Below are 54,510 nucleotides of genomic sequence, written 5' to 3' on the forward strand. Positions count from 1 at the left end.
CCTCGCCAAGCACCCCTATCCGGAGCCGGTCGCGCAGTTGCTCGGCGAGTTGATGGCCGCCGCGGCGCTGCTGGTGGGTACCTTGAAATTCGATGGCTTGTTGATTCTCCAGGCCCGTTCCGAAGGCCCGGTGCCATTGTTGATGATCGAGTGTTCGAGCGAGCGTGAGATCCGAGGCCTGGCCCGTTATCACGCCGAGCAGATCGCCCCCGACGCGACACTCTCCGACCTGATGCCCAATGGCGTTTTGGCCCTGACGGTCGACCCGAGCCATGGCAAGCGCTACCAAGGCATTGTCGATCTCGACGGCGCAACGCTGGCCGAGTGCTTCACCAACTACTTCGTCATGTCCCAGCAGACCAACACACGCTTCTGGCTGTACGCCGACGGGCGGCGTGCCCGTGGCCTGCTGTTGCAGCAATTGCCGGCCGACCGCATTCGTGATTCGGAAGAACGTGATGCCAGCTGGCAACACGTCACCGCTCTCGCCAGCACCTTGAGCGCCGATGAGCTGCTGGGCCTGGACAACGAAACCATCCTGCATCGCCTCTACCACGAAGAACAGGTTCGCCTGTTCGAAGGCCAGCCGTTACGCTTCAAATGCAGTTGCTCCCGTGAACGTTCCGGCAATGCGTTGGTCAGTCTGGGTCTGGAAGATGCGCAGCAATTGGTGATCGAGCATGGCGGCGCCATCGAAATCGATTGCCAGTTTTGCAATGAGCGCTACCTGTTCGATGCCGCGGACATCGCCCAATTGTTCGCCGGTGCGGGTGTCGACACACCGTCAGATACTCGTCACTAAATCGGTTCAGCGCAGGTAAATCTCCTGGCAAACGCCGGATTTACGCCGTACTGACGGGAGGGCCCTACTCTTTTTGGGCTTTTCTGGCATAATCCGGCCCACTTTTTTCGGGTAGTAGTGCGCGACTTCCTACTACAAAACGTTTGGAGCACTCGGCCACGGGCCGACGGGGAATCTCATGACGCAAGCCAATAACGCCGTGTACACCGATCTGAGTGTCGATGATCTGGTTAAAGAAGCCCTGAATCGCGGTGAAGGCGAGCTTGCCGATACTGGCGCGCTGGTTGTACGTACCGGTCATCGTACCGGTCGTTCGCCAGTGGACCGTTTCATTGTGGAAGAGCCAACCACCCAGCACGCCATTGCCTGGGGCCCGATCAACCGCAAGTTCCCGGCTGACAAGTTCGATGCCTTGTGGAACCGCGTCGCAGCCTACCTGGGCGAGCGCGAGCGTTTTGTCTCCCACGTGCATGTAGGTTCCGATCCTGCGCACTACCTGCCGGTCAAGATGACCACCGAGACTGCCTGGCACAACCTGTTCGGCCGCTGCCTGTTCATCAACCCCGAGCAATACAACGCCGGCGGCAAGGACGAATGGCAGATCCTCAACGCGCCGAACTTCGTCTGCGAGCCTGAGCGCGACGGCACCAACTCCGACGGTACCGTGATCATCAACTTCGCGGCCAAGAAAGTGCTGATTGCAGGCATGCGCTATGCCGGCGAGATGAAGAAAGCCCTGTTCTCCGTGCAGAACTTCCTGCTGCCGGCCGCCGACGTGCTGCCGATGCACTGCGCCGCGAACATGGGCGAAGAAGGCGACGTGACCCTGTTCTTCGGCCTGTCGGGCACTGGCAAGACCACCCTGTCCGCCGATGAAAGCCGCTACCTGATCGGTGACGACGAGCACGGTTGGGGCGTGGGCGTGGTCTTCAACATCGAAGGCGGTTGCTATGCCAAGTGCATCGACCTGTCCGAGAAGAACGAGCCGGTCATCTGGAAAGCCATCCAGCACGGTGCCGTACTGGAAAACGTGGTCCTGGACCCGGTCACCAAGAAAGCCGACTATGCCGACGACAGCCTGACCCAGAACAGCCGCGCCGCCTACCCGCGTGAGCTGATCGAAAAACGCGCACCAAAAAACCTCGGTGGCGAGCCAAACGCCGTGATCTTCCTGACCTGCGACCTGACCGGCGTACTGCCACCTGTGTCGATCCTCAGCGAAGAACAAGCCGCCTACCACTTCCTGTCCGGCTACACCGCACTGGTGGGCTCGACCGAAATGGGTTCGGGCAGCGGCATCAAGTCGACTTTCTCCACCTGCTTCGGCGCGCCGTTCTTCCCGCGTCCAGCCGGTGAATACGCTGAGCTGCTGATCAAGCGCATCCGTGGTTTCGGCTCCAAGGTCTACCTGGTCAACACCGGCTGGACCGGCGGCGGCTACGGCGTCGGCAAGCGCTTCAACATCCCGACCACCCGTGCGGTGATCGCAGCGATCCAGAGCGGCGCGCTGATCGGTGCTGAAACCGAACACCTGGACATCATCAACCTGGACGTGCCGCTGGCCGTCCCAGGCGTCGAGACTGGCCTGTTGAACCCACGCAATACCTGGGCCGACAAGGCCGCCTACGACGAAGCGGCCAAGGCATTGGCCGGTCTGTTCATCGAAAACTTCAAGAAGTTCGAAGTGAGCGATGCGATCAAGGCGGCAGGTCCACAGCTGTAAGGCTTGCCGATACATGAGAAAGCCGCCCTTTAAGGGCGGCTTTTTTGTGGGTGACTATTTTTCTTCCCGCGCCTGTTTATCCCTGGAAAGTAGAGGGCGAAATCGTATCCCAACAAAAAGAAAAGTCTCACGTCGGTCTCGGAACCGTCTGGTGATCAATTCCTTGCTTACTCGGTAAGGTTCGCCGCGCCGCTTGTATTGAGCCGGCGCTGACCGAGCAAGGACGAAGCATGGCGAAAGGTAAAAGCGATATCCCTCAGGTCTGGGAGTACCGCGGTGGCGAAAGGCGCTACAGAGTCCTGCGGGACATGACCCCGGGCGAGCTGGCAAAAAGAGACGCCGATTTTAAAGCCCATGAGGACATGCTCGTTCGGCAAGAGGAATACATGAGCCAGCGGCTGGGCCAGACAAGCCAGAGGGATGCACCGAGCATCAAGGGCTGTGTGTTCGCCAAATCCTGCGAACTGCCCGATGCAATCATCGACTATCACAATCCAACCGGTTACATCCCGACGGAACTGCTGAGCGCCTATGGTGCGTTCAAATTGTTGGGCGGTCGGGAGGTTGACGCGTCAGGCTGCGTACCGCTGAAGACCATCAGCGGAGCGTTACCGGCGAGTTTTGGCACGCTCGCACTGGGTGGGACCGCTTTGGCCTCCCTTGGCGCTGGCGCGACGGTCACGGCACCCGTGGCGGCCGGCGCGCTGGTGGGGTTGGTGGGGCTGCTGATGCCTTCGAACCTGGGCGATGGTTCGCTGTACACCGAAGAGCAACTAAGGTCCCTTGAAAAAGCGCGCAGCCGGGTTCGCCTACATGTCGAAACCCAGGCCGACGGGCCGCTGAAAGGGTATGGCTACAACACCCAGTCAAGACGCGACTGGGAGATGATCCCGGTGGTGACATTCCAGGCGCGTGGCGAGCAGCAAGTGGCAGATTTTGGCGATGGGGTCGAGTTGATCTGGACGCCGGCGGTGGACCCTTGCGCGACGTTGGGCATCCCAGCTTTGGAGGCTGCGCCACAGGCGCCGCGTATCTGGATCTTCCCGCCGACACCCATGGCGGACAGCATTATCGTCAATCCGATTTATCCACCGGAATACAAGGATTTCATTCTTGTGTTTCCGGTGGGGTCTGGGGTTTCGCCGATCTACGTCGTACTCAGTGTTCTTGGGGACCACAAGTATCATAAAGCTCCGGAGGTGCTGATCGCTTTTCCAGACGCATTGCGCGCTGATCGTAAAACTCGGGTCAAGGGCGGGGGCGCCCTAAGGAAACGCTGGAAGACCCTAAAAGGAATTATTTTGGAATGGGACTCTCAACACGGAACAGTCGAAATGTATACCAAGCGTGGACAACATCTCGGCGAGTACAGTCCGATCACGGGAGAGCAAACTAAACCCGCAGACAAAACCAGGAGTGTCGAGCCATGATTTATATGATTGAAGCTTTCGATCGGAAAACCGGATTCCTGGATTTTGAAGAAAAAATACCTGAAGGTCAGGAAGAACGTACAAAGCAGATCATGGGATGGGCTAACGAGCAGGAAGGCTGGGAGGGCTATAATCTAACGAGAGCCCAGCTTAGTAAGTTCGAGGAGATTTTAGGTAAAGAAATCTACCGTTCTAGCTGTATTTTTCAAATCACTTGTAATGACTATTGATAGGCCGACTTATGCGAGGTGCGACACCATGAATGATTACCCCGCTCGAAGTCCTAAGAACTCAAGGTACTAGGCTTTGTTCAAGGAAAGCGAGGTTGTATAGGTGAAATAAGGTTTGGGTGGTTCGATAAATCAGCAGGTCCCAGACGCCGCGAGCGGCGTTTCGCCTCCCGCTAGCATCGGGGGCACTTCGGGTAGCCTCATGCATCCACCCAGTAAGAGAAACATGATCAGGGCGGCGGGCAATGTCAGTTTGTACGACATGACTATCTTTCCTTCTTGAATTCCAAAGTAACGGGCGTCCTGCTCGTCTGGCACGGGGAATATTTCCCAGCATGACGGCGCACCTTAACGCGGCCAGGAAGCAGAGACGAGACATCAAAGAGCCCTGATTTGTATCGCCCTGTGGCAAAAGAAGAAGGCTTCCGGGTTGTATCATCCGGTATCGTTTTTCATCCCCTACCTTTGCTCGATACAAGCATGAGTAGCACACCGCCCGGCTTCTCTGCGGCATCAGTGTGCCGCTCTTCACCAAGCTGAAGGCCCGGACGATCCGGGGATTTGCCGCGCTGGAAGAGTAACCATACGCCGAGATTCGTCGGTGGACCCTGGCGCAACTCTGAGCTCCATCCATCCGCTGAATGCCCTCCATCACACGAATAAATTTCAAAAAATGTCGATGGCTGACTAAGGTGAAGCAGTCTTTGGATCGCCAACAAGAGAGCAAACATGAGCCAGACATCCTTCGATATCCAGCGCGCCGCCGTGGTCGGCGCAGGCACCATGGGGCGGGGCATCGTGATGTGCCTGGCCAACGCTGGCGTTACGGTGCAGTGGGTCGATAACAATCCACAAATGCTGGAGCAGGCGCTGGCCACGGTGGCCGAGACCTACGCCCATAACGTACGCCAGGGCCGACTCGAACAAAGCGAAGCCGACGCCAGGATCGCCCGTATTGCGCGGGCGCAGGACTACGCGGCGATCCGCAACGTGGACCTGGTCATTGAAGCGGTCTACGAGAACCTCGAACTCAAGCAGAAGATATTTCGCGAGCTGGACGGCATGCTCAAGCCCGAGGCGATCCTGGCAAGTAACACCTCGGCGCTGGATATCGATGCCATTGCCGCCGCCACGCGTCGGCCAACGCAAGTGCTGGGCCTGCACTTCTTCAGCCCGGCGCACATCATGAAGTTGTTGGAGATCGTGCGCGGCGCACAAACGGCCAAGGCTGTGCTGGACGCTGCCCTGGCGCTGGGCAAGCGCATGGGCAAGGTGAGCGTGGTGTCGGGCAATTGTCACGGCTTCATCGGCAACCGAATGCTTCATCCCTATGTGCTGGAGGCGCGAAAGATGTTGTTGGAGGGTGCGTTCCCCCATCAGGTGGATGCGGCGCTGCAGGGCTTTGGTTTCGCCATGGGGCCGTTTCGCATGTACGACGTGGTCGGTATCGATCTGGAGTGGCGCGCGCGGGAGCTGGCGGGCCAAGGGCAGGATGCCCCCGAGGTGCAGGTGGACAACCGCTTGTGCGAGTTGGGTCGGTTCGGCCAGAAAAGTGGCAACGGTTATTACCACTATGAGCCGGGCAGCCGGCAGGCTGAACACGATGTAGAAGTCGATGCGCTGGTGCAGCGGGTCAGCGAGGACCTGGGTTTCCAGCGGCGTGACATCGACGCCGATGAGATCCTCGAACGCTGCTTGCTGGCGCTGGTCAACGAAGGTGCGAAGATTCTCCAGGAAGGCATTGCCGAGTCGTCCCACGATATCGACCTGGTGTATCTCAACGGCTATGGCTTCCCGGCTGACAAGGGCGGCCCGATGGCCTGGGCTGATCAGCAAGGCCTTGCGGACATCCATGCACGCTTGGTGGACCTTGAGACGAAGCAGGGGGATCAATGGAAGCCTGCTCGCCTGATCGGAGAGTTGGCGGCGCAAGGCAAGGGTTTCTCGCAGCGATAACCGACAGCCTGTCTTCCCCACAACACTGCACAACCAAGGACAAGAGATGCCCCAGCGCACCGAGTACTTTCATTTCCAGCCGGTGACCACGCGCTGGCACGACAACGATGTGTACGGTCACGTCAATAACGTCACCTACTACAGCTTTTTCGATACGGCGGTGAATACCTACCTGATCGAGGCCGGTGGACTGGATATCCATGACGGCGAAGTAGTGGGTTTCGTGGTGAGTTCAGCCTGCGACTATTTTGCATCGGTCGCATTTCCGGACCGGATCGAGATCGGCCTGCGGGTCGCCAAGCTGGGCAACAGTTCGGTGCAATACGAGCTGGCGGTGTTCAAGGAGAACGAGCAGGAGGCCTGCGCGGCGGGGCGCTTCGTGCATGTGTTCGTGGACCGGATGTCGAATCAGCCAGTGCCGATCCCGGGTCGGCTACGCGAGGCATTGGAACGATTGGTACCCTGAAACGAAAAATCGCAGCCTCCGGTCAGTCTCCCGAAGGCTGCGATCATCTAACGGTACGGGTCAAACCGGCCGTCAATCGTCGTGATAGCGATGCTTGTGCTTGTGCTTGCGATGTCCGTAGGCATGACCGCGGCCCCGGTGGCCATCGCGGTAGTAGCGGCGATCGCTACGGCGACCTTCGTAACGGTCGTCATCGTCGTCCTTGCCCATGTAGTTACCCAGTGCGCCACCGGCGCCACCGCCCGCTGCGGCACCGATCAGGCTGCCCGTGGAGCCGCCCACGCTGCGGCCGACCACGTTACCGCCGGCTGCACCCAGTGCGCCGCCGATTGCCGCTTCGCCGCGGCTATGTTTGTCTGCGCCGACTGCGCTACCGCCCGCGCCGCCCAGGGCCGCGCCGATAGTGGAGCCGGTGTTGCCGCCCAGGGACTGGCCGACGACCGAACCCAAAACCCCGCCCAATGCGCCGCCTACACCTGCTTCGGCGGTACCGCCGGCAGACGCGACGCCACTGACCAGGCCAAGGGACAACAAGAGAATGGAGGAGAACTTCATAGAGGAGCCTCAAAGGGATGACGGCGCGATCCTGAGGCTGGCTTCGCTTGGTTACAATCGAAATCCGACGAGTAACACGACTTGTGCACAATTCGCTAAGTTACTGTTTTCATAGCGGAACTTAAGTAGATTTTGCCGGTCTTTAGCTACTTCAGACAGGCCGTTTTCACTGGAAAACGGCCTTTTTCATGGGCGTCTGAAAGTGCCCGGCAAGGCCAGTACAACGCCAGGATTGACTCAGGCCGATTTGGCCATGATCAGCCCGTTCTCGCTCGCCGCTTCCAGACGGATCGCCACGAACTTCGAGGTCGGGGTGTGGCTGCCGTCACCGGTACTTTCCAAGGGTACCAGCGGGTTCACTTCCGGGTAGTAGGCGGCGGCCTGTCCGGCCGGGATGTCGAAGGCCAGCAAGGTAAACCCTTTGACCCGCCGCTCGCGTCCGTCGTCCCACAGGGAAACGATGTCGGCCTTTTGCCCGTGTTTGAAGCCCAGTCGGATGATGTCCGCTTCGTTGACGAACAGTACGTCACGCTGGCCTTTCACACCGCGATAGCGATCATCGAGGCCGTAGATGGTGGTGTTGTACTGGTCGTGGGAGCGCATGGATTGCAGGATCAGGTCCGGCAATTGCCCTGTGGCTCGGGTCCGCTCGTGGAGCAGGTCGGTCGGCAACCGGTTGGGCTTGAAGTTGGCGCGGCCCGACGGTGTGTTCCAGCGACGGGCACCGGCACTGTTGCCCAGATAGAAGCCACCGGGATTCTTGAGTTTCTGGTTGAAGTCCTTGAAGCCGGGGATGGTCTCGGCGATCAGGTCGCGGATGCGGCTGTAATCGGCCACGAGCCAGTTCCAATCCACCGGACGGCTGCCCAGCGTGGCGGCAGCGATGCCGGCGATGATCCACGGCTCCGAACGCATCTGGTTCGACAACGGCTGCAATTGGCCATTGGAGGCGTGGACCATGCTGAACGAGTCTTCCACGGTCACGGCCTGGGAGCCTTCGGCTTGCAGGTCGATGTCGGTGCGACCGAGGCACGGCAGGATCAACGCATCTTTCCCGTGGGCCAGATGACTGCGGTTGAGCTTGGTGCTGATCTGTACGGTCAGGTCACAATTGCGCAGGGCCTGGAAGGTGCGGTGGCTATCGGGAGTAGCCTGGGCGAAATTGCCGCCCAAGGCGATAAATACCTTGGCCCGGCCCTCGGCCATGGCGTGGATCGCCTCGACTACGTTATGGCCGTTTTCACGCGGCACCTTGAACTGGAAACGCCGCTCCAGCGCGTCGAGGAACGCAACGGGCGGACGCTCGTTGATGCCCATGGTCCGGTCGCCCTGCACATTACTGTGCCCTCGCACCGGGCAAAGCCCCGCGCCTGGCTTGCCGATGTTGCCACGCAGCATCATCAGGTTGGCGATTTCCTGGATGGTCGCGACGGAATGGCGGTGCTGGGTAATGCCCATCGCCCAGCACATGATCACGTTGCTGGCTTTGGCGTACATGCGCGCGGCCTGCTCGATCTCGGCCAGGGTCAGGCCTGATTGTTCGGCGATTTGTTCCCATGGGGTGTCATCGACGACCGCCAGGTATTCCAGGACATCGACGCTGTGTTCGTTGAGGAACCCATGGTCGAATACTGCGGGGCCGCCGCTGTTCTGTGCTTCACGCTCCCATTGCAGCAGGAACTTCGCCATGCCGCGCAGCACGGCCATGTCTCCGCCCAGGGCTGGACGGAAATACGCGGTATTGGTGGGTTTATCACCGTTGGTTAGCATTTCCAGCGGGTGTTGCGGATGCTGGAAGCGCTCCAGGCCACGCTCTTTCAGCGGGTTGATGCATACGACCTGGGCGCCGCGCTTCACGGCTTCGCGCAGCGGTTCGAGCATCCGTGGGTGGTTGGTGCCGGGGTTCTGGCCCCAGACGAAGATCGCGTCGGCATGCTCGAAGTCGTCAAATGTCACCGTGCCTTTGCCAACACCCACACTCTGGGACAGGGCTACACCGCTGGCCTCATGGCACATGTTCGAACAATCGGGGAAATTGTTGGTGCCGTACGCGCGCACAAACAATTGATACAGATAGGCTGCCTCGTTGCTGGCCCGGCCCGAGGTGTAGAACTCGGCCTCGTTCGGGTTGGACAGTCCCTGCAGATGCTTGCCGATCAACGCAAATGCCGCATCCCAGCTGATGGGCTTGTAGCGGTCGGTTTGCGCGTCGTATTGCATCGGCTCCGTCAGGCGCCCCTGGTATTCAAGCCAGTAGTCACTCTGCTCGAGCAATGACGTGACGCTGTGCTTGGCAAAAAAAGCGGCGTCGACACGACGTTTGGTCGCTTCCCAGTTCACCGCCTTGGCGCCGTTCTCACAGAACTTCACCATGCCGCTTTCTGGCGAATCACCCCAGGCGCAGCCAGGGCAATCGAAGCCGCCGTTCTGGTTGGTCTTGAGCATCATGCGGATGTTTTTCAGCGCGTTATCGCTGGTCAGCCAGGCCTGGGCAACGCTGATCAGCGCGCCCCAACCACCGGCTGGGCCCTTGTAGGGTTTGTAGCGCGGTGCGGGTTTCTGGTTGGCTTGTTGATAATTGCTCACGCTTGTTTCTCCATCGCAGGGCTATAGACCCGCGGCGCACTTTTTTGCGGCAGGTGGATGAGGTTGAGGTTGTGTTGGCGGGCCCATTGCACGGCAAGGCCCGTGGGCGACGACAGGCTGACCAACGTCTGGATGCCGGCGCGCAGTACTTTCTGGATCAATTCGAGACTGCAACGGCTGGTGACGATTGCCACGCCACCAGCCACCGGGATTTGCTGACGGATCAACGCGCCGATCAATTTATCGAGAGCGTTGTGCCGGCCAATGTCTTCGCGGCCCATCAGCAACTCGCCGTTGGCGTTCATGAACAATGCCGCATGGACGGCGCCACAGTGTTGGCCCAGGGGCTGGAACTGGCTGATGCGTTGACGCAGGCCATCGAGCCATTGCGCTGGTGGCAAGGGTGCCCCGGGCAGCGACTTGAGGTCGGGCAGCGCCTGTTCCACGGCTTCCACGCCACAGAGTCCGCAGCCACTGGTGCCGGCCATTTGGCGACGTTGCTCCTTGAGATTCCAGAAGGCGCGATTGGCGATGGTGACCTGGGCATATTGGGCCGAACCGGCGCCGCTCAGTTGCAAGTCGTAAATGTCCGCTGGATCCTCGATGATGCCGCTGCCCAGGCTGAACCCGACGATAAAATCCTCGAGATCGATTGGCGTGACCAGCATCACCGCTTGGCTGATGCCGTTATAGGCAATGGCCAACGCCACTTCCTCGGCCAGCGCGGCGCTGGCCGATTCGAAGTGCTCCAGGTTGCAGTAGCGATAGCTCTGGCTGGCGGCTGGCGTGGAAGGTTCCACGTCAGGCACTGGACAGGCCTGAGGCTTGTCGTTCATGGGCATCACTGAAAGTAGGAATAGTGCTAAGACTAAATGCGGCAATCTGCCACGTCTAATCGCTATTACTGATCTTTCAATAGATGACGTCGATCAAGAAAAGGTTATTGATTTCTGGTAAAGGGCGAAACAAGCCTCCGCCAACGCCGAGCGCGGAGCCCCGCGCCGCATGATCAGCCCAAGCGGAACAAGGGTTTGGGCGTTTTCGATGGGCTGGATGCGCAAGTCCTCGGTCATGACGTTCAGTCCGCTGTCCAATGGCACCACCGCGCAGCACAATCCGCCATGCACCGCTTGCAGCAATTGATGCACGGCGTCGGTTTGCAGCAACGGTTGAGGTGCAAGGCCTCGGCTATGAAACGCGTGATCGATGGATTGGCGAAAATGCATGCCGCTGGTGAGCATGCCCAGGGGCAGTTCAACCAGTGATTCCCATCTCAGCGGTTCTTCGCCAAAAAAGAAAAACCGCTGGTCGTACAGCAGGCCCATGCGGGTGTGGCTGAAGGGCAAGGATTCGAAGCGCTCGTTATCCAGGCGTTCCATGTAGGAAATGCCCAGGTCGATGCGGTTGTTCGCCAATTGTTCGAGGATGCGCTCCGAACTCAAAGACGATAATTCGAAGCGCAGGCTCGGGTGCTCGGTGTGCAGGCGTTGCATCATCGACAGCGGGTCGAAATCCGACAGCGGCACCACGCCCAGGCGCAGCGTACCCACCAGGTTGCCACGGCAGGCCGCCGCTTCGGCCTGAAGCCCGTCATAGGCCGCCAGCACTGTGCGTGCCCAAGCCAGCACCCGTTCGCCTGGCGCGGTAAAACCCTCGAAACGCTGGCCGCGGTTGACCAACGGAAGGCCCAGCTCTTCTTCCAGGCTGCGCAAACGCATCGACAGGGTGGGTTGGGTGATGTGACAACGGGCGGCGGCCTGGCCGAAGTGGCGGGTTTCGTCGAGCGCGATGAGAAATTTCAGCTGCTTGATGTCCATCTTCACTCCTTGGCGCGGGAAGATTGGGATTCTAGCGCTTTGGGCGTGTTGGGGTCATTGGTCGGTTGGAAGGCGGGCTCGGTGGGCTTGGTCTAGGCTTTGTGTCTGGACATTCAATTCCAAGGAGCAAGCGCCATGAGTCTTTTTAGTTTTGTGAAGGAGGCGGGTGAGAAACTTATCGATCTCCTGACCCCCGGTAATGCCAATGCCGGTGAGCAATTGAAGGAGCACATCAGTAAAGTCGGGCTGGGCAACCCCAATATCCAAGCGACCGTTGAAGGTGACAAAGTCATCGTGACCGGTGAAGTCTCGAGCCAGGAGGAAAAAGAAAAGGTCCTGCTGGCTGTGGGCAATATCCAAGGTGTCGGCAGTGTTGACGATCAGATCACCGTGACTGGGCCGGTAGCGCAGGCCGCACGTTTCGTAACCGTGAAGAAGGGTGACACGCTCAGCGCCATATCCAAGGCCGAGTACGGTGACGCCAACAAGTACAACAAGATCTTTGAAGCCAACAAGCCGATGCTTTCGCACCCAGACAAAATCTATCCGGGGCAGGTGCTGCGTATTCCGGAATAGACTGCCGCATTTGCGGCGCCTTCATCGCGAGCAGGCTCGCTCCCACAGAGGCTTTGGTTCGCGGCGAAACCATTGTGGGAGCGAGCTTGCTCGCGATGAAGGCAGCGCGGTTCAAAGCCCGGCAATCAAATCCCGATAATCCCCGACCGCTTCGAATTCCCCGGTATCCTTCGGCCCCTTGCGGCTGTCCGGTTCGCTGACCGCCAGCAGATGCGCGATGCCAAAATCACGGGCGCTGCGCAAGACTGGCAAGGTATCGTCAATGAACAGGCTGCGAGCGGGGTCGAAGTCCAGGTCGGCTTGCAAGGCATCCCAGAACTGCGGGTTCTCCTTGGGGAAACCGTAATCGTGAGAGCTGATCAAACGCTCGAAATACGGGGCGAGCTCGATACGCTCCAGCTTCAGCGACAGCGAGTCTCGATGGGCGTTAGTGATCATCACGACGCGTTTGCCGGCCCTTTGGATCGCTGCCAGGAACGTATCGGCATCGGGGCGCAGGGCGATCAGGTGGGCGGTTTCCAGTTTCAATTCGCGCACCGGCAACTTCAACTCCGCGGTCCAGAAGTCCAGGCAGTACCATTGCAACTGGCCGGCGTTGCGCTCGAACAGCGGTTGCAGCTCCATCTCGGCCATCGCGCGGCTGACGCCATGCAGTTCGGCGTAGCGCTGAGGCAGGTGTTCCAGCCAGAAATGGTTGTCGTAATGCAGGTCCAGCAGGGTGCCGTCCATGTCCAGCAGGACCGTGTCGATCGCGTGCCAAGGCAACGAGGCCATAAAAACTTCTCCAGCGGTAATCGGATATCCGACACAAACAATCAGAATAGGCCGGGTATAGTAGCCCGCTATCGCCCAGGGAGCCGTTTATGCGCCAGAAACCCACCATACTCGACCGACGGATCGTCGCCACCAGCCGCCTGTTTTGCGTGGAAGAAATGAAGCTGCGTTTTTCCAATGGTGTGGAGCGCACTTACGAGCGTTTGGCGGCCAAGAGCCCTGGCTACGGCGCGGTGATGATTGTTGCGATGCTCGACGCCGACCATGCCGTGCTGGTGGAAGAGTATTGTGGCGGTACCGACGCTTATGAGTGGTCATTGCCCAAGGGTTTGGTCGAGCCGGGCGAAGACGTGCTGGCGGCGGCCGAGCGCGAGCTCAAGGAAGAGGCCGGTTTTGGCGCGCGTCAGCTGGAACACCTGACGGAGCTGTCGTTGTCGCCTGGCTACATGAGCCAGAAGATCCAAGTGGTGCTGGCGACCGACCTGTATGAAGAGCGGCTGGAGGGCGACGAACCCGAGCCGATGCGAGTGGACAAGATCAACCTGGGCGAGCTCTCGGCCCTTGCACAGAATCCCCAATTCACCGAGGGACGGGCGCTGGCGGCGTTGTATCTGGCCCGCGACCTGCTGACCCAGCGTGGAGCCTACCTGCCATGAATTTTCCTCACCCGCTGATGGTCCCGGTGATCGAACTGGCGCTTCGGGCCGGCGCGGCAATCCTGCCGTTCTGGCGCGCCGATGTAGAAGTTGCGCACAAGGCGGATGAATCGCCTGTAACCGCCGCGGACATGGCCGCCCACGATGTCATCGTCGCTGGATTGACCGCGCTGGCGCCGGATATTCCGATCCTCTCCGAGGAGGACGCCGATATCGCGCAAAGCGTCCGCGCTACCTGGAAACGCTGGTGGCTGGTGGACCCGCTGGATGGCACCAAGGAATTCATCTCGGGCAGTGAAGAGTTCACCGTCAACATCGCCTTGGTCGAAGAGGGGCGGGTGGTGTTCGGCGTGGTCTCGATGCCCACCAATGGCCGTTTCTACGTCGGTGGCGTGGGGCTGGGGGCCTGGCGTGGCGAGAAAGGCGTCGAGCCTTCGCCGATCACGGTGCGTAACGCGCTGGCGCCTGGAGACGCTTTTACCGTGGTCGCCAGCCGGCGCCACACCAGTGCGGAGCAGGAGCGCCTATTGGCCGGCTTGAGTGAGAGCCTCGGCGCCTTGCAACTGACCAACATCGGCAGTTCGCTGAAATTCTGCCTGTTGGCTGAAGGCGCCGCCGATTGTTACCCCCGTTTGGCGCCAACGTCTCAGTGGGACACCGCCGCCGCCCAGGGCGTACTCGAAGGAGCGGGCGGCGAGGTGCTGGACCTGAGCGGCGAACCGTTCCGCTATCCACCGCGCGAGTCGCTGTTGAATGCTTCGTTCCTGGCGCTGCCGGCGAAAGCGGCGTGGCGTGGGAAGCTGTTGGAGCTTGCCCGCTCTTGAACCAAGGCTGATTTCTGGCCGAATGCTTTTGTGAGAGCAAGCTCCCTCGCCACGTGAATTAACGATGATCAGCGGTGCAAAACGTATTGCCCTTCGAATTGCACCGCCACATTCTCGCTGTCGACGTTCAACACCCGCGTTTGTAATGCCAGCCGCGCCCGCCCGTAGCGCTTATAAGTCGCCACGAAACGTTTCCAGGTCTTTTCATCGGGCGCGTCGCAAATGACGGTTGCGTCTCGGGTCACGGGCAGCGGATAGCTGATCTGCCCTTCCTGGATCACGATGTGTCCGTCTTCGACTCCCTCCTCGCGCAAGGCCAGGTGCAACCAGCCCCAGCCACCCAGCACCGCGCCGCAATACAGGCTCCCCCCGAACATGGTGCTCTTGTGGTTGACGTTGGCCTCGAGCGGCAGGAACAGACGCAGCTGGCGGGCCTGCCATTGGAGCACCTTCAGGCCCATGTCCCGGGTCAATGGGATGTCCCGGTGCAGGATCGTTTCCAGATAATGGCTGTCGCGGTTCATGCGGGCCCTCTTCTAACGGTGGGTGGCAGGACTCAATCGGAATCGTCGGCCTGGCCTGGGCTATTGTCGCCGAAGGCCAGTCCATGCTTGCGCAGCTTGTCGTGCAGGGTTTTGCGTGGAATGCCCAACGCTTCGGCAAGGCTGCGCACTGAACTGTGAGGCCGTGCCAGCTCGGCGGCTATGAGGGTTTTTTCGAAGTTCTCAACCTGCTCGCTCAAACCGCCGCTGACGGTTTGCACCGGGGCGCCTGGCTGGCCTTCCGGCGTGCTGCTATCCAGGGCCAGCTCCAGGCCCAGGGCGAAACGCTCGGCGGCGTTCTGCAATTCGCGTACGTTGCCCGGCCAGTCATGGCGCAACAACAGCGCCCGGTGGGCCGGTAGCAGTTCGTGGGGCGGCAGGCCATGACGGGCGCTGGCCTCATCGGCAAAATGCTGGAACAGCATCAGCACGTCCTCACCGCGCTCGCGCAACGGCGGTATGCGCAGCGGCGCGACATTCAGCCGGTAATACAAGTCGGCGCGAAAGCGGCCTTGATCGGCGGCCTGGCGCAGGTCTTCCTTGGTGGCGGCGACGATACGGATGTCCAGGGGAATCTGCTGATTGCCACCCAGTCGTTCCACCACCCGCTCTTGCAGCAGGCGAAGCAATTTGACCTGCACGTCCAGGCTCATGCTTTCGATTTCATCGAGAAACAACGTGCCGCCATTGGCGAATTCGAATTTGCCGATACGGCGCTTCTGCGCGCCAGTGAAGGCGCCGGGTTCGTGGCCGAACAGTTCGCTTTCAACCACCGACTCGGCCAAAGCGCCGGCGTTGATCGCCACGAACGGCCCGTTGCGTCGACTCGAGAGATCGTGCAGCGCGCGGGCGACCACTTCCTTGCCGGCGCCGGTTTCACCCAGGATCAACACGTCGGCGCGCGTCGCTGCCAAGGCACCGATCTGCTCGCGCAGGCGCAACATGGGCGACGATTGTCCTACCAGCCGGGCGCTGAGTTCATGGCGATCGCTGAGGGCCAGGCGCAGGCTGCGGTTATCCAGGACCAGGCGCCGCAAAGCCAGGGCCCGACGCACACTGTCGAGCAGATGATCGCTGGCAAAGGGTTTTTCGAGAAAGTCGTAGGCCCCGGCGCGCATTGCCTGCACGGCCAGCGGTACATCGCCATGGCCGGTAATCAGCAGCACTGGCAGGTCCGGGTCCTGGGCGTGCAGTTGGCCCAGCAGTTCCAGGCCGTCCATGCCGGGCATGCGGATATCGCTGACCACCACGCCTGGCCAATCCCTCGGCAGTTGCCCGGCCAGGCCGTTGGCCTCGCCCAGTGGCAGGATTTTCAGCCCAGCCAGGTCGAGGGTCTGGCTCAGGGCCTGACGCAGGTGGGGATCGTCGTCGATCAGCACCACCTCAATCTGGTTTTCGATGGTCATACACTACGGTCCTCGGACGGTTGCAGGCTCACCCCGGGCGCACCCGCCCGCAGCTTCAGGGTAATCAGGGCGCCGCCTTCCTTGTGGTTGGCGAACAACAATTCGCCGCCGAAGGCGCGCATCAGGGTGTCGCAGATTGCCAGCCCCAGGCCAAGGCCCTGGGTGCGAGTCTTGGTGGTATAGAACGGCTCGCCGGCGCGGCCGAGGGCTTCCATGCAGAAACCCGGGCCGTTATCGCGGATGTACAGGTTGACGCCGGTTTCGGTCGCCTGGGCACTGAGCCAGAGTCTACGCGGCGGACCTTTTTCAGTCAGGGCATCCAGGGCATTGGCCAGCAGGTTGCCCAGCACCTGGCGCAGGCGTGTTTCACCGGCCTCGACCCACAAGGTGGCGGCGGGCAGGTCACGGATCAACTCCACTTCCATGCTGCGCCGACGTTTGGCGAGCAAGGCAAGGGCATCGTCCAGCGCCGGTTGCAGCGCGACGCTTTCCGGGGCGTGGCGGTCGCGGCGCGCGAAGGCGCGCAGGTGAGCGATGATCGACGCCATGCGCCCGGTCAGTTCGTTGATCAGCTTTAGGTTGCCACGGGCGTCGTCGGTGCGTTGGTGATCGAGCAGTATTTCTGCGTTTTCGGCATAACTTCTGATCGCCGCCAACGGTTGGTTGAGTTCATGGCTGATGCTGGCCGACATGGTGCCGAGCGCCGACAACTTGCCGGCCTGCACCAAATCATCCTGGGCACGGACCAGTTCCTGCTGGGCGTGCTCGCGTTCCAGCACCTCTTGCTTGAGACGACGGTTGAGGCCCTCCAGGTCGCTGGTGCGTTCCGCGACGCGGCCCTCCAATTCATGACGGGCCTTGGCCTCGAAGGCGATTCTTTCCAGGTAGTGGCGCCTGCGCTGCATCATCAACCCGAGCAACAGCATCAAGACCAGCAATGCCGCGCCGCCGATGACGACCACCGTGCGCACCGGGCGGTCAATCAGGGTGCGCGGGGCCAGGATGCTCACATTCCAGCCGGTTTCTTCGATGGCCTGGGTCTGGGTCAGCCAGGCATTGGGGTCCAGGTTGAGCGGCTTGGGGTCACGGGTAGGGTAGGGTTGTATCGCGCTGATCGCCTTGCTTTCCGGATCGCTCAGGGGCCGCGTCGAGCGGAAACGCCATTCCTGGCGCGAGGTGAGAATGACCACGCCGTTGTGGTCGGTCACCAAGAGCTGTTCAGGCGTTTTGCCCCATAGGCTTTCGGTGTGGTCCAGGTCCACCTTGACCACCAATACGCCGATGACTTTTTCGCGATCATGCACGGCGGCAGCGAAGAAATAACCGCGTTTGCCCGATGTGGTGCCCAGGCCGAAGAAACGTCCCAGGCGCCCGGCCATGGCCTCGATGTAATAAGGGCGAAAGGCGAAATTGCGACCGACGAAGCTGTCGTGCTTATCCCAATTAGACGCCGCCAGGGTCTTGCCCGTGGCGTCCATCAGGTACATGACCTCGGCGCCGGTCTGGGCGCTGATGTTTTTCAATAACCGGTTGGCATTGCCCTGGGTGACGCCATCGTCCGGCGTCGACAAGGCCGCGCGCAGGGCCGGCAGCTCGCCGAGTATCTGGGGCAGTACTTCGTAGCGGTGCAACGTCCCCAGCAGGTTGGCGACGTAGAGGTCGAGTGTCTGTCTGTTCTGCCCGGCCAGTTCGCTGCGGTAGTAGCGCTCGGCCAGATGCTCAAGCGGCCACAGCAACGGTGCCAGGCACAGCGCGAGCAACGCCAGGCTGCGCCAACGAGGTCTGCGGGGGAGGGTGGAGGTCATGGAAGTCTGCGCCTGGGGTTACAGGCGCATTATGCCTAGGCTTGCCCGGCAAGGCACTGCTGTAACGCGCTTCGCCAGTCTGGTTGGCTCACGCCCCACTCCCTGGCCAGCCGGGCGCAGTCCAGGCGCGAGTTCAACGGACGCGGCGCCGGGGTCGGGTATTCGCTCGATGCGATGGCTTCAAGCACGGCGCAGGATTTGTGCTGCTCGACCAGGTGTTCACCGATGGCTTGGGCGAATCCGAACCAGGATGTCTGGCCCTGGGCTGTCAGGTGATAGGTGCCCCAGGCGCCGCGTTGCCCAGCTTGCCAGCGCTCGATCAGCTTCGCGGTGCTCTCGGCGATCGTCCCCGCCCAGGTCGGTGCGCCGATCTGGTCCGAGACGACGCGCAGATGGGGCTTTTCCTGCAGCAGGCGCTGCATGGTCAACAGGAAATTGCGTCCCGCGTTGGAATACACCCAACTGGTGCGCAGGATCAGATGCTCTCCGCCCGCCTGGCGGATGGCCTCTTCGCCCGCCAGCTTGCTGCGACCGTAGACACTCAGCGGGTTGGGCGCGTCGTCCTCGGTGTAGGGGGTGTGCTTGCGACCGTCGAAGACATAATCGGTGGAGTAGTGGATCAGCGGCACGCCCAGTTCGAGCGCCGCCTGGGCGAGCACGCCCGGTGCGATGGCATTGATGGCGAAGGCCCGCTGCGCCTCGCTCTCGGCCTGGTCGACCGCCGTATGGGCGGCGGCGTTGATGATCAGGTCGGGCCGCGCCGCCTCGATAGGCGCGCGCAGGTGATCGGGTCGGGCCATGTCGAGCTGGCTGCTGCCCAGCACCGTCAGTTCGCCGATGCCGGCCAGGCGCTTTTGAAGGGCTTGGGAGACCTGGCCGTTCCGGCCGATGATCAAGATGCGCGAGGAAGTACTCATGGGAACAGATCGGCCTCATGCAGGGCCTTGCCGGCCTGGTCCTTGGGCGACAGGATCGGTGCGCCTGGCAACTCCCAGTCAATCGCCAGGTCGGGGTCGTCCCAGCGAATGCAGCGCTCGGCTGACGGGGCGTAGTAATCGGTGGTCTTGTAGAGAAAGTCCGCCGAGTCGCTCAGTACGACAAAACCGTGGGCAAATCCAGGGGGAATCCACAGCTGCCGATGGTTCTGTCCCGACAGGCGTACGCTGGCCCACTGGCCGAATGTCGGCGAGCTGCGGCGAATGTCCACCGCAACGTCGAGTACCTCGCCGGCGGTGACGCGCACGAGTTTTCCCTGGGTTTGTTCGATCTGGTAATGCAGGCCGCGCAGCACGCCCTTGGCCGAGCGCGAATGGTTGTCCTGGACGAACTGCACCGTGCGCCCCGTGGCTTCGGCGAATGCCTGGGCATTGAAACTTTCATAGAAGAAGCCGCGATCATCGCCGAAGACCTTCGGCTCGAGGATCAAGACTTCCGGCAGTCGCGAGGCGATGACATTCAACGTGTTTCTCCGGCAATCTTGAACAGGTATTGGCCGTAGCCGGTCTTGCCGAAGTAACTGGCACGCTCCAATACGTGCTCGCGGCTGACCCAGCCCTGTTGATAGGCGATTTCTTCCAGGCATGCGACCTTCAGGCCTTGGCGATGCTCAATGGTCTGAACGTATTGCGAGGCTTCCAGCAGGCTGTCATGGGTGCCGGTGTCCAGCCAGGCAAAGCCGCGGCCAAAGCGCTCGACATGCAAGTCCCCTCGTTGCAGATAGGCATTGTTGACGTCGGTAATCTCCAGTTCGCCTCGTTTGGACGGCTTGATGGCTTTGGCGATCTGTATGACGTCGTTGTCGTAGAAATACAGGCCGGTCACCGCATAGCTGGACTTGGGGGCGGCGGGTTTTTCTTCGATGGAGACGGCGCGTCCTTCGGGTTCGAAGTCGATCACGCCGAAACGCTCGGGATCCTTGACCCAATAACCGAACACCGTCGCACCGCGTGGGCGGTTGACGGCGGTCTGCAATTGCTCGCCGAAATGTTGGCCATGAAAAATGTTGTCACCCAGGATCAGGCAGACCGGATCATTGCCAATGAACTGCTCGCCAATCAGGAAAGCCTGGGCCAGACCGTCGGGGGTCGGCTGCTCGGCGTAGCTGAAATGGACGCCGAACTGGGCGCCATCGCCCAGCAGATTTCGATATTGGGGCAGGTCCTGCGGGGTGGAGATGATCAGGATTTCCTTGATGCCAGCGAGCATCAGTACCGAGATCGGGTAATAGATCATCGGCTTGTCGTAGACCGGCAACAACTGCTTGGACACCCCGAGGGTAATCGGATGCAGCCGCGTGCCGGAACCGCCGGCCAGAACAATGCCTTTCATCATGCAATCGTATCCTTGTTGTCGAGCGAGCCAAGGCGCTCGCCTTGATAGCTGCCATCCTGCACGCGCCGGCACCACAGCAGGTTCTCCAGATACCACTGCACGGTCTTGCGCAGCCCGGTCTCGAAGGTTTCCCGAGGGGTCCAGCCCAGCTCCCGTTCGATCTTGCCGGCGTCGATAGCGTAGCGCAGGTCATGCCCGGGACGATCCTTGACGAAGGTAATCAGGTCCGCATAGCGCTCGACGCCCTCGGGTTTGTGGGGCGCGAGTTCTTCGAGCAGCGCACAGATGGTGCGCACGACATCGATGTTCTTCTGCTCATTATGGCCACCAATGTTGTAAGTCTCGCCGACTACACCTTCCGTCACGACTTTGAGCAGCGCCCGGGCGTGGTCTTCGACGTAGAGCCAGTCGCGCACTTGCTGGCCGTCGCCATAGACAGGCAACGGCTTGCCCGCCAGCGCATTGAGGATGACCAGCGGGATCAGCTTCTCGGGGAAGTGGAACGGCCCGTAGTTGTTCGAGCAGTTGGTCAGCAGCACGGGCAAGCCGTAGGTGCGCTGCCAGGCCCGGACCAGGTGGTCGGACGCTGCCTTGCTGGCTGAGTAAGGCGAGCTGGGGGCGTAGGCGGTGGTTTCGGTGAACAGGTCATCGACGCCGTGCAGGTCGCCATACACTTCGTCGGTGGAAATATGGTGGAAACGAAACGCCCGTTTCTGCGGTTCGGCCAGGGCCTGCCAATAGGCACGGGTTGCTTCGAGCAAGCTATAGGTGCCGACGATGTTGGTCTGGATGAAGTCCGCCGGACCGTCGATGGAGCGGTCCACATGGGATTCGGCGGCCAGGTGCATGATTGCGTCAGGTTTGAACCGCGCCAGCACCGCGCTGATCGTTGCTTGATCGACGATGTCCGCCTGCACGAATTCGTAGCGGCTGTCGTGATCAATGCTGCTCAGCGACTCCAGGTTGCCAGCGTAGGTCAGCTTGTCGAGGTTCAGGACCTGGTGATCGGTATCAAGAATCAAATGCCGTATGAGAGCCGAGCCGATGAAGCCGGCACCGCCGGTAATGAGAATGCGCATCCGGTTAAGCCTTTTTTCGATAAGACGATACAGCGATGGAGCATAGCTTGTCGGCATGACGAAGAGCGTGCAAGCGAATATTCCTTGGGAACGGGTCAAGGGAAGCAGGCTCACTACTTAATAAGAAGTGGGGGTTGCTAATCCTCCGACTCAATGGCGAGATAAGCATCCAAAACAAAACCACTCAGGGGTCGTTGTATGCCGCTCGCTACGTTGGTTCACCGTGCCAGTTTGCCAAGCCCACAGATCAGCGCCGAACAGGCGTTGGTGCTGCTGCGCTCGAATTACGGACTCAGCGGTGACCTGCGACCCCTCGGCAGCCATCAGGATCTCAATTACCGCGTCGACAGCGACCGCGGGCGGTTCGTATTGAAGATTTGCCACGGCAACTATGCCGTCCAGGAGCTCCAGGCCCAGCATGCCGCGCTCAAGGCGCTGGCCGGGCATGGCGCGGTAAAGGTGCCTGCGGTCATGGCGGCCAGCAATGGCGAGGACCTGTTGACGCTTGAGGTCGACGGGCAAACCGTTCACGTGCGGTTGCTGGAGTACATCGAGGGCCAGTCCCTGACCCAGCTCAAGCATCTTTCCCGCGACCTGGTGACAGGGCTGGGGCGCGTGTGTGCCGAGATGGACGTGGCCCTCGCTGCGTTCGATCATCCCGGCCTGGATCGCACATTGCAGTGGGACGCGCGTCATGCGCCGGCCTTGATCGATCATTTGCTGCCCGTCATCAAGGATGAACAACGACGCCGATTGATCGCCGAAGCGGCGCAACAGGCCGAACGGCGTTTGCAACCACTCAAGGAAAGCCTGCCGGTGCAAGCGATCCACATGGACATCACCGATGACAACGTGGTCTGGCAGCGGGACGCCCAGCGCCAATGGCAACTGCAAGGCGTCATCGATTTCGGTGACCTGATCCGCACCTGGCGTATCACCGATCTGTCGGTAACCTGCGCGGCCCTGCTGCATCACGCCGATGGGGACCCGTTTTTCATCCTGCCGGCGATCCGCGCCTACCACCGCGTCAATCCGTTGCAACGCGAAGAACTCATGGCGCTTTGGCCGTTGATTGTCGCCCGCGCCGCGGTGCTGGTGCTCAGCGGTGAGCAACAAGTGGCTATCGATCCGGGCAATGAATACTCCCGTGACAATCTTCAACATGAATGGGAGATCTTCGATGTTGCCCATTCAGTGCCGCTCGAGTTGATGGAGGCGGCGATTCTCACCGCCGCCGGCCACAGCCTGCCGCCTTTCGCCAACGAGGGTTTCGCGCCGTTGTTGCCGAGTTTGGTCGGGCGAGATTTCGCCCTGATCGACCTCGGCGTCCTGAGCCCGCATTTCGAGGCCGGCAATTGGGAGCAGGCGGGAATCGACCAGCGCCTGCTGAGCGAAGCGGCTGCGGTGCATGGATTGGCGGCCAGCCGCTACGGGCAATATCGGCTTTCACGCACCCGTCCGGACAGTGCCGTCGAGCCCGATACCTTTCCATTGCACGTGGAATTGCATGTGCCCCACGGTACGCCGTTGGCGTCGCCCTTCGCCGGGGTTGTGCACAAGGATGCCAATGGCTTGCTGCGGCTCGACGGCCCGCAACTGAGCTTGCATGTGTGGGGCGTGTCTTCGTCGCTGCGTTCCGGGGCCTCGTTGACCAAAGGCCAGGCACTTGGCGAAGTGGCTGGCCCTTTGCGGGTCCAACTGTGCCGAGGTGAACATCTGGCGCCGCCGCTGTTCTGTGCGCCGTCGAGGGCGCCGGCTTGGCAGGCGCTTTGCCCCTCGCCCGCGGCGTTGCTGGGGCTGGCTTGCGATGCTGAGCCGGAAATCGACCCCGAGGCGCTCCTGGCCCGTCGCGATGCGAGTTTCGCCCGGTCGCAAAAACACTACTACGTCGACCCGCCACGCATCGAGCGCGGCTGGCGCAATCACCTGATCGACATGCAGGGCCGCTCCTATCTGGACATGCTCAACAACGTCGCGGTGTTGGGGCACGGCCATCCGCGCATGGCGGCGGTTGCGGCCCGGCAGTGGTCGCTGCTCAATACCAACTCGCGCTTTCACTATGCGGCGATCGCCGAGTTTTCCGAGCGCCTGCTGGCGCTGGCACCGCCGAACATGGACCGGGTGTTTCTGGTCAACAGCGGCACCGAGGCCAATGACCTGGCGATCCGCCTGGCCTGGGCCTACAGCGGCGGGCGCGACATGCTCAGCGTGCTGGAGGCCTATCACGGATGGTCGGTGGCGGCGGACGCGGTCTCGACGTCCATCGCCGACAACCCCCAGGCCCTCAGCAGCCGTCCAGACTGGGTGCACCCGGTGACAGCGCCGAACACTTATCGTGGTGAATTCCGCGGGGTCGACAGTGCGCCAGACTACGTGCGCAGCGTCGAGCACAACCTGGCGAAAATCGCCGAGCAGAAACGCCAGCTCGCCGGTTTCATTTGCGAGCCTGTGTATGGAAACGCCGGCGGCATCGCATTGCCGCCAGGCTACCTGAAGCAGGTGTATGCCATGGTGCGCGAGCGTGGCGGTGTCTGCATCGCCGACGAGGTGCAGGTTGGCTACGGGCGCATGGGCGAGTTTTTCTGGGGCTTCGAAGAACAAGGCGTGGTGCCGGATATCATCACCATGGCCAAGGGCATGGGCAACGGCCAGCCACTGGGGGCAGTGATCACCCGCCGGGAGATCGCTGAGGCGCTGGAAGCCGAGGGGTATTTCTTCTCTTCCGCAGGCGGCAGTCCGGTCAGTTGCCAGATCGGCATGGCCGTGCTGGATGTCATGGAAGAAGAAAAACTGTGGGAAAACGCCAGGGTGGTCGGAGGACATTTCAAGGCCCGCCTGGAGGCGTTGATCGACCGGTATCCCCTGGTCGGAGCGGTGCATGGTTCGGGGTTTTACCTGGGAGTGGAATTGATCCGCAACCGCGACACCCTCGAACCGGCCACTGAAGAAACCACGGCACTGTGCGATCGTTTGCGCGAGCTGGGTATCTTCATGCAGCCGACCGGTGATTACCTCAACATTCTCAAGATCAAGCCGCCGATGGTCACCACGCGTCAAAGCGTGGATTTCTTCGTCGATATGCTGGCGAAGGTGTTGGAGGAGGGGTTGTAGCCAATCTGAAACGCCACGCTGCTCCCCTGTGGGAGCGAGCTTGCTCGCGATGACGGTTCCAGGCCGATAATTGTTTGACTGGTCTACCGCTATCGCGAGCAAGCTCGCTCCCACAAGTTTTTCCGACGGTTATTTATCGATTTTGTCGGCTCTAGAAGCATAGCTTCAGGGAAAATTGGCCTTATTCTATTTTAAAGTCGATTTTTATCGGCTATAAAGGCGGCTCTGTCCATCGCCCAGGAGATGATTCATGAGCCGTATCGTTACCGTAGCCGCTACTCAAATGGCCTGTTCCTGGGATCTTGAAGCCAATATCGAGACCGCCGAAAAGCTCGTTCGCCAGGCCGCTGCCCAAGGCGCGCAGGTTATCCTCCTCCAGGAACTGTTCGAGACGCCCTACTTCTGCCAGAAGCCGAACCCGGATTACCTGCAGTTGGCAACGCCGGTCGATGAGAACATCGCCATCAAGCACTTCCAGAAACTTGCCGAGGAGCTGCAGGTCGTGTTGCCTATCAGTTTTTTTGAACTGGCCGGCCGGGCGCGCTTCAACAGTATTGCCATCATTGATGCCGATGGACGGAACCTGGGCGTCTACCGCAAGAGCCATATCCCGGACGGTCCTGGCTATCATGAAAAGTATTATTTCAATCCTGGCGACACCGGTTTCAAAGTATGGGATACCCGCTACGCAAAGATTGGCGTAGGCATTTGCTGGGATCAGTGGTTCCCGGAATGCGCCCGCAGCATGGCGCTGCAAGGCGCGGAGATCCTGCTGTATCCGACCGCTATCGGCAGCGAGCCGCACGACAAGACCATCTCGTCGCGCGATCACTGGCAACGCGTGCAACAGGGTCATGCGGGCGCCAACCTGATGCCGCTGGTGGCCAGCAATCGCATCGGCAACGAAGAGCAGGATGGCTACGACATCACGTTCTACGGCTCGTCGTTCATTGCCGACCAGTTTGGCGAAAAGGTCCAGGAATTGGACGAAACCGAAGAAGGCGTGCTGGTGCATAGCTTCGACCTTGACGAGCTGGAACACATTCGCAGTGCCTGGGGCACTTTCCGTGATCGACGGCCGAACCTGTACGGCGCGATCAAAACCCTCGACGGCTCACTGGAGTCCTGATTGATGACAACTTTGCACAGCACTCCGCGCGCGGACGGTTTCCACATGCCCGCCGAATGGGCGACTCAGACTCAGGTCTGGATGATCTGGCCCGAGCGCCCGGACAACTGGCGCCTGGGCGGCAAGCCGGCGCAGGCTGCCCATGTCGCGGTCGCCAAGGCCATCGCCCGTTTCGAGCCGGTGACCGTTGCGGTGTCCGCTGCCCAGTATGAAAACGCCCGGGCGCGCCTCGATGTGCCGAATATTCGTTTGGTGGAAATGTCCAGCGATGACGCCTGGGTCCGGGATACCGGCCCGACGTTCGTCGTCAATGACAACGGCGAAGTTCGCGGCGTCGATTGGGATTTCAACGCCTGGGGCGGGTTCGACGGTGGGCTGTACTCGCCGTGGAATCGCGATTCACAAGTGGCCGGCAAGATTCTCGAAATCGAGCGCAGCCCGCGCTATCGCACCGAAGGTTTTGTACTCGAAGGCGGTTCGATCCACGTCGATGGCGAAGGCACGTTGATCACCACCGAAGAATGCCTGCTCAACCGCAATCGCAACCCGCACATGAGCCGCGAGGACATCGAGGCGGTGCTCAGCGCCCAGTTGGCGGTAGACAAGATCATCTGGCTGCCGGACGGCCTGTTCAATGATGAAACCGATGGCCACGTGGATAACTTTTGCTGCTACGTGCGCCCTGGTGAAGTGCTGCTCGCCTGGACCGACGATCCGCAGGACCCCAATCATGCCCGCTGCCATGGGGCGATGGAGGTGCTGCGAAACAGCACCGACGCCAAGGGGCGCCCGTTCACAGTGCATAAAATGCCGATCCCCGGGCCGTTGTACGCCACCGAGGAAGAATGCTCGGGCGTTGATGCGGTGGAAGGATCCCAGGAGCGCAATCCGACTGTGCGCCTGGCCGGTTCCTACGTGAACTTCCTGATCGTCAACGGCGGCATCATTGCCCCGAGTTTCGATGACCCGCTGGACGGTCCGGCCAAGGACCTGCTGCAAAGCCTGTTTCCGGAGCATGAAGTGGTCATGGTACCGGGTCGGGAACTGTTACTGGGAGGCGGAAACATCCATTGCCTTACCCAACAGCAGCCGGCGCCGCGCATAAAATGAGTGGCGATGTAACAGCCGGGTGACACTCATCGCAGCGGCTCTATGCCGGTGTTTTTGGATCCATCCCGGCAAGCCCGCGTCCTGATTGGGGCGCGGGCTTTTTTGTGTCTGGCGGGCTACCAGCGCGATGACATTGGCATAGCTCTTGTATTGTTATTTCGGCAGTTCTGGGGCAGTGGAGCTGCGTTGTTTTGTCATAAACCTCGGATAGATTGGCCGCTCATCAACCAGGAGGGCGCTGGAATGAACATGATTAGCGAGCGCACATGCCATCCTTTGGCTGTAAATGGTGAGTCGCTTCAAGCCGTGGCGCAGTGGTTGAAATCCAACGGAACGCGTCAGATCAGGGAACCTGATCCGCGCCGGATGATCATGGAACGCTACCCCGCTGGCCTGTTCAGCGAGGCGGAGCTGGAAGCGTTGTGGGATGTGATGCAAGGATAGAATTCAACGGATTGATAAAAAGCGCTGACCGCGAGGGCAGCGCTTTTTTTATGAGCGACTGTTTACCCGCTCATGTAAACGGCTTGCTCACCATGGTGGCGTCTCTACCAACCCGACATTCCCTTGGACCGCATGCTTACTTGAATCCGTTTCCGGAAATTTTTTGCCTGATTTCAGAAGATTCACGAAATTGACACAGGCTTCCGGGCGCGACTAGGATTCGCCCACGCCTGTGGCTAACAGCCATGACTCTTAAATAATAAAAAGGCCCGACACGATGATTCGTGGGCGGGCCTTTTTATTATTTCCAGGAGCAAGAGTCCGAATAAAGAGCGCTAAAGCGCCATTCCGGTTGCCGGTTGCAGTGCGAATCAACCCGTACAAGGAAAATAATCATGTTGAACAAGCGCTTTACTTTGATAGCACTGGGGATATTGAGCAGCACACAAGCCATGGCCAACGACCAGGCTGAATCCAAGGGGTTCGTTGAAGACAGCAGCCTGAAAGTGCTGTTGCGCAACGCCTACATCAGTCGCGACTACAAGGACGGCAACCGGGACAAGGCCGAATGGGGCCAAGCGGCCATCGGTACGTTCTCGTCCGGCTTCACCCAAGGCACCGTGGGCGTAGGCGTGGACGCCTTCGGCCTGTACGCACTGCGCCTGGACGGCGGCAAGGGGCGCACCGGTGCGCAAGGCATCGACTTTTTCAAGAAGGGTGACAGTGGCAACGCCGCCGACGACCTGTCCAAGTTCGGTGCCGCGGTGAAGTTCCGGGTTTCCAACACGGTGCTGGCCTACGGTGACCAGATGCCGGCCCTGCCGGTGTTGAACTATGACAACTCGCGCCTGCTGCCGGAAAGCTACACCGGCACGCTGATCACCTCCAAGGAAATCAAAGGCCTTGAACTGAACGCAGGCCGCTTCACTGCCGAGTCGCGCAAGAGCGCCGAAGGTCGTGACAGTGGTGGTCTGAAGTCGATCAACGTGATGGGCGGCAGCTATCAGTTCACCGAGCAGTTCAAGGCTTCGCTCTACGCCTCGGATGTCGAAGACGTCTTGAAGAAGCAATACGTGAATGCCAACTACGTGTTCCCATTGGCCAAGGATCAGTCCTTGACGCTGGACTTCAACGGTTATCGCACCAAGCTGGACAACAGCTACGTTCGCGAAAACAACGTCACCGGGGACGACAATAAGATCTGGAGCCTGGCGGCGACCTTCGCCACCGGCCCGCACAGCTTCACGCTCGCCCATCAGCGCAGCACCGGCGACAGCAACCTCGGCTACGCCTACGGTGGCTACCAGCGTGACCAGAACCGTGTCGGTGATGGCGGCAATACCATCTACCTGGCCAACTCGTACTGGTCGGACTTCAACGCCGAAGACGAGCGCAGCTGGCAATTGGGCTATGGCCTGGATTTCACCACCTTCGGTGTACCGGGCCTGACTTATAACGTGGCCTATGTGCGTGGCGATAACATCACCACCTCCACCAGCGAAGGCGGTACCGAGCGCGAGATCTTCAACCAGTTCAAGTACGTGGTCCAGGGCGGACCGGCCAAAGACTTGAGCGTGCGGTTGCGCAGCTCGTTCCTGCGCGTGTCGCAGAAGTCCAGTGAGTACAACGTCAGCGGTAATGAACTGCGGGTGTTCGTGGATTATCCGATCAATGTCTTTTGATCGTTGACTGCATCGCCCGCGTTTGATGAAAAACCCGATCTTTGGATCGGGTTTTTCTAAGTGCCTACCTTTATTCCAAGACCGTTTTCTGTTCAAGGCGCAGGACATCAAGCAGGGTTTGCTGTGGATTGGCTTCAGCGCCGATGAGCTTTGAAAAATAGCCCACCTTGCGCTTGAGAACACTCCTGGGCCATGCGCAATGGATATCAGGATGTTCTTCTTCGAGCCACTGCATCAGATTGTCAATCGGCGCAGACTGGTCCTGCTCGGCTAAAGCATCGAGTAACCCTTGCGGTACTTCCCACCATGGCCAATCCTGGACCATCGGCACCTTCCTCGGGCTTGCTTCCAGCGGTTTGCCATTGATCAAATACCGTTCGAACACCGGTAGCAAGGCTTGGGCGTCGTCTCCCAGGCCTTCAAGGATCGGATAGATGAAACGTCCATCCCAAAACCGGAAAAACACCTCGCGACCTTTCGGCATTTTCACTTGCGTCAGGCTGCGCAGATGCCCCAGCACCTCCTCCGGTTCACAACGGGAGACAGCAAGCCAGCCCCAATCGAGGGCGTCGGTTTCGGTAATCCATGGCAGGAACGTTGAGTCGGGGGCGAGTTTTGTGACGTAGGGCATTACCGCATGCCAGGTGGAATAGGGCGTTTCGCTCCAGATGGGCAGGAGCGGATGGCTAGGGCCGCTCAGGCGATAGGTCCCCAGGGCGTCCGTATCGCTCGCCGCGCTAATGATCAGGTAAAGGTGTTCGTTTTCCCGCAGGGGCTGTTGGGCCAGCCAGGCGATGGGGTCGAGGGTCTTGAACGCCAGGGTCGTCATCCGGCTCTCCTTGCCAAGGGTATGGGGCCGGGCTTCACCCGGGGATGAGGCGCAGCAATCAAGGATCAAGCCAGGTTCGGCGAGTGCCGCGTGGTTCGGTGTTTACGACGGATTTTCAATGGCTTGGAGGAGCGGAAGTCGAGAATGACGAGCAAAAGATGCCTAATTGATTGCGCACTGTTGTGCCATGACTTGCGCACCCTCGTGGCGTCGAAAGCTGTGGGTGGTCTTTCCCCGGAATGAGGGTTCTGCGATGCAATTTTCCCAACGTAAAGTCGTACTAATGAAACTTTTTGCACCGTTTCAAACATCGCTTGAAATGCTTCAAATACTTTTTCATGGACGCAAATCCTGCACCTAATAGATTAGTCCGCTCAATGTAGTGGAGACCTATGAAAAATGATCGTTTTGAACAGGGAAGTGGGCGAAGCGCTAAGACGTGACAAATACGTCAACGTCCGCGGTGGAGACTTCAATCTCTACGGTCATTTCGGCGATTTTGTCCGGCTGACCAAAAGCTGGGAAAATATGGAGCCCGACAGCTATTACGGCCAGGCCGAGTCAGGCATGCGTTTTCGCCGCTACAGCGATTTCGAATACAACCCCACGACTCGTGAACTCAAGCAGCTCGAACACCGAGCCTATGTCCAGTCCAAGGCCAACAACAGCTACGTGGGCGGATTGGAGCGGCACTTCCAGGATTTCTCCAATGAAGTGATCAATTCTCCGGTGATGCGCAGCCTGATCGACACAGACTTCGACGTGTACAAAAACGTCCTGCCCCAGGAACTGCATGACGAAATCTGGCAATGCCAGATCCATCAGATCCGCATCGAGATCAAGCCGGGCAAGCAATTGGAAATCACCCCGGAAGGCATCCATTGCGACGGCTATCCGTTCAGCGGCGTCCATTTCTGGGGCCGAAATAACGTGTCCGGTGCAGAAAGCCGTCTCTACAGCCCTCAGGAAGAACAACTGGCGGCAACCACTTACGAGGATATCCTCGATACGACATTCTTCCTCGATCGGGACATGCGCCATTATGTGACCCCGGCGCGCAATATCCACAGCCATGAAATGGCGTTCAGGCAGATTCTGGCGATCTCCTTCTCGCGGCCCGGGACCGCTTTTGACATTGTTCGCTGAGCAGCTCGAACCGATGGACGATTCGGTGCAGCAAGTCCTGTTGCGCCGAGCCATGGTCAGGGACGCGGAGCGACTGGAGCAGTTTTTCCGGGGTTTTGCCGAGGTGTCATTCTGCGAGTGGCAGGATGCGCGGTTCCTGCGCGGTGTGTTGTTGCAGGAAACCACCACCGCCTACATGGCGTTCGATGCGATGGGTGAAGTCGTCGGCGCGGTCATCGGCGGCATGCTGGGCACTCGAGGCACTATCAATCACCTGGCGGTCAGCCCGAGGCATCGTACCCAAGGCCTGGGCCAGCGTCTGGTGGAAGCGGCATCGGCGGATATGAAACGCGTGGGTGTACTGCGCATGTTTCTGTTCGTCGACGATGCCAACCTGGCTGGCAAGCGCTTCTGGGCCGCCCAGGGGTTCTGCGAGCCCCAGGGTGAAATCACTTTCGAGAGGGATTTATGAACAAGACTTCCAGCCAGCCGCTGGTGGTCGAACCACAAGCCTCGCGAACCTTCGCTGAAGCCAGTCCGGTAGTTGCGGGTTATTTCACGGTTTCGTTTGTGTTCGGCCTGATGGCGGTGAATGCTGGGCTGCCATTGTGGCTGCCAGTTGCGATGTGCCTGTTCGTCTACGCAGGCGCCTCGCAGTTCGCTGCGCTGGCGCTGATTTCCAGCGGTGCGTCGTTGACCACGATCGTGCTCACCACGTTCCTGATCAATGCGCGCCACATGCTCATGTCCGTCTATATGGCCAAGGCATTACGGGCGTTGGGGCTCAGTCGGTTCGAGCGCTGGTGCTACGCGGCGGGGCTTACGGACGAGTCGTTCGCCTTCCACAGCGTCAAGCTGGGTAGCGGGGCCCCGGTCAGCTTGCGCTACCTGATTGGCTTCAACCTTTTTTGCCATGCGTCCTGGGTATTGGGCGGCTTGTTGGGGGCCATCTGCGCGCAATATGCAGCGCACCTGATCAAATATCAGCTCGATTACGCCCTGACAGCCATGATGCTCTACGTCCTGGTTTCGCTGTGCAATACGCGCAACAAACTGATTGCGGCTCTGGCGGCGGTCGTCTGCATGGGCGTGCTCAGCCTGGCGGGCAATTCACCGTTCAACGTATTCATCGCCACGTTTGTTGGCTGCGGGGTGGGCGTATGCCTGACCAAACGTTCCTGATCCTTGTCGTTGTGTTGATGATGGCCGTGACCTTCCTGCCGCGGGCATTGCCATTGCAAGTCAATACGGAAAACTGGCCACCCTTCGTCGCCCGCGCGCTGGAATACCTGCCGGTAGCGATTGTCGCCGCCATCAGCCTGACTCCGTTGTTGATCAAGGATCAACAGATACAAATCGACCGCCCTGAGTTCTATGCTGCGATTCCGACACTGCTATGTGCGTATTTCAGCCGCAACCTGTTTCTCAGTGTGGCGGTGGGCACGGCGTCGTATATCGCGCTCGGTTCGTTCCTGTAGCGTCAGGTCTACCACATCGTGCAGCGCCTGGTCGCAAAGCTCGGGATTGTTAACCGCCAGGCGCACTTCCAGGAAGTCTTCGAAATCCGGGAAGATGGCCAAGCCGTTGCGCATCGCCGCGTCCCTGGAGACAAGCCCCAGGCCGTCGAGCTGGGTGATCAGCGACAAGGTCAGCGTTTCGCTGCAGGAATACACCATCCTCTGGCTGGGTCCGTATTCGCCGAGACCCGCGTCGAGAAAACGCAAGAAGCTGTGGGAATACGGGCATTCCTGCGCAGGGCGCACCTGGAATTTGTCGACGAGCAAGCCAAGGGAGTCATCCTGGTTACCGCAATGGGCCCCGACCACCTGCACTTGCACATCCGGCATCGGGATACTGGTGAAACCGCTTTGTTGGCCGATCAGGATTGCCAGGTCGAAATGCTCGTTCTTCAGCTTGCTCAGGTTCTCCATCGACTCGGCATAACTGAACTCCAGCTGGTATTCAGGAAAAACCGCGATCAGGCGATCGATCATGCGTCGATTGAAATCGGGCGTAAGCGTCGTGTTGAGCGCCACTTTAAGGCTCCGTTGCCTGGGGGCCTTGAGCGCCGCGACCTTTTCTTCGAGTTGCCGAGTGGCCGCCAAAACCTGATCCATGAAAGGCGTCAACTCAGAGCCTTGGGTCGTCAATGTCAGGCCTTTGTTCGAGCGACGAAACAACCGGAACCCGAACTGTTCCTCAACCTTGTTCAATTGCGCCGCCAATGCCTGCACCGTAAGGCACGACTGTTCCGCGGCGGCCGACAACGAGCCGGTCTGCATGATGCGCATGAGATTGCGTAAGGTTCTGCTATCCATGAGGTAATGCCCTCTGCTTAAGTGGGCTCGCTATTGTTGGGCACCTGGCCGGGTCTGGCGGTGCGATGCTGGCTATCATCAAGCACCTTGTCACGCTTGTCGCGGTTTTGTGGCGAAAAGCGCTGGCAGGCGATGATTGGAGCTTATGCGCGATTCTGGATTTTTGCTGGGGCGGCGTGTAGGCCAATTCAATTAACCCGGAATACGGGACGCATCGTGTAGAGAAGCTGACTTTATTACAGTCGATGTTGTACGTTTTTGAATTAAAATTTAATTTTTGTACGCATATGTACTAATCTTCAGATATCAACCTGTAGCAAAGGAGCCAGACCTCATGGCGACCTCTTCGATTACCTTGAGTACCCAGCAACAATTGGACTCCCCGGATGCGGGTCGAGTCGCTTTGAAGTTTTTCTTCAATCTGATGGAGTTGTGGGGCTGCAGCGTCGAGCAGCAGCGCACCTTGTTGGGAAAAGTAGGAAACACGACCTTTTACAAGTACAAGCAGTTACCCGAAAACGTCAGGCTGCCGCGAGACACCCTTGAGCGCATTTCATACCTGATGGGTATCCATAAAGCCCTGAGCATCATTTTCAGCAACAGCCGCGACCGTGTGTATCAATGGGTCAGCAGCCCCAATGCTGCCGCGCCGTTCAACGGTCAGTCAGCGCTGTCGTACATGTTGGCCGGGCGGGTGGTGGATATTGCCGATGTGCGGCGGTACCTCGACGGAGTACGTGGTTGATGGCGCCGCCTCTGGCGGAACCGCAATGGAAACGGGCCTATCGGATCGTCAATAGCAGTTTCCCGCCGATCACCCTGTTTGAAGATGTGCTCGATCCGCAAGACCTCGCCACCGCCTATGCGTTAGAAGCTTTGACCAATGATCGGCTCATGGAAGAAGCCGGCGTGCTCTCCAGGGTTCGTCCTGAAGATCGCGTTTCGGGTCCTGGTTCGTCACCCGTGATGGCGGCATTTACCCATATCGGCAAAAGCAGCCGTTTCAGCGATGGCACGTTTGGCGTCTATTACGCTGCCAGCAGCCAGGAAGCGGCCATTGCCGAGACGTGTTACCACCAGGCTCGGTTCTTGGGGGCGACCAACGAGCCGGACCTGGAATTGACCATGCGTACCTATGTCAACCAGGTCGTCAGACCCCTGCACGACATCCGCCACGATTATCCGCATCTGCACAATCCAGACCCCACGGCCTATGGCCCGTCCCAGGTATTTGCCCGGGAGTTGCGCGCAACCTTGTCCTGGGGGCTTTTGTATAACAGCGTCCGCCTGCCTGGTCACGAATGCATCGCCGCGTTCCGGCCGCCGGCGGTGTCGATTCCGGTGCAGGGCAAGCATATTCGTTATGTCTGGAGCGCCCAGAAACGGGAAATATCGTTTGTGTTTGAGGTAAATCAGGTGTGATAGATCATATCTTGAACTGCTGCACCGAAGCCTGCATCGAGCCTGCGGCATCGTTCAAATGATCTGCCGTTTTCGTCAAATCGTGGATCGAGCGGGTGTTTTCCCTAGACTGCTCGGCGATCGACTCCACCCGTTGGGCCATCTCATCGCTGGCTTTTGATTGCTCGGCGATGGTCTGGGAAATTTCCTCCACCACTTCGGCGGCATGCCGGGCGCCTGTGCGGATTTCACTGATAGAAACCCCGGCCTGCTGCGCCAGGTTCACGCCTTCGTCCACTCGACTGACACAGGCCTGCATGTTCGCCACCGCATCTCGTGCGCTTGATTGGATGCGCTCGATCATCGCGGTGATTTCCTGGGTGGATTGCGTCGTGCGCGCCGCCAGGTTGCGTACCTCGTCGGCCACCACCGCAAAGCCGCGGCCCGCCTCGCCGGCGCGAGCGGCCTCGATGGCTGCGTTGAGGGCCAGCAGATTGGTCTGTTCGGCGATGCTCTTGATCACCTGGATAATGGAATGGATGTCCTCGGACGATGCATCCAGCGCGGTGATTTTGCTGGACGACTGGGCGACCACTTCGGCGATCCGATTCATCCCTTCCACCACGCCAAGGATCACCTGCCCACCGCTGCTCGCCAGTTGTTCTGACTGCGCCGAAATGGTCCGCGCACTGTCGGCGTGCTGATGGATCTGGCTTATGTTCGCCATCATTTGCTCCATGCTCGCCGCCATGCTGGTGGCGCTCTGGGCCTGCTGGTCGGCGCTGGAGACAATCTGCCGCGCCGTATCGCCCAGATTCCGTGACGTGCCATGCAACTCATCGCTCTGACCGCGAATGGTGGCGATCATCTGCCGCAGATTGATTTGCATCTGTTCGATCACACCCTGCAGCTGACCGAGTTCATCCTGGCTTTGTGTTCCCATCGAACGCTGCAGATCGCCTTGGGAAATCGCCTGGGTATTGAGGATGATCTTGTTCAGTGGGGTGAGCACGGCCCGGAGCAGGCTCCAGGACAACAGCGCCAGGGCGACACAGGTCGCCAGCAAAGTCACGAACAGCCAGCGCTCCGAGGTCTGGATACTCTTGTCCTGATGTTCGCGGGATGATTGCGCCTGGTTTTCGATCAGTTCGCTGACCGCCTCGTTGCGTTCTTCCAATGCTGAGAATGCGCCGTCGAATTCTGCCCGCAGCGCGTGGGCATCCAGGGCGCCGCCCAGCGCCTTGCCGATGATCTGCTTGGCTTTATCGATGTATGTTTCGACTTGCGGTTTGAGTTCGCCAATTGCCCTGGAGACATCCCCTGGCAACTTCGCCTCGGCATTCTCGGCGATAACCTTGCGCATCCGCTGCGTATGCTCATCGAACCCCTCCAGCACCTCCTTCGCGCCCTTTGCATCCCCTGGCGTCACCAACAGAGCGGCCAACACATCGGCACGAATGGCGTCGTGCATCATGTCCGCCTCCATGTGCTTGCGCATGGCCGAAATACTGGTCTCGTTCTGCACCAGGGCCTCGGTCATGGAGTGATAGCCCCACAATCCGATCCCGCCGAGCAGCAACGCAAAGGAAAGACTGACCAACCCCGAGCCTATGACTTTGGTGCGGATCTTCATCGCTAACTGCTCCTGGAGCGAGATGTCTGGGCAAGTGTAGTCAAGCGCCAGCAGAGTCTTGGGACGGCTCATACCTGAAGCTATCGGCGGGAGAAATGATTGGATGAGCCGGTGGTGAGAGAGCTTGCTCCCGTTGGGCTGCGAAGCCGTCCTTCTTTCCCGCAGTGAGCCGGAAGCAGACATTTCAGGAAAAGGTCAGGGCGCCCTTCGCGACGATCTCGTCCCATGGCGTAGGGGTAGGAAACAGTTCGTTCAGAAAACCCACGAACGCCTTGACGTTCGGGCTTCCCCGACGGCTCTCCGGCCACAAAGCGGTAATGGAGGAACGGTCGACGGCAAATTGTGGAAACAATGGCGTCAGTTCTCCCCGGGCGACATAGGGTGCGGCAACATAAGTGGGTGAGATGCCGATGCCACCGCCAGCGGCGAGCACCGCAGCCACCGCATCGCTGGCGCACGCTGTCTCCAGGCCCGATCGATACGCCTATCTTCAGCAAAGCCTTGGGTGAGGGGCGCGATGCGTACGTTCGCGCATGGGAGCAGGTGCTGCCGCTGCATCGCGTGGGCACTGCCGCTGAAGCAGGCGCGGCTACGGTTTTCCTGATGACTAACACGTTCATGAACGGCGCCACGCTGAACATCGATGGCGGTGCGCGGTTGGTCTGACCCAAACCCGTGGCGAGGGAGATTGCTCCCGCTGGGCTGCAAGTAGCCCCTTTTATCCGCTCAAGCCAATGCTGCCCCATCCAGCGAGCAGCATTGGCCCGCTCCCCTTAAACCGGATGACTCCCCGGCGCCTCCAGCACCTTCACCACGTCATCAATGACGGCCTTGCTCATATCCTGCAAATAATACGAAGCCCAGGCATACCGATCCGTGCCGCGAATCATCGCCGCTTCCTCGGCGAGGACTTTGGCGACGTGGAGCAGGTCGGAAGCGTGGGATAGGGCTTCGTCAATGGGGATGCCGTTGTTGACGCGGAATAGCGGGCGGTCGGAGTGGTAGGAGAAGGGGGTTAGGCCTGGGGTTTTGAGGTCTTTGGGATGGGTCATTGCGCACCTCCGTTCGCCAATTGGCGGCGGGTGGCTGGCAAAGTGATAAAGCGAGACTGCAGCAGATCCTCGTTTTGTATGTGCGGATCTGCCGAAAACATCCCGTAGTTTTAGCGCATAAAAAAAACCGCACGATTTGAGCATGCTGACCAGGTCAACCTAGGCTTGGCGGGTATTTGGCAGCCATTTTAGGTTGCTGGAAAAGGTCGCCAACGTCCCGATAAAAGTATTTGTAACCCTGGATTGGAGATGAATGAGTTCTGGGGCTTGCCGGACTCAAGCTTTTCCTTCACTGTAAAGACTAACGTCATTACAGCGAGGACTATCTCATGGCTTCCATCAACGTTCGTATCGACGACGACCTCAAGGCGCGTGCATACCGCGAGCTGGAAAAGCTCGGCGTCACCCCTTCTGAGCTGATGCGCCAAGCTCTGCAATACGTAGCGGAGCGCGGCCAGTTGCCGTTCAAGCCCGTCCTGATGACCGAGGACGATGAAGCCCTGATCGCAACGGTGCGCGAGCGACTCGCAGCCCCGCAGCGGGTTAAGGTTTCGCTAGATGACCTATAACCTCGAATTCGATGCACGGGCGCTAAAGGAATGGCAAAAGCTAGGGAATACCGTCCGTGAGCAGCTCAAAAAGAAGCTCACGACGATCCTGGCCAATCCGCGCATCGAAGCAAACCGACTGCATGCCTTTCCTGATTGCTATAAGATTAAGCTGCGGAGCAGCGGTTATCGGCTGGTTTATCAGGTGATTGATCATGAGGTCGTGGTGTTTGTCGTGGCCGTCGAGAAACGTGAACGAGATCAGGTTTATCGGAAAGCGGCTGAGCGATTAGGTGGTTGAGTTGTCGGTGAGTTGTTGGCCTCATCGCGAGCAAGCTTGCTCCCACAGAGTTTTCAGGAATGGACACCCAGAAACAACAAAGCCCCCGCATTTCTGCGAGGGCTTCGTTTTGTATGGTGCCGGCACCAGACGAACGGTAGCTTTCGACGAGGCTAGGTTTTCTGTGGATCTGGAAGTCGGTGGAAAGTTTGGCGTACCCCAACTAGTAACTATAAATAAATCAGCTAGTTATGGCTTTCAGAGGAGTCGAATCGGAAAATTTTAAGGCATCAGCACGTTGTCGACCGATACGTAAATCATCCTGAGCAGCATACGGATGGTCAACCTTTAGAGTTTGAACGTTACCGACTATTTCCCGTCGGTAATTAGGCATGAGTGGGGCAATAGCTACCTGTTGATTCCGCCATAGAAATTAAAGGCGATTCGCCTTTTGAAACGAGGCGGCGCAAGGCTCGGAGTGGTCTGCGAAGACTAAACACCGTGCTATGGGTCAAAGCGTCCTTAACTCAGCTACATTCGAGCTACAGATTGATCAAAACAGGAGATGGGTATGCCCTCCATGGAAGTAGCGTTGGTTGATGGGGTGCGAAAAGAGCCGGCGCCGGGACTGAAAGGGGAATGCCAAATATGCGGAAAGCCGGCTCAAGCGAAATGCGGCCCTATCATTTCTTGGCACTGGGCTCACGCGGGACGCCGGCACTGCGATTCTTGGATGGAGAATGAAGGGCCATGGCATCGAGCATGGAAAGCACTGTTTCCATTTGAGTTGGCAAGAGGTGGTTGCTCACGACCACGCAGGTGAGAAACATATCGCTGACGTGAAGCGCCCCGACGGCACAGTAATTGAGCTTCATAACTCACCGATGAGCATCGAAGAAATGTTCAGTCGAGAGCAGTTCTATGGGGAGAAAATGATTTGGATTGTGAACGGAGAAAAATTCAAGGAGTACATTCAGATAGGTGATGCTTTACCACCCCCCGATCATCCCGCGATACAAGACTTTGAGTTGGCTTTACCGATCTACTCCCAATGGAACAAATGGCGCCAGCCCCCCTGTTTCGATGGCAGCGGTCTTATGTACTTTCGTCGTAGCGATCTTGCAGCCAATGCTGAGAGAGGAGCTTTACATCTTGGGTATCCAGCTCGTGAACTAGGCGACCTGATGAGCGGCACTTACGAAGGGCACCACTGCTGGGCCTGGAAGAATGCGCGCGAAGTCTGGTTGAGCGCTCGCCACACTGTGATATTCGATTTCGGGACGGAGCAAATGTGGGCGATTACTCGGTATGGAGCAGATGGACGCTTGAGTCTCCAGCGAACATCTCGAACTGGCCTGATACGGTCGCTTCTGTCAGGAGCAGCACCAGCTATCGGAGGCCACTGATAGATCCCAGATCTCGGAAATTACGCACTGTGGAGATGCCAATACACTTTCGCGGACGCCGAAGGTGATGGGCTGCCCCTATGCCCCATGCGTGTGCCACTTTGAGCTCGCTTTGACGAAAGCCAGGGCCAAATGTTTGACAGGCACCAGACAGATTTACTGGGCTAGTAGCTTTCCCTACACGCTGATAGCCTTGATCTACGAAGGCTGGCGCTGATTTTCGTAGGTTGAGCAGCCCGCAGTCATTAAGCGTCAGCAATGGCTTCCACCATCCGGGAACAACCCTTGGCTCAAAATCAAATGTCCTGCCAAAAATCAGCGCGGCAGTCCTTGTCTACATATACCAAAGCAGTGATTGGGAAAACAATGGCTTTCTGCCATGCTGTGGCGTGGGTGAAGCCCTACGTCCGTACAACTCGATGCGGATGATTCGGTTCTGGGCCAAGCGTTAAGTGCTGGACCTGAGCTTAACAATGTTCAGAAAGGGAAGAAAAAATATGGCCGGAAAACAAATAAAATCAAATGAGCAGAAACGACAGACTCGAGAATTGTCATTTCAAGTAGCATGCCTGAATATTGTACTGCAACCTCACTCCAAGCAAAAATATGTCAACCTTTTTGAGACTATATACTCATCCAAGCTTGACTCAAAAGTTAGAGGTGATGACGCCCTAATGCTTGGGTCTTTCTATAAAAGCGAGAGCTCTAAGGAAGCTTACGTAGGAGAGTTTTATAAATTCCTGAAGCTCGATGAAGCAGAAGACTGGTTCAATACATTAAGCATGGATTCCGCCTCAAAAAAAGATGTTAAGGGAATAATTATACCAAGCCATCTGAAGCCACATTTTAAAAAAATCCCATACGTGTTTTTTCCTGATCAACACAAGCTGTTTTTCATTACTCAAAAAGCCAAGTTAAGCCTCTCTCCAAATATGATCATGAGATTTTTTGAAAACATCTCTGAGCGAGGTGATTTGGCCGACTTTGGCGAATTAAAAGTTACTGTTGAGCCAAAGCTGGGCTCAACGAAGAACCTTTTTTCCCTTCCTCGAATCTCACATCTTGAGCTTGAAATATATAAGCCCAACCCTGATGACCACAAAAATCTTGATGGGGACGTGTTGGATAGGCTCAAGAGAATGAACGCAAAAAAAGAAGTACTCCAATATTTTGAGGCCGGGTCGGAAGGGCTGAAGCCTGACCAACAATTGAAGGCCCTGGCAAAAGTCGCCGCCTCGAATGGAGAGGTCAATATCAAAGGACGCAACCAGCAGGGGGAAGTTGTCTTCTTGTCTTCTAAGGACTTCCCCATGAAAGTTCAGACCAGCTATAATTCTGAAATTCAATCTGAACAAAATGCTTTAGTCGAAAAAGCCGAAGAAATTCGCAGGGAAATGTAAATGTTCAAAGAGTTGATAGACTCATATAAAGGAACAATTGAATTATGGGCTGAGTTCTGGAGCCTGTACGGTGGTATTCGTTCTCTTGTGGTGTCTATTTACTTTGGCGGCGCGATTATTATAACCATGCTTAGCTTCGGGCTTTGGACAAAGCCAGGATGGTGGGACATAGTCATAGGAGCTATCCCCACATTACTTGGCTTTACTCTCGCTGGTCTGGCTGTTTTCATGAGCATGGATTCAGGCTTTAGCAAAATTATCGCCGGAGGTAGCAAACCGAAAAGCCCTTCACCGTTTCTCTCGCTTATATCTTCGTTTGTACATTTTATTCTGGTGCAAACGATTGCTCTTTTTTATGCTTTGATTTCAAAATCGCTTAGCTTTACTCTGCCAAACATGCCTGAATGGTATTATCGAATCATGTCGTTCATGACGCCTGTCGCAGGCGCTATCGGATTTTTAATATTCATATATGCCATCATGCTTGTGGTGGCGGCTACATTTTCCATATTTAGAAGTAGCAAATGGTTTGAAGCGTACATTGATCAACTAAACACGGAAACCGATAGCAACAAGGGGCCATGAGGTATTTCGGCATGAAGCACAAGTTCGCCGTCAACTCGAATCAGCCTTTTCGACCTGAACCTTGTAGTTTGACTCGCGTCCTGACAGCAGGTCGGATCAGGCATCGTTTAACTGTGATCCCCGCTCGCTTTTAGCCTGGCTGTGTGCAAGCACCGCCTGTTCCTGAGTCAACGCCAAACTATAAATTAAGGCGCAGCACGCGTTGGCCGGCTGTGGATTTTCACCTAACGATTGAGTTTCCATGGTTTTCCTAACCGGTCAGTAATTAGATGCATGGTCAGCAGATAGTAGTAGCGAGTCGATTTAGCGCGATGGTTCAGGTGCTGATTCAGAATCCAGACAAAATACTTTCTCTGCCAGGTCCATGGATTGTCTCGTTGCCAGCGCTCAGCAATTGCTGTTTGGATAGCCTTTGCCGGACGCAGGTGGCGTTGGCGCGTGGAATGCGACCCGGTCAGAACGCCCGCCAAGAACAGCTCCATATCGAATGGCTTGCTCATTTCCGACCGCCAATATAAGCCGACACCACGTCGACACGGCTGTGTCCCAACTCATAGCTGATTTGCACTCGGGCCTGCTGGTCGAGGCGCCGGTCGATTTGGTAGCAACTACCACCATTGATGGGCGCTAGATGATGGGTGATTTGCTCATAGCGGTCGCATGCATAGGCCGCCCGCAACTCATGAAAGCCTTTGAGGTTGTTCTTGTGAAGAATGTCCCGTGTGGGGCGGACGATTCCTTGTTGAAAATCCAGGTAGCTTTCGTTCTGTGCAAGCAGGTTGCGGCTACCGTCAGGCGAGACTTGAAGGGCGAATTCGAGAAAAAGGGGACGGATTTATTTTCAGATAAAACCCGGAAATTGCGCGCAGAATTGCTAGGTTTGGACACAATATTTCTCTCCATCGGTAATGCGTCAGCCTCGCCAACACACTCAAGGAGCCCACGTAATGGACCTACACAACGAATTCGAAAACAGCAAATTCTTCCACCAGTCCCGCATCGATCGGCGTGCCGCCGATGCCCTGGTCGGGCTGGCCGCTGGCATCACGGCGGACGGCGTCGTGAACACCCACGAAGCGATCTTTTTAAAGCAGTGGTTGGAAAACAACCTCGCTCATTTGAATGACCCGGTGATCAATTTGTTGTACTCGCGTTTGGCGTCCATGCTTCAGGACGATGCCCTGGACCCGGATGAGTCTCTTGAGCTGCTTAACATCCTGAGTAGTTTCTCTGGCGTGGGCATTGATAGACCCCAGGTCGGCGGTGCAGCTGCCTTCGCTCCGACAGACCTTCCGTTCAACTCGCCCGTCCCTGACTTGGTGTGGGACGGCCGTACATTTGTATTCACAGGCGTCATGGCCTACGGGCCGCGCAAGAATTGTCAGGCTCTGGTCGAGGAGCGTGGCGGTTTGATTGGGGGGGCGGGGTGAGTAAGAAGGTGCATTATCTGGTGGTCGGCAGCGTGGGTAATGAGCAGTGGCGCCACAGTACCTACGGAACGAAGATCATGATGGCAGTGGAGCTGCGGGAAGCGGTTGCTTCGATTGCCATTGTGGGTGAGGATCACTGGCAGAAGATGTTGTTTGGTTGAGCTGGCCTGGGGACGGCTGCTCGTGTCTTGGACGAGAAGATCGTCGGTGGGTTGATGGTCTCATCGCGAGCAAGCTCGCTCCCACAGGTTTTCTCAGGGAGCGGAGGCAGGAGAGCACACCAGAAACAACAAAGCCCCCGCATTTCTGCGAGGGCTTTGTTTTGTATGGTGCCGGCACCAGGAGTCGAACCCGGGACCTACTGATTACAAGTCAGTTGCTCTACCAACTGAGCTATACCGGCGTGTGGGCGACGATTATAGCGATTGGGAGGCTTCTGTAAACCCCTGAATTCTGACTATTTTTAGACGAGCTGCAGTTCTGGTGGATGTGGCGCCGCTGGGCGGGGCGCGAGGGGCCTGGTAGCGTGCGGTTGCCTGACTCGAATCGAGGCAAGCCAAAGCACTTGATGCCTGAGCGCAAAAGACGCCAGACCCAACCTTTATGCTGGTTTGCTCAAACGCTTATGCACAATCGAAAGGACGCTGCGAAAGATATCTTTCTGTTTTGTGACCGCTTTCCCGTTTGCTCGCAAGCTGCTGTTTTCATGGTTTTTTATCCATGTGAACAAAAAATGACCAGCTGAGATTCAGCCCGGAAATCGCGGTTTTCTTGGATCCTGGTTTAATTCATCAACAGAGTTATCCACAGGCTGTTTCGCCTCATTAACGTTCTGCCAGCAACAGCAGGTTGCGCGGTGTCAGAGGTGTCTCGCAGAAGGTGCCAAGGCGGACGTTGTAGCCTTTTTGAGTAAGGAAAAGTGCCCGGTCCAAGACCAGCCAAAGCTCCAGGGGGCGGCGGAAAAGGCCTCGCATCAATTCCAGGTTACGCACCTCGGCCAAACGTTGGTGGCCGGCTGCTTCCAGGGCGACCCAATCAGGCGTGCCGATTGTGGATAAGTCTTTCAGGGCAGCCAGGTCGGTGCAGTACTGGGCGAAGGATTTTTCCAGCCAGACGCTGGGCAACGAGGGAGTAGGCAGGTAGTCGTCGCCCCCTCTGATTTGACGTTGCAGCAGGTCGAAACCCAGGCGCCAGGCCATGGATTGGTCCCGTTGTCTTCTTACGCGGGCGCCTGCGGTGACGGTCTCGGTCTGCGGCAGGCTGAGATCGTCGAGCGACAGTTGTAGGGCAGAGCCTTTTGCGGCGTCGGACAGCGGCTGATATTCCGAGGTGCTGATGCGGTTGTAGCAGCACGGCGCGATAGCCAATTGTGCGCAGCCAGCGGCGCTGGCCAGACGCATCAGGCGCACATGCAAGTCGCCGCAAGCGTGCAGAGCCACCGGGGTGTGTCTGGGGCGCAGCGCCTGGTTTGCGTCTGCCGCCAATACGTCTTGTTGCGAGTGCGTGGCGGGCAGGTGATGGCGTTGGCTCAGCAACTGGCCGCTGGCGACCAAGGCGGGGTCGTGTTCCAGGCAGGTCAGTTGTTGTCCATCCTGCAACAGGCGCCGGCCAAGGTGGCCTTTACCGGCGCACCAATCGAGCCAATGGATCGGTGGGGTGGTGAAGCGCAGGCGGCTGGCGAAGGCTTCTATCTGCTGCCATTTGCGCCCGGGTACGTCGACGTTGAGGCGATGGCTGGGAGCTTCGAGCGAGTTGGCCGGCAATTCAGCCACGGCGCTCAATGCCCGGGAGAGAGCAGCCAGTTCCGGGAATGGCGCTGGCGCGCTCTCAATCAACCATGGTTGATGATGGTCGTTTTCCGCTGCGTCCAGCGAACGCTCGCGTAGCCATCGGGCCAATTCCGGGTGGGACGTTTCCCAAGGCAATTGCAGATGCGTGAAGGGCCGAGGCTTCCATAGTGACTGGTGCGTTGTAAGAAACGCATCCAGCGCGGTGAAACGGGTGAGCAATGCTTCACCCGTCAGCACTTGGCTGTCAGCGCCCTTGGCAGGCATCGACGCGCAGCCAGCGTTCAAGCTGCTTGAAGCCTTGCACCAGTACGAAGGACATCAGCAGGTAGAACATGCCGGCCGCGAAGAAAATCTCCACTGGCATGTAGGTCCTGGCAATGATGGTGCGCGCCATGCCGGTGAGTTCCAGCAGGGTCACCGTGCTTGCCAAGGCGCTGGCCTTGAGCATCAGGATCACTTCGTTGCTGTAGGCGGGCAAGCCGATGCGCGCGGCCCGGGGCAGCATGATGTAGAACAGCGCCTTGGGCCGCGACATGCCCAAGGCTCGTGCGGCTTCGATTTCGCCGCGGGGAATGGCCTGGATGGCGCCGCGCAGGATCTCGGCGATGTAGGCGGCGGTGTGCAGGGTCATGGTGGCCGTGGCGCACCAGAACGGGTCCCGCAGATACGGCCACAGCGCGCTGCTGCGCACGGCATCGAACTGTGCCAGGCCGTAATAGACCAGGAACAACTGGACCAACAGTGGCGTACCACGGAAAAAGAAGATGTAGGCGTAGGGAAACGCCCGCACGTACCACAGCCGCGATGAACGGGCGATACCCAATGGGATCGCCAGCAGCAAGCCGGCGATCACCGCGATGGCCACCAGCTCCAGTGTAAGCGTGGCGCCCTGGGCCAGTTTCGGCAGCCATTTGATGATGACATCCCAGTTCATTGGGTGCTCCTGGCAAAGCCGCGGGCGGCGCGTTTTTCCAGCAGGTGCATGCCGATCATGGCGAGCACCGTCAGGCCCAGATACATAAGCGCTGCGACCATATAAAAAGTGAACGGTTGCTTGGAAATGGTCACGCCGATTTGCGCGTGGCGCATGATTTCTTCCAGGCCGATCACCGAAACCAGTGCGGTATCCTTCATGAGGATCATGAACAGATTGCCCAGGCCGGGCAGGGCGATGCGCCACATCTGCGGCAGGATCAATCGGGTGAAGATCCGCCATTTCGACAGGCCAAGCGCCACGCCGGCTTCACGGTGCCCCTTGGGTATCGCCAGGATCGCACCGCGAAATACTTCGGTGGCGTAGGCGCCAAAGCATAGGCCGAGGGCGATGACGCCGGCGGCGAAGGCATTGAGGGCTAGGTCGGGATTGCCGAAATATTCACCCAAGGCACGCATCAGGTTGACGGTACCGAAGTAGATCAACAGCACCCAGAGCAATTCCGGAATGCCGCGGACCAGTGTCGAATAGGTGCCGCCAAGCCATTGCAACGGCTTGTACGGGGAGGTCTTGGCCAAGGCGCCGAGCAGGCCGAGCACCAGCCCCAGGCAGAGAGCCGAAAGGGCCAGCTTGACGGTCATCAGCGCGCCGGCGGCTAGCGCCGGGCCGAATCCGTAGAGGTCGATCATCATGGGCGTGTGTTCATATCGCGGCAGGCTTTGCTAAGGGCCGGCGCTATTGGGTAGCAACGCCGGCCAGGCACGTCAGTATCAATAGATGCTAAACGGGAAGTACTTGTCGTTGATCTTTTTATAGGTGCCGTCGGCAACGATTTCCTTAAGCGCGGCATTCAGTTTGTTGCGCAGTTCGTCATTACCCTTGCGCACTGCAATGGCGATCTTGTCGCCTTCCACCACTGGGTCGCCCTTGAACTCATAGGCACGGCCGGCGTCGGTTTTCAGCCAGTCGTAGTTCACGTATTTGTCCGCCAGGATCCCGTCAACGCGGCCGGAGGTCAGGTCCAGATAGGCGTTTTCCTGGGTATCGTAGAGTTTCAGTTCGACGCCTTCCATGTTGTCCTCCATCCAGGTACCAGCCAGGGTGGAACGCTGGGCTCCGATGACCTTGCCCTTGAGGGAATCTTTATCGACTTTGAACTCGACGTTTTTCGGCGCAATGAACTGCAGCTTGTTGGAGTAGTACGGGTCGGTGAAATCAACGGCCTGCTTGCGCTCTTCGTTGATCGACAACGAAGAAATCAGGAAATCGAACTTTTGGGCCATCAAGGCCGGAATGATGCCGTCCCAGTCGGAAGTGACCACTTCACATTCAACTTTCATCTTGGCGCACAGCGCGTCGCCGATGTCTTTATCGAAGCCTACGACCTGGCCGCTGGCATCCTTGTTATTGAACGGCGGATAGGCCGCCTCGATGCCCATTTTCAGTTTGTCGGCCGCCATGACGTTGGCCGAGAAGACCAGGCTGGCGGCAGCAGCCAAAAAGAATTTCCTGTAGGTCTGCATAGGTACTGCTCCGTTAGCGGTTGCTGGACATGAATTGTTTGCAGCGCGCCGAAAGCGGGTTTTCGAAGACCTGCTGTGGCGACCCTTGCTCCTCGACCAGCCCTTGGTGAAGGAACACGACTTCGCTCGATACCTGGCGGGCGAAGCCCATCTCGTGGGTTACGAGCAGCATGGTACGACCTTCTTCGGCGAGGGCGCGGATCACGCTTAGTACTTCCTGGACCATTTCCGGGTCAAGGGCAGAAGTCGGCTCGTCGAACAGAATGACTTTAGGTTGCATCGCCAATGTGCGGGCGATGGCGGCACGTTGTTGCTGGCCGCCGGACAGTTCGGCAGGGTAGGCGTGGCGCTTGTCAGCAATGCCGACCTTGGCCAGCAAGGCTTCGGCCACTTCCACGGCTTCGGCCTTGCTCTGGCCCAGCACGCGGCGCGGGGCTTCGATGATGTTGTCGAGCACGCTCATGTGCGGCCAGAGATTAAAGTTTTGAAATACAAAACCAATCTTGCTGCGCATGCGATTGATCTGTTTGCCATCGGCGGCAATCAGCTCACCGTTTTTGGCAGCCTTGAGCTTGAGCTCCTCGCCTGCGACCAGAATCTGACCCTGGTTGGGATTTTCCAGCAGATTGATGCAACGCAAAAACGTGGACTTGCCGGAGCCGGAGGAACCCAGGATCGAGATCACGTCACCGTCGCGAGCGGTCAGCGAGACGCCTTTGAGCACCTCCAGCTTTGCGTAGCGTTTGTGCAAGTTGCGGATTTCAAGCGCGGGCGTGGCCTGGGCCATGTGCGGTCCTCATGATTTGTGCTCCCTTGCTATTGGCAGCCTTCCTGGCGAGGCGGCCAAGCTAGCATGCGTCCGAATGACAGCCAACAGCGCTTCGGATGGTAGACCGATGATGAGTGACAGGTTGTCGCATCGGCGCAGCAGACTGTCGCGCCATCAACAACCGAACGGCTGTTTGAACCCTGTCCATCGGCGATTTGCCCGGGGAGTCGCGTAAAAAAAGGCGCGATGGTGCCAGCTTTGGGCGGGGTGGGAAGGGTTAACCGGATGAGCGTTGTCTATTCCGTTTGGCATTCGGCTCAACTTCCAATCGATCTGAACATGGGTGTTCATAAAACGATCGAACGAGGTGGTGTTCCCTACCAGGAGTTGTGGTCATGAAGTTGCTATATTGCCCCATCGTTCTGGGTGCGCTGCTTTTTCCCATCATGCTCAACGCCACCAACCTCGCGCCCATCGACAACGCAGGCGTCCAGGTCCAGCCCATGCAACAGAACGGTATCAGCTACCTGTCCGGCGGTATCGGCGAAGACGAAGCCCGGGCCATCGAACAGGCCCAGGGCTACAACCTGCACATGACTTTTGCGATCGGCCCGGAGGGCAAATACGTCCCGGATGTGGAGGTGACCGTGCAGAGCTCAACGGGACAGACATTGCTGACGCTCAGCGACGCAGGCCCATTGGTGTATGTACAACTGCCGCCGGGCAGTTACAGCGTGATAGCGACGCGTAACGGCGAGGAGCGTCGCGACACCGCCAAAGTGGGCAGCGGAGCCGCGCGCAAGCTAGTGTTCCATTGGAACAGCAGCGAGTAGCCGAGGGCTTACTCGCTGGCGGGCTCTTCCATGGATTGGCGATAACGGTCCAGCGCCTCGCTGAAATCCTTGATGAATTCCGGCGTGCTGAGCCAGCGCTGGGCGGCCTCGCGGTCCATGTCGTCGGCCCACATGCGGTAGTCCACCAGCATATCGGCGGCCAGGTTGGTGGCGGCCATGCCCTCGTTTTCCGCGTTCTTGAGGTCCAGCAGGCCCGGACGCTCGATGATCATTTCGCTGACGTCGGCAAGCAGCGTGTCGAGCATCTGGCTGCGGTTGACGGCCTCGGCTTCACGCAACTTGGCGAATAGCTCCAGCACATAGACCGGCGGCTGGGCAGTGGCGTGAGCCGGATCGCCGTACATCGGGATGGATTTGCGCCCGGTCATACGGATTTGCTTGGCTTTGTCTTTGGCGCGCTTGGCGCGTTTCTGCTGTTTGTTCAGTGAGGCCATTGGGCTTCGGTTTCCAGTTCGTTAGGGGGCGGTGGCCGGCTCAATCGATTTTCGGCACGGTGAAGCGGAATTCGCTGCCTTTGCCTGGCTGGCTTTCGGCCTGCAGTTTACCGCCATGAGCCTGGACAATCCCCTTGGAAATATAAAGTCCGAGGCCGGTGCCGTTCGGGTTGCCGTCCTTGGTGGTCCAGTAACGGTCGAAAACATGAGGCAGTTGTTCTGGCGCGATGCCCTCACCAGTGTCGCGGACACTGAATACGATCTCATCGCCTACCGACATTGCGCTGATACCTACGCTACCTTTCTGCGGCGTGAACTTGATGGCATTGCCAATCAGATTGGACAGCACCTGGAACAATCGCTCCGGGTCCGCGTTGATCCTGAGGTTGGGTTCGGCGTGGAAAGAGATATCGATGGCCTTGGCAGAGGCCAGCGGCGTCAGTAATGAACACGCGTCTTCGAATATCTGGCTCACGTCCATCGGCTTGGGGTGGATGGTGTAGCGGCCGGCGTCGATGCGCGAGGTGTCGAGAAGGTCTTCCAGGAGCGAATTCATACGGCTGGCGGCCTGCTGCATGGTATCGATGGCCGAAGAAATTCGCTTCGAGCTGTGGGAGCCATCGGAGCTGAAAGCCTTTTGCATCATGCCGCACAGCATGGAAATGACCGTCATCGGGTTGCGCAAATCATGGGACACGACTGCAACCAACTCATCCCGGGCCTGCACCGCCTGGCGCTCCTTGCGAACTTGCCGTGCCAAGTCGTTTTCCAGGGCCGAGCGCCGCAGGTCGTTGGCGGCGAATACATCGCCATGGCTCCATTTGGTACTGATGCCCCCCATTTCGACTTTCCAGATTTCGAACGACGTCCTCGGGCGTAAGCGTAGTCCGGTCGCGCTTTGCTCCAGGTCGAGGGGTTTTTGAGGGTCACCGCTCCAATTGATGGTTTGCTTGACCTCGGGGCGGAACCACAGCACGCCATTTTCCACTGGCTTGGGCAGATGAATCGCCAGCACACCGCTCGCAACCTCCGGATAAGCCTTGGCCGGCGCGAAAATTTCGCCCAGGTTATGGTGAGCAAAAACCGGTTGGTCGGTTTCCATTATCCATTTGTGCAATTCACGAATCTGCTCCGGTTCCGGGCACTGTCCGTGCCGATGCAGCTTGTTGTCCTCGATGATCGCAACGCCATTGGCCCCGGTGAGTTCCATCAGACGCTGTGGGTCGTGGGACAGACTGTCAAAGACGTTTTCGCTGGATTCGGCCATGAGAGTGGCAAGCGCCCCGAGGTCTTCGAGCTTGGCGTCCCGTTGCCCTGCCAGTTCAAGAGCCTCCATCGCACTGATCTGCAGTGAGAGGATCTGGCCGATCGTCTGACAGGCCATGCGCATTTGGTGGGGAACATGCAGCGGCTGGCGGTTGCCGCAGCTGATCAATCCCCATAATTGCTCGCCTTTCATCAGCGAGATGCTCATGGATGACAACACGCCCATGTTCTTCATGTATTGACGGTGAATCGGCGAGACGCTGCGCAGCGTGGAAAAGCTCAAGTCCAGTGGCGCCTGCGTATCGGGGCGCAGCTCGGGCATCAGCGGTACCGGCGTGTAGTCGGCGTTGGGGATGATGCGCAACCAGTTGGTGCGATACAGCTCGCGAGCCTGTTCCGGAATGTCCGATGCTGGGAAAAACAAGCCCTTGTAGAGCTCCATCGAAGGCGCGCTGGCCTCGGCAATGACTTGCCCGTGGCCTCCTTCCTCGAAACGATAAATCAGGACGCGGTCGTATCCGGTCATGGCCTGGATCTCCCGCACGCTGATTTCGTACAAAGCCTGGAGCGTTTTCGCGCTTTGCAGACGCTGCAGCATGCGGCCCAGGTTGGCCTCGCCATTGACGCCCTCGGGGCGGTAGTCGGTCAGGTGCTGTTCCAGTTCGACAACCAAGGCGCCCTGATGGCGGTGGATCAGGGCGTCGAAGCGCTGCTGGTTCACTACGATGTCGAGCGGAACGTTGTCTCTTTCAGTTTCGGTGCGGAAAGCTTCCAGAAGGGTTGCGGCCTGTTCCTGCCCAAACAGTGCATCCAGGGGCAGACCGAGAAGCTCTTGAGGATCATACCCTGTCAGTTGTTGCGCGTTTGCGCTGACCTGGCGGATCACGAAATCAGGCTCGGACAGCATCAGCAATACGCCGTGAGGCTGGATGGCCCCGGGGAAGCGGATCGGTTCGTCTGCGCAATTGGCCAGCAATTCTTCGAAGGCTTCTTGGTTTTCCGGTTTCATAACAGAACCTCCTGACTGGCCAGCCAGCGTTCAAAACAGATGAATGTCGCCTTGGCAGCGCGTGTGGCTTCGAGCGTCTGGTCGTCGCCAAGGTTCCGGTCACCTAGATACTGAAGAAAATCCTTCCAGCGCCGGCCGGTAAGTTCTCCATAAACGTCGAGGAAAGCGGCACCGCTGGATGAATCAAGACCTAACTGTTCGGCCACCCTGCGTCGCAGGATCTGTCCGCCCAATGTTGCGCCTTCCAGCACATAGGAAACGCCGAGGGCGGCGGCCGGAGAATCAATCTGCGGCAGGAGTTGGCAGACGGGCAGCGAGTCAATCGCCATTTCGTCCAGACCCAGCGCCATGAGATCCGCTCGTAGCACCGGCAGCTTGATGCGTAGGGATTGGTCCAGCCCCGTCGGCGTCAGCGCGAGAATATGGAGGCGACGTTCCAGTGGCTCATAAAAACCGTGGTATGCCGCTATCAAGCGCCGGTACAGGCCTAGATCCAGTTGCTCCGAGAAAAACGGCAAGCGTTTCTCCAGGGCAATGTGCAGTTCAGCGGTTTCAGTCCGCAATGCCTGGATCAGGGAGGGCGGAGGGGCGGACGGTGCAGGCATGCAGAATGAAGCTCTTTGAGTGAAGCGTTGCAGAAAAAAACGCATCAATCTTACACAGGTTTATTGGGTGGGCGATCGTCAATAGCCCGCTTTATTGTTCGGGCAGCATGCCGGTCTGTCGCTCCTGGTATTGGCCGGCGAAGAGGTGTTCATTACCTCCACGGCGGGGGTCCAGCCGTCGGGCGTAATCCACGACAGGCTACGCCGTAAAATCAGGCTTGGCCTTGGCTCAGTGCTTGGGATGCGGCCACATAGTCGGCTTGGAATTGCTTGCTTTCCACCCAATCCAGCGCGGTCTGCTCATCGACACCCGTGGTCAGGCGACGGTACTCGATCAATGCAGTGATGATGAAGTCGGTGGCCTCTTCTTCGCCCTCCTGTTCCAACACGAGCGCCAGCAGCGGATGTGCCAGGAATGCTTCGCACATGGCTTTCTGGCTGACCTTTTCGGCGGCGCTCATGAGTCGGAACAGATCCGACAAGTCCACGGTTTCCAAGTCGATGCGCTCATCGTTCGGGTCAAGGAAATCGTTTGGCGCAGCAGCACGCTGAATGCGGTTGTTCTTGGCTTTCGCCTTCGCGCGCTGGCTGCGTTTGTGCTGTTTGTTCGCCGATGACATGGTCGGATTCCTGATGGATAAGACGATCTATCCTACAGCTTCGACGCGGACGCTTCGAATCTCAATCGACTATGAAGAGCGTGGCCCCTGATGAAGTCGAAGACCGATGGGGCTCGGCCTGGTCCGCCACCTGGTAGCTCATGCCTGGCTTGAGCAGAAATTGCCGGCCGTCTTCGAGCTCGGTATCGAGCTCGCCCTTTAGGCAAAACAGGATATGGCCCTTGGTGCACCAATGGTCGGCCAGGTAACCGGCGGTGTATTCCACCATCCGTACCCGAATGCTCCCGAACTGCCGCGTTCGCCAATAAGCGGTTCCGGTAATGCCCTTATGCTCGGTGGGCTCGATGGTGGACCAATCGGTGGTGCCGAAGGGGATGCCAGTGATGTCCATTTCGACTCGCTTGCTGGAGGGGAGCGGACGAATGTAGCTGAGTCGATAGGGCGGCGGAAGAAAAATCCAGGCAATAAAAAAACCCCGATCAATTTCTTGATCGGGGTTTTCGGTATTTGGTGCCCAGAGACGGAATCGAACCGCCGACACGGGGATTTTCAATCCCCTGCTCTACCGACTGAGCTATCTGGGCAACGGGGCGCATTAAACGGGTTTTTCAGGGGGGCGTCAAGCGAGTTATCAAAAAATATTTAATTATTACCGTCGCTTACGATTCGCCCCCGCTCTGGAAGGCTTATTCGGACGGCGGCACGTAGCCTTCGGCCTTGGCGTATTCTTCGCCGGAAAAGAACTTCTCCATCTCGCCTTGAAGGTATTTGCGATCTTCGGCGTTCATCATGTTCAGGCGTTTTTCGTTGATCAGCAGGGTCTGGTGTTTCTGCCAATCGCCCCAGGCCTTGGCCGAGACGTTGTCGTAGATGTCCTGGCCTTTGGCGCCCGGGAACGGCGCGCGTTCCAGGCCTTCCAGTTCTTCTTTGTACTTGCGGCACATGATGGTGCGGGTCATTGCAACTCTCCTGCATTCAATACGGCGGCCGCGCGTTCGAGCAAGGTTTTGACCGGGGCGGCAAGGCCCAGGCGCGGCGGGGTGGCGAGGTTATACCAGAGCCAGTCGGCCTCGGCCACGTGGTGGCCGGTTTCCCGGACCCGGACCAGCCAGGGTTCGATTGCCAACTGGAAGTGGCTGAAGGTGTGTATCAGGTCTGGCATTGCCTGTTGCGGGCCCAGCTCCAGGGAATGTTGCAAGGCCAGGTGCTGCAGATCATCCAGGCCATCGAGTTCCGGCAGACTCCACAAGCCGCCCCATAAGCCGGTGGATGGGCGACGGTAAAGCAAGATGGCGCCCTCGCGATTGGCCAGCATGGGCATCAAGGTGCGCTTCTTGGGCACTTCCTTGCGTGGCTTGGGAATCGGGTAGCGGGTTTCCAGGCCCAGCATATGCGCCTCGCAACCTTTTTTGAGCGGACACAACAGGCAACTGGGCTTGCTGCGGGTACACAGCGTGGCCCCCAGGTCCATCATCGCCTGGGTGTAAGCGTTGACGCGGTCTTGCGGCGTGAAGCGCTCGGCGGTGGCCCATAGCTGTTTAGCAACCTTGGGTTCGCCCGGGTAGCCTTCCTGGGCGGTGAAACGCGCCAGCACCCGCTTGACGTTGCCATCGAGGATCGGTGCCCGCAGGTCCATGCTGATGCTGGCGATGGCGCCAGCGGTGG

Annotated in this window: 57 protein-coding genes, 2 tRNA genes and 2 pseudogenes (2 of these 61 cut by a window edge); 28 read left to right on the forward strand and 33 right to left on the reverse strand. The window is 58.6% G+C overall.

Annotated elements, in window-relative coordinates; genetic code table 11:
- From hslO to J3Q04_RS01560, 6 genes are all read left to right on the forward strand, one after another.
- Positions 1–802, forward strand: the 3' portion of a protein-coding gene (gene hslO / locus J3Q04_RS01535; RefSeq protein WP_434608359.1) for an Hsp33 family molecular chaperone HslO. 101 nt of this gene lie to the left of the window's left edge; 802 of the gene's 903 nt are visible here — the last part of the coding sequence; its start codon lies off the left edge, out of view; the stop codon is at positions 800–802.
- Between the two features lie 178 nt (positions 803–980).
- Positions 981–2,525, forward strand: coding sequence for a phosphoenolpyruvate carboxykinase (locus J3Q04_RS01540; RefSeq protein WP_420766430.1), 1,545 nt, complete (start codon positions 981–983; stop codon positions 2,523–2,525).
- A 230-nt stretch (positions 2,526–2,755) separates the two neighbouring features.
- The gene (locus J3Q04_RS01545; protein ID WP_434608357.1) at positions 2,756–3,955 is read left to right on the forward strand and encodes a colicin E3/pyocin S6 family cytotoxin; all 1,200 of its coding nucleotides are present in this window, start codon (positions 2,756–2,758) and stop codon (positions 3,953–3,955) included.
- A complete protein-coding gene (locus J3Q04_RS01550) occupies positions 3,952–4,185 on the forward strand; it encodes a DUF7683 domain-containing protein (protein WP_434561200.1) in 234 nt (77 codons plus the stop codon). The genes J3Q04_RS01545 and J3Q04_RS01550 overlap by 4 nt, the downstream gene beginning before the upstream one ends.
- A gap of 729 nt (positions 4,186–4,914) precedes the next feature.
- Positions 4,915–6,141: a 3-hydroxyacyl-CoA dehydrogenase NAD-binding domain-containing protein gene (locus J3Q04_RS01555; RefSeq protein ID WP_434608355.1), complete on the forward strand. Its 1,227-nt coding sequence runs from the start codon at positions 4,915–4,917 to the stop codon at positions 6,139–6,141.
- Between the two features lie 46 nt (positions 6,142–6,187).
- Positions 6,188–6,607: an acyl-CoA thioesterase gene (locus tag J3Q04_RS01560; protein WP_420766426.1), complete on the forward strand. Its 420-nt coding sequence runs from the start codon at positions 6,188–6,190 to the stop codon at positions 6,605–6,607.
- Positions 6,608–6,679: 72 nt separating this feature from the next.
- Here J3Q04_RS01560 and J3Q04_RS01565 read toward each other — a convergent pair whose 3' ends face one another.
- The 4 genes from J3Q04_RS01565 to J3Q04_RS01580 form a co-directional block, all read right to left on the reverse strand.
- Complete coding sequence (locus J3Q04_RS01565) at positions 6,680–7,162, reverse strand: glycine zipper domain-containing protein (protein WP_420766425.1); 483 nt, start codon at positions 7,160–7,162, stop codon at positions 6,680–6,682.
- 237 nt (positions 7,163–7,399) lie between these two features.
- Positions 7,400–9,748 carry an FdhF/YdeP family oxidoreductase gene (locus tag J3Q04_RS01570; RefSeq protein ID WP_434608353.1) on the reverse strand — a complete coding sequence of 783 codons (2,349 nt, stop codon included), beginning with the start codon at positions 9,746–9,748 and terminating at the stop codon, positions 7,400–7,402.
- Positions 9,745–10,584, reverse strand: a complete 840-nt coding sequence (gene fdhD, locus J3Q04_RS01575; RefSeq protein WP_434608351.1) for a formate dehydrogenase accessory sulfurtransferase FdhD — start codon at positions 10,582–10,584, stop codon at positions 9,745–9,747. Before fdhD ends, J3Q04_RS01570 begins: the two co-directional genes overlap by 4 nt.
- A 93-nt stretch (positions 10,585–10,677) precedes the next feature.
- Positions 10,678–11,565: a LysR family transcriptional regulator gene (locus J3Q04_RS01580; RefSeq protein ID WP_434608348.1), complete on the reverse strand. Its 888-nt coding sequence runs from the start codon at positions 11,563–11,565 to the stop codon at positions 10,678–10,680.
- Between the two features lie 135 nt (positions 11,566–11,700).
- Between J3Q04_RS01580 and lysM the strand changes: the two genes are divergently transcribed.
- The gene (lysM, locus tag J3Q04_RS01585; protein ID WP_434608346.1) at positions 11,701–12,141 is read left to right on the forward strand and encodes a peptidoglycan-binding protein LysM; all 441 of its coding nucleotides are present in this window, start codon (positions 11,701–11,703) and stop codon (positions 12,139–12,141) included.
- A gap of 111 nt (positions 12,142–12,252) precedes the next feature.
- Here lysM and yrfG read toward each other — a convergent pair whose 3' ends face one another.
- A complete protein-coding gene (yrfG, locus tag J3Q04_RS01590; RefSeq protein WP_434608344.1) occupies positions 12,253–12,915 on the reverse strand; it encodes a GMP/IMP nucleotidase in 663 nt (220 codons plus the stop codon).
- An 89-nt stretch (positions 12,916–13,004) separates the two neighbouring features.
- Here yrfG and nudE point away from each other — a divergent pair, with 89 nt between their 5' ends.
- Positions 13,005–13,571, forward strand: a complete 567-nt coding sequence (gene nudE / locus J3Q04_RS01595; protein WP_434561188.1) for an ADP compounds hydrolase NudE — start codon at positions 13,005–13,007, stop codon at positions 13,569–13,571.
- Positions 13,568–14,395, forward strand: coding sequence for a 3'(2'),5'-bisphosphate nucleotidase CysQ (gene cysQ / locus J3Q04_RS01600; protein ID WP_434608342.1), 828 nt, complete (start codon positions 13,568–13,570; stop codon positions 14,393–14,395). Before nudE ends, cysQ begins: the two co-directional genes overlap by 4 nt.
- 68 nt (positions 14,396–14,463) lie before the next feature.
- Here the strand turns inward: cysQ and J3Q04_RS01605 are convergent, their stop codons facing one another.
- Genes J3Q04_RS01605 through rfbB form a run of 7 tightly spaced genes read right to left on the reverse strand, consistent with a single transcriptional unit; the run spans position 14,464 to position 21,558 of the window.
- Positions 14,464–14,919, reverse strand: coding sequence for a thioesterase domain-containing protein (locus J3Q04_RS01605; protein ID WP_434561184.1), 456 nt, complete (start codon positions 14,917–14,919; stop codon positions 14,464–14,466).
- Positions 14,920–14,951: 32 nt separating this feature from the next.
- Positions 14,952–16,343, reverse strand: coding sequence for a sigma-54-dependent transcriptional regulator (locus J3Q04_RS01610; protein ID WP_434608340.1), 1,392 nt, complete (start codon positions 16,341–16,343; stop codon positions 14,952–14,954).
- Positions 16,340–18,148 (reverse strand): sensor histidine kinase, encoded by a 1,809-nt coding sequence (locus J3Q04_RS01615; RefSeq protein WP_420766415.1) that lies wholly within the window; start codon positions 18,146–18,148, stop codon positions 16,340–16,342. Before J3Q04_RS01615 ends, J3Q04_RS01610 begins: the two co-directional genes overlap by 4 nt.
- Before the next feature lie 35 nt (positions 18,149–18,183).
- Positions 18,184–19,065: a dTDP-4-dehydrorhamnose reductase gene (gene rfbD, locus J3Q04_RS01620; RefSeq protein WP_434608338.1), complete on the reverse strand. Its 882-nt coding sequence runs from the start codon at positions 19,063–19,065 to the stop codon at positions 18,184–18,186.
- Complete coding sequence (rfbC, locus tag J3Q04_RS01625; RefSeq protein WP_420766413.1) at positions 19,062–19,607, reverse strand: dTDP-4-dehydrorhamnose 3,5-epimerase; 546 nt, start codon at positions 19,605–19,607, stop codon at positions 19,062–19,064. The genes rfbD and rfbC overlap by 4 nt, the downstream gene beginning before the upstream one ends.
- Positions 19,604–20,479, reverse strand: a complete 876-nt coding sequence (rfbA, locus tag J3Q04_RS01630; protein WP_434608335.1) for a glucose-1-phosphate thymidylyltransferase RfbA — start codon at positions 20,477–20,479, stop codon at positions 19,604–19,606. Before rfbA ends, rfbC begins: the two co-directional genes overlap by 4 nt.
- Positions 20,476–21,558: a dTDP-glucose 4,6-dehydratase gene (gene rfbB, locus J3Q04_RS01635; RefSeq protein ID WP_434608333.1), complete on the reverse strand. Its 1,083-nt coding sequence runs from the start codon at positions 21,556–21,558 to the stop codon at positions 20,476–20,478. The genes rfbA and rfbB overlap by 4 nt, the downstream gene beginning before the upstream one ends.
- Before the next feature lie 198 nt (positions 21,559–21,756).
- Between rfbB and J3Q04_RS01640 the strand changes: the two genes are divergently transcribed.
- The 5 genes from J3Q04_RS01640 (at position 21,757) to J3Q04_RS01660 (ending at position 29,034) form a co-directional block, all read left to right on the forward strand.
- Positions 21,757–24,669: an aminotransferase gene (locus tag J3Q04_RS01640; RefSeq protein ID WP_434608331.1), complete on the forward strand. Its 2,913-nt coding sequence runs from the start codon at positions 21,757–21,759 to the stop codon at positions 24,667–24,669.
- A gap of 250 nt (positions 24,670–24,919) precedes the next feature.
- The gene (aguB, locus tag J3Q04_RS01645) at positions 24,920–25,798 is read left to right on the forward strand and encodes an N-carbamoylputrescine amidase (protein WP_434561174.1); all 879 of its coding nucleotides are present in this window, start codon (positions 24,920–24,922) and stop codon (positions 25,796–25,798) included.
- Between the two features lie 3 nt (positions 25,799–25,801).
- Positions 25,802–26,908: an agmatine deiminase gene (gene aguA / locus J3Q04_RS01650; protein WP_420766408.1), complete on the forward strand. Its 1,107-nt coding sequence runs from the start codon at positions 25,802–25,804 to the stop codon at positions 26,906–26,908.
- Between the two features lie 243 nt (positions 26,909–27,151).
- On the forward strand, positions 27,152–27,352 hold the full coding sequence (locus J3Q04_RS01655; protein WP_420766407.1) for a hypothetical protein: 201 nt from the start codon (positions 27,152–27,154) through the stop codon (positions 27,350–27,352).
- Positions 27,353–27,747: 395 nt separating this feature from the next.
- Positions 27,748–29,034, forward strand: coding sequence for an OprD family porin (locus J3Q04_RS01660; RefSeq protein WP_434608328.1), 1,287 nt, complete (start codon positions 27,748–27,750; stop codon positions 29,032–29,034).
- 70 nt (positions 29,035–29,104) lie between these two features.
- Here the strand turns inward: J3Q04_RS01660 and J3Q04_RS01665 are convergent, their stop codons facing one another.
- Positions 29,105–29,863, reverse strand: a complete 759-nt coding sequence (locus J3Q04_RS01665) for a DUF4123 domain-containing protein (protein WP_434608326.1) — start codon at positions 29,861–29,863, stop codon at positions 29,105–29,107.
- A gap of 399 nt (positions 29,864–30,262) precedes the next feature.
- Here J3Q04_RS01665 and J3Q04_RS01670 point away from each other — a divergent pair, with 399 nt between their 5' ends.
- From J3Q04_RS01670 to J3Q04_RS01685, 4 genes are read left to right on the forward strand one after another with little or no spacing between them, the layout of a single operon-like run.
- Positions 30,263–31,009: a 2OG-Fe dioxygenase family protein gene (locus J3Q04_RS01670; protein WP_420766404.1), complete on the forward strand. Its 747-nt coding sequence runs from the start codon at positions 30,263–30,265 to the stop codon at positions 31,007–31,009.
- A gap of 13 nt (positions 31,010–31,022) precedes the next feature.
- Positions 31,023–31,460, forward strand: coding sequence for a GNAT family N-acetyltransferase (locus J3Q04_RS01675; protein ID WP_420766507.1), 438 nt, complete (start codon positions 31,023–31,025; stop codon positions 31,458–31,460).
- A complete protein-coding gene (locus tag J3Q04_RS01680; RefSeq protein WP_434608323.1) occupies positions 31,457–32,170 on the forward strand; it encodes an AzlC family ABC transporter permease in 714 nt (237 codons plus the stop codon). Before J3Q04_RS01675 ends, J3Q04_RS01680 begins: the two co-directional genes overlap by 4 nt.
- On the forward strand, positions 32,149–32,466 hold the full coding sequence (locus J3Q04_RS01685) for an AzlD domain-containing protein (protein WP_039592671.1): 318 nt from the start codon (positions 32,149–32,151) through the stop codon (positions 32,464–32,466). Before J3Q04_RS01680 ends, J3Q04_RS01685 begins: the two co-directional genes overlap by 22 nt.
- Here J3Q04_RS01685 and J3Q04_RS01690 read toward each other — a convergent pair.
- Positions 32,383–33,306 (reverse strand): LysR family transcriptional regulator, encoded by a 924-nt coding sequence (locus J3Q04_RS01690; protein ID WP_434561168.1) that lies wholly within the window; start codon positions 33,304–33,306, stop codon positions 32,383–32,385. The two genes, J3Q04_RS01685 and J3Q04_RS01690, sit on opposite strands and share 84 nt — an antisense overlap.
- Before the next feature lie 334 nt (positions 33,307–33,640).
- Between J3Q04_RS01690 and J3Q04_RS01695 the strand changes: the two genes are divergently transcribed.
- Complete coding sequence (locus J3Q04_RS01695) at positions 33,641–34,051, forward strand: MbcA/ParS/Xre antitoxin family protein (protein ID WP_434561166.1); 411 nt, start codon at positions 33,641–33,643, stop codon at positions 34,049–34,051.
- Positions 34,051–34,728 (forward strand): RES family NAD+ phosphorylase, encoded by a 678-nt coding sequence (locus J3Q04_RS01700; RefSeq protein ID WP_420766400.1) that lies wholly within the window; start codon positions 34,051–34,053, stop codon positions 34,726–34,728. Before J3Q04_RS01695 ends, J3Q04_RS01700 begins: the two co-directional genes overlap by 1 nt.
- Before the next feature lie 4 nt (positions 34,729–34,732).
- Here J3Q04_RS01700 and J3Q04_RS01705 read toward each other — a convergent pair whose 3' ends face one another.
- Both J3Q04_RS01705 and J3Q04_RS01710 read right to left on the reverse strand, forming a co-directional pair.
- On the reverse strand, positions 34,733–36,340 hold the full coding sequence (locus tag J3Q04_RS01705) for a methyl-accepting chemotaxis protein (RefSeq protein ID WP_434608319.1): 1,608 nt from the start codon (positions 36,338–36,340) through the stop codon (positions 34,733–34,735).
- A gap of 184 nt (positions 36,341–36,524) precedes the next feature.
- Entirely contained in the window at positions 36,525–36,773 is a 249-nt protein-coding gene (locus J3Q04_RS01710) for a LysR substrate-binding domain-containing protein (protein ID WP_434608317.1), read from the reverse strand.
- Here J3Q04_RS01710 and J3Q04_RS01715 point away from each other — a divergent pair.
- On the forward strand, positions 36,692–37,006 hold the full coding sequence (locus tag J3Q04_RS01715) for an SDR family oxidoreductase (protein WP_434561160.1): 315 nt from the start codon (positions 36,692–36,694) through the stop codon (positions 37,004–37,006). The genes J3Q04_RS01710 and J3Q04_RS01715 overlap by 82 nt on opposite strands.
- A 107-nt stretch (positions 37,007–37,113) precedes the next feature.
- Here J3Q04_RS01715 and J3Q04_RS01720 read toward each other — a convergent pair whose 3' ends face one another.
- Positions 37,114–37,392 (reverse strand): DUF3077 domain-containing protein, encoded by a 279-nt coding sequence (locus J3Q04_RS01720; protein WP_434608314.1) that lies wholly within the window; start codon positions 37,390–37,392, stop codon positions 37,114–37,116.
- 329 nt (positions 37,393–37,721) lie between these two features.
- On the opposite strand from J3Q04_RS01720, the gene J3Q04_RS01725 reads away from it, so the two are divergent.
- The 5 genes from J3Q04_RS01725 (at position 37,722) to J3Q04_RS01745 (ending at position 41,611) form a co-directional block, all read left to right on the forward strand.
- On the forward strand, positions 37,722–37,961 hold the full coding sequence (locus J3Q04_RS01725; RefSeq protein WP_027911784.1) for a type II toxin-antitoxin system RelB/DinJ family antitoxin: 240 nt from the start codon (positions 37,722–37,724) through the stop codon (positions 37,959–37,961).
- Positions 37,951–38,241 (forward strand): type II toxin-antitoxin system RelE family toxin, encoded by a 291-nt coding sequence (locus tag J3Q04_RS01730; protein WP_434561156.1) that lies wholly within the window; start codon positions 37,951–37,953, stop codon positions 38,239–38,241. Before J3Q04_RS01725 ends, J3Q04_RS01730 begins: the two co-directional genes overlap by 11 nt.
- Before the next feature lie 719 nt (positions 38,242–38,960).
- A complete protein-coding gene (locus J3Q04_RS01735) occupies positions 38,961–39,626 on the forward strand; it encodes a hypothetical protein (RefSeq protein ID WP_434608312.1) in 666 nt (221 codons plus the stop codon).
- 497 nt (positions 39,627–40,123) lie between these two features.
- Entirely contained in the window at positions 40,124–41,026 is a 903-nt protein-coding gene (locus J3Q04_RS01740; RefSeq protein WP_434608310.1) for a DUF4747 family protein, read from the forward strand.
- Complete coding sequence (locus J3Q04_RS01745) at positions 41,027–41,611, forward strand: hypothetical protein (RefSeq protein ID WP_223534666.1); 585 nt, start codon at positions 41,027–41,029, stop codon at positions 41,609–41,611. It abuts the gene before it with no gap.
- 224 nt (positions 41,612–41,835) lie between these two features.
- Here the strand turns inward: J3Q04_RS01745 and J3Q04_RS01750 are convergent, their stop codons facing one another.
- Both J3Q04_RS01750 and J3Q04_RS01755 read right to left on the reverse strand, forming a co-directional pair.
- Complete coding sequence (locus tag J3Q04_RS01750; RefSeq protein WP_434608307.1) at positions 41,836–42,111, reverse strand: hypothetical protein; 276 nt, start codon at positions 42,109–42,111, stop codon at positions 41,836–41,838.
- Positions 42,108–42,431: pseudogene (locus J3Q04_RS01755) on the reverse strand (integrase domain-containing protein); the annotation flags it as partial. The pseudogene J3Q04_RS01755 and the gene J3Q04_RS01750, both read right to left, overlap by 4 nt.
- A gap of 127 nt (positions 42,432–42,558) precedes the next feature.
- Here J3Q04_RS01755 and J3Q04_RS01760 point away from each other — a divergent pair.
- A pseudogene (locus tag J3Q04_RS01760) lies at positions 42,559–43,202 on the forward strand (BRCT domain-containing protein).
- Positions 43,203–43,368: 166 nt separating this feature from the next.
- Here J3Q04_RS01760 and J3Q04_RS01765 read toward each other — a convergent pair.
- The 6 genes from J3Q04_RS01765 to J3Q04_RS01790 all read right to left on the reverse strand — a co-directional run bounded on the left by J3Q04_RS01765 (position 43,369) and on the right by J3Q04_RS01790 (position 48,075).
- A tRNA-Thr gene (locus J3Q04_RS01765) sits at positions 43,369–43,444 on the reverse strand.
- A 421-nt stretch (positions 43,445–43,865) separates the two neighbouring features.
- Positions 43,866–45,095, reverse strand: coding sequence for a methyltransferase (locus tag J3Q04_RS01770; RefSeq protein WP_434608304.1), 1,230 nt, complete (start codon positions 45,093–45,095; stop codon positions 43,866–43,868).
- On the reverse strand, positions 45,076–45,765 hold the full coding sequence (locus J3Q04_RS01775) for an ABC transporter permease (protein WP_434608301.1): 690 nt from the start codon (positions 45,763–45,765) through the stop codon (positions 45,076–45,078). The genes J3Q04_RS01770 and J3Q04_RS01775 overlap by 20 nt, the downstream gene beginning before the upstream one ends.
- Positions 45,762–46,457 (reverse strand): ABC transporter permease, encoded by a 696-nt coding sequence (locus J3Q04_RS01780; RefSeq protein WP_420766353.1) that lies wholly within the window; start codon positions 46,455–46,457, stop codon positions 45,762–45,764. The genes J3Q04_RS01775 and J3Q04_RS01780 overlap by 4 nt, the downstream gene beginning before the upstream one ends.
- 78 nt (positions 46,458–46,535) lie before the next feature.
- The gene (locus J3Q04_RS01785; protein ID WP_434561154.1) at positions 46,536–47,288 is read right to left on the reverse strand and encodes an ABC transporter substrate-binding protein; all 753 of its coding nucleotides are present in this window, start codon (positions 47,286–47,288) and stop codon (positions 46,536–46,538) included.
- A 13-nt stretch (positions 47,289–47,301) separates the two neighbouring features.
- Entirely contained in the window at positions 47,302–48,075 is a 774-nt protein-coding gene (locus J3Q04_RS01790) for an ABC transporter ATP-binding protein (protein ID WP_434608297.1), read from the reverse strand.
- Between the two features lie 377 nt (positions 48,076–48,452).
- On the opposite strand from J3Q04_RS01790, the gene J3Q04_RS01795 reads away from it, so the two are divergent.
- Positions 48,453–48,890, forward strand: coding sequence for a carboxypeptidase regulatory-like domain-containing protein (locus tag J3Q04_RS01795; RefSeq protein WP_434608295.1), 438 nt, complete (start codon positions 48,453–48,455; stop codon positions 48,888–48,890).
- An 8-nt stretch (positions 48,891–48,898) separates the two neighbouring features.
- Here the strand turns inward: J3Q04_RS01795 and J3Q04_RS01800 are convergent, their stop codons facing one another.
- The 8 genes from J3Q04_RS01800 to mutY all read right to left on the reverse strand — a co-directional run.
- Positions 48,899–49,345 carry a hypothetical protein gene (locus tag J3Q04_RS01800; protein ID WP_434608293.1) on the reverse strand — a complete coding sequence of 149 codons (447 nt, stop codon included), beginning with the start codon at positions 49,343–49,345 and terminating at the stop codon, positions 48,899–48,901.
- A gap of 40 nt (positions 49,346–49,385) precedes the next feature.
- Complete coding sequence (locus J3Q04_RS01805; RefSeq protein WP_434608291.1) at positions 49,386–51,620, reverse strand: ATP-binding protein; 2,235 nt, start codon at positions 51,618–51,620, stop codon at positions 49,386–49,388.
- The gene (locus tag J3Q04_RS01810) at positions 51,617–52,225 is read right to left on the reverse strand and encodes a biliverdin-producing heme oxygenase (protein WP_434608288.1); all 609 of its coding nucleotides are present in this window, start codon (positions 52,223–52,225) and stop codon (positions 51,617–51,619) included. The genes J3Q04_RS01805 and J3Q04_RS01810 overlap by 4 nt, the downstream gene beginning before the upstream one ends.
- Positions 52,226–52,437: 212 nt before the next feature.
- Positions 52,438–52,845, reverse strand: coding sequence for a hypothetical protein (locus tag J3Q04_RS01815; RefSeq protein ID WP_420766346.1), 408 nt, complete (start codon positions 52,843–52,845; stop codon positions 52,438–52,440).
- Between the two features lie 61 nt (positions 52,846–52,906).
- Positions 52,907–53,236: a DHCW motif cupin fold protein gene (locus J3Q04_RS01820; protein WP_420766345.1), complete on the reverse strand. Its 330-nt coding sequence runs from the start codon at positions 53,234–53,236 to the stop codon at positions 52,907–52,909.
- Positions 53,237–53,353: 117 nt separating this feature from the next.
- Positions 53,354–53,429 (reverse strand) — tRNA-Phe (locus J3Q04_RS01825).
- A gap of 102 nt (positions 53,430–53,531) precedes the next feature.
- Positions 53,532–53,804: an oxidative damage protection protein gene (locus J3Q04_RS01830; protein WP_039592693.1), complete on the reverse strand. Its 273-nt coding sequence runs from the start codon at positions 53,802–53,804 to the stop codon at positions 53,532–53,534.
- Positions 53,801–54,510, reverse strand: the 3' portion of a protein-coding gene (mutY, locus tag J3Q04_RS01835) for an A/G-specific adenine glycosylase (protein ID WP_434608285.1). 358 nt of this gene lie beyond the right edge of the window; the window shows 710 of its 1,068 coding nt (coding positions 359–1,068); its start codon lies off the right edge, out of view; it ends in the stop codon at positions 53,801–53,803. Before mutY ends, J3Q04_RS01830 begins: the two co-directional genes overlap by 4 nt.

Source organism: Pseudomonas sp. D4-21 (assembly GCF_051132125.1).
GTDB lineage: Bacteria > Pseudomonadota > Gammaproteobacteria > Pseudomonadales > Pseudomonadaceae > Aquipseudomonas.

What these genes read in the sequence shown, in the direction of transcription:
- J3Q04_RS01540 (WP_420766430.1), top strand. Translation starts at nt 981, where the DNA reads ATGACGCAAGCCAATAACGCCGTGTACACCGATCTGAGTGTCGATGAT.
- J3Q04_RS01545 (WP_434608357.1), top strand. Translation starts at nt 2,756, where the DNA reads ATGGCGAAAGGTAAAAGCGATATCCCTCAGGTCTGGGAGTACCGCGGT.
- J3Q04_RS01550 (WP_434561200.1), top strand. Translation starts at nt 3,952, where the DNA reads ATGATTTATATGATTGAAGCTTTCGATCGGAAAACCGGATTCCTGGAT.
- J3Q04_RS01555 (WP_434608355.1), top strand. Translation starts at nt 4,915, where the DNA reads ATGAGCCAGACATCCTTCGATATCCAGCGCGCCGCCGTGGTCGGCGCA.
- J3Q04_RS01560 (WP_420766426.1), top strand. Translation starts at nt 6,188, where the DNA reads ATGCCCCAGCGCACCGAGTACTTTCATTTCCAGCCGGTGACCACGCGC.
- J3Q04_RS01565 (WP_420766425.1), bottom strand. Translation starts at nt 7,162, where the DNA reads ATGAAGTTCTCCTCCATTCTCTTGTTGTCCCTTGGCCTGGTCAGTGGC.
- fdhD (WP_434608351.1), bottom strand. Translation starts at nt 10,584, where the DNA reads ATGAACGACAAGCCTCAGGCCTGTCCAGTGCCTGACGTGGAACCTTCC.
- J3Q04_RS01580 (WP_434608348.1), bottom strand. Translation starts at nt 11,565, where the DNA reads ATGGACATCAAGCAGCTGAAATTTCTCATCGCGCTCGACGAAACCCGC.
- lysM (WP_434608346.1), top strand. Translation starts at nt 11,701, where the DNA reads ATGAGTCTTTTTAGTTTTGTGAAGGAGGCGGGTGAGAAACTTATCGAT.
- yrfG (WP_434608344.1), bottom strand. Translation starts at nt 12,915, where the DNA reads ATGGCCTCGTTGCCTTGGCACGCGATCGACACGGTCCTGCTGGACATG.
- nudE (WP_434561188.1), top strand. Translation starts at nt 13,005, where the DNA reads ATGCGCCAGAAACCCACCATACTCGACCGACGGATCGTCGCCACCAGC.
- cysQ (WP_434608342.1), top strand. Translation starts at nt 13,568, where the DNA reads ATGAATTTTCCTCACCCGCTGATGGTCCCGGTGATCGAACTGGCGCTT.
- J3Q04_RS01605 (WP_434561184.1), bottom strand. Translation starts at nt 14,919, where the DNA reads ATGAACCGCGACAGCCATTATCTGGAAACGATCCTGCACCGGGACATC.
- J3Q04_RS01610 (WP_434608340.1), bottom strand. Translation starts at nt 16,343, where the DNA reads ATGACCATCGAAAACCAGATTGAGGTGGTGCTGATCGACGACGATCCC.
- J3Q04_RS01615 (WP_420766415.1), bottom strand. Translation starts at nt 18,148, where the DNA reads ATGACCTCCACCCTCCCCCGCAGACCTCGTTGGCGCAGCCTGGCGTTG.
- rfbD (WP_434608338.1), bottom strand. Translation starts at nt 19,065, where the DNA reads ATGAGTACTTCCTCGCGCATCTTGATCATCGGCCGGAACGGCCAGGTC.
- rfbA (WP_434608335.1), bottom strand. Translation starts at nt 20,479, where the DNA reads ATGATGAAAGGCATTGTTCTGGCCGGCGGTTCCGGCACGCGGCTGCAT.
- rfbB (WP_434608333.1), bottom strand. Translation starts at nt 21,558, where the DNA reads ATGCGCATTCTCATTACCGGCGGTGCCGGCTTCATCGGCTCGGCTCTC.
- J3Q04_RS01640 (WP_434608331.1), top strand. Translation starts at nt 21,757, where the DNA reads ATGCCGCTCGCTACGTTGGTTCACCGTGCCAGTTTGCCAAGCCCACAG.
- aguB (WP_434561174.1), top strand. Translation starts at nt 24,920, where the DNA reads ATGAGCCGTATCGTTACCGTAGCCGCTACTCAAATGGCCTGTTCCTGG.
- aguA (WP_420766408.1), top strand. Translation starts at nt 25,802, where the DNA reads ATGACAACTTTGCACAGCACTCCGCGCGCGGACGGTTTCCACATGCCC.
- J3Q04_RS01655 (WP_420766407.1), top strand. Translation starts at nt 27,152, where the DNA reads ATGAACATGATTAGCGAGCGCACATGCCATCCTTTGGCTGTAAATGGT.
- J3Q04_RS01660 (WP_434608328.1), top strand. Translation starts at nt 27,748, where the DNA reads ATGTTGAACAAGCGCTTTACTTTGATAGCACTGGGGATATTGAGCAGC.
- J3Q04_RS01665 (WP_434608326.1), bottom strand. Translation starts at nt 29,863, where the DNA reads ATGACGACCCTGGCGTTCAAGACCCTCGACCCCATCGCCTGGCTGGCC.
- J3Q04_RS01670 (WP_420766404.1), top strand. Translation starts at nt 30,263, where the DNA reads ATGATCGTTTTGAACAGGGAAGTGGGCGAAGCGCTAAGACGTGACAAA.
- J3Q04_RS01675 (WP_420766507.1), top strand. Translation starts at nt 31,023, where the DNA reads ATGGACGATTCGGTGCAGCAAGTCCTGTTGCGCCGAGCCATGGTCAGG.
- J3Q04_RS01680 (WP_434608323.1), top strand. Translation starts at nt 31,457, where the DNA reads ATGAACAAGACTTCCAGCCAGCCGCTGGTGGTCGAACCACAAGCCTCG.
- J3Q04_RS01685 (WP_039592671.1), top strand. Translation starts at nt 32,149, where the DNA reads ATGCCTGACCAAACGTTCCTGATCCTTGTCGTTGTGTTGATGATGGCC.
- J3Q04_RS01690 (WP_434561168.1), bottom strand. Translation starts at nt 33,306, where the DNA reads ATGGATAGCAGAACCTTACGCAATCTCATGCGCATCATGCAGACCGGC.
- J3Q04_RS01695 (WP_434561166.1), top strand. Translation starts at nt 33,641, where the DNA reads ATGGCGACCTCTTCGATTACCTTGAGTACCCAGCAACAATTGGACTCC.
- J3Q04_RS01700 (WP_420766400.1), top strand. Translation starts at nt 34,051, where the DNA reads ATGGCGCCGCCTCTGGCGGAACCGCAATGGAAACGGGCCTATCGGATC.
- J3Q04_RS01705 (WP_434608319.1), bottom strand. Translation starts at nt 36,340, where the DNA reads ATGAAGATCCGCACCAAAGTCATAGGCTCGGGGTTGGTCAGTCTTTCC.
- J3Q04_RS01715 (WP_434561160.1), top strand. Translation starts at nt 36,692, where the DNA reads ATGGCGTCAGTTCTCCCCGGGCGACATAGGGTGCGGCAACATAAGTGG.
- J3Q04_RS01720 (WP_434608314.1), bottom strand. Translation starts at nt 37,392, where the DNA reads ATGACCCATCCCAAAGACCTCAAAACCCCAGGCCTAACCCCCTTCTCC.
- J3Q04_RS01725 (WP_027911784.1), top strand. Translation starts at nt 37,722, where the DNA reads ATGGCTTCCATCAACGTTCGTATCGACGACGACCTCAAGGCGCGTGCA.
- J3Q04_RS01730 (WP_434561156.1), top strand. Translation starts at nt 37,951, where the DNA reads ATGACCTATAACCTCGAATTCGATGCACGGGCGCTAAAGGAATGGCAA.
- J3Q04_RS01735 (WP_434608312.1), top strand. Translation starts at nt 38,961, where the DNA reads ATGAAGGGCCATGGCATCGAGCATGGAAAGCACTGTTTCCATTTGAGT.
- J3Q04_RS01740 (WP_434608310.1), top strand. Translation starts at nt 40,124, where the DNA reads ATGGCCGGAAAACAAATAAAATCAAATGAGCAGAAACGACAGACTCGA.
- J3Q04_RS01745 (WP_223534666.1), top strand. Translation starts at nt 41,027, where the DNA reads ATGTTCAAAGAGTTGATAGACTCATATAAAGGAACAATTGAATTATGG.
- J3Q04_RS01750 (WP_434608307.1), bottom strand. Translation starts at nt 42,111, where the DNA reads ATGAGCAAGCCATTCGATATGGAGCTGTTCTTGGCGGGCGTTCTGACC.
- J3Q04_RS01770 (WP_434608304.1), bottom strand. Translation starts at nt 45,095, where the DNA reads ATGCCTGCCAAGGGCGCTGACAGCCAAGTGCTGACGGGTGAAGCATTG.
- J3Q04_RS01775 (WP_434608301.1), bottom strand. Translation starts at nt 45,765, where the DNA reads ATGAACTGGGATGTCATCATCAAATGGCTGCCGAAACTGGCCCAGGGC.
- J3Q04_RS01780 (WP_420766353.1), bottom strand. Translation starts at nt 46,457, where the DNA reads ATGATGATCGACCTCTACGGATTCGGCCCGGCGCTAGCCGCCGGCGCG.
- J3Q04_RS01785 (WP_434561154.1), bottom strand. Translation starts at nt 47,288, where the DNA reads ATGCAGACCTACAGGAAATTCTTTTTGGCTGCTGCCGCCAGCCTGGTC.
- J3Q04_RS01790 (WP_434608297.1), bottom strand. Translation starts at nt 48,075, where the DNA reads ATGGCCCAGGCCACGCCCGCGCTTGAAATCCGCAACTTGCACAAACGC.
- J3Q04_RS01795 (WP_434608295.1), top strand. Translation starts at nt 48,453, where the DNA reads ATGAAGTTGCTATATTGCCCCATCGTTCTGGGTGCGCTGCTTTTTCCC.
- J3Q04_RS01800 (WP_434608293.1), bottom strand. Translation starts at nt 49,345, where the DNA reads ATGGCCTCACTGAACAAACAGCAGAAACGCGCCAAGCGCGCCAAAGAC.
- J3Q04_RS01805 (WP_434608291.1), bottom strand. Translation starts at nt 51,620, where the DNA reads ATGAAACCGGAAAACCAAGAAGCCTTCGAAGAATTGCTGGCCAATTGC.
- J3Q04_RS01810 (WP_434608288.1), bottom strand. Translation starts at nt 52,225, where the DNA reads ATGCCTGCACCGTCCGCCCCTCCGCCCTCCCTGATCCAGGCATTGCGG.
- J3Q04_RS01815 (WP_420766346.1), bottom strand. Translation starts at nt 52,845, where the DNA reads ATGTCATCGGCGAACAAACAGCACAAACGCAGCCAGCGCGCGAAGGCG.
- J3Q04_RS01820 (WP_420766345.1), bottom strand. Translation starts at nt 53,236, where the DNA reads ATGGACATCACTGGCATCCCCTTCGGCACCACCGATTGGTCCACCATC.
- J3Q04_RS01830 (WP_039592693.1), bottom strand. Translation starts at nt 53,804, where the DNA reads ATGACCCGCACCATCATGTGCCGCAAGTACAAAGAAGAACTGGAAGGC.